This is a genomic window from Pontixanthobacter sp., from assembly GCF_049682855.1.
Classification (GTDB): Bacteria; Pseudomonadota; Alphaproteobacteria; order Sphingomonadales; family Sphingomonadaceae; genus Pontixanthobacter.
In genome coordinates, this window is the sequence record NZ_JBAUIK010000008.1 from 171,325 (window position 1) to 228,995 (window position 57,671).

The 57,671-nt window shown below is 57.8% G+C and carries 52 protein-coding genes and 2 tRNA genes (2 of these 54 only partly in view); 26 read left to right on the forward strand and 28 right to left on the reverse strand.

The window, feature by feature from the left end; genetic code table 11:
* The 5 genes from WA922_RS04620 to WA922_RS04640 form a co-directional block, all read right to left on the reverse strand.
* Positions 1 to 648, reverse strand: partial view of a ligase-associated DNA damage response DEXH box helicase gene (locus WA922_RS04620; RefSeq protein ID WP_424770505.1) — the 5' end (the start) only. 1,812 nt of this gene lie to the left of the window's left edge; the window shows 648 of its 2,460 coding nt (coding positions 1-648); the start codon lies at positions 646 to 648; the stop codon falls past the left edge of the window.
* A gap of 185 nt (positions 649 to 833) precedes the next feature.
* Positions 834 to 1,688, reverse strand: a complete 855-nt coding sequence (locus WA922_RS04625; protein WP_424770506.1) for a DUF2059 domain-containing protein — start codon at positions 1,686 to 1,688, stop codon at positions 834 to 836.
* Positions 1,689 to 1,718: 30 nt separating this feature from the next.
* On the reverse strand, positions 1,719 to 3,122 hold the full coding sequence (gene pgmG, locus WA922_RS04630) for a phosphoglucomutase/phosphomannomutase PgmG (RefSeq protein ID WP_424770507.1): 1,404 nt from the start codon (positions 3,120 to 3,122) through the stop codon (positions 1,719 to 1,721).
* A gap of 1 nt (position 3,123) precedes the next feature.
* Positions 3,124 to 3,396 carry a molecular chaperone DnaJ gene (locus tag WA922_RS04635; RefSeq protein WP_424770508.1) on the reverse strand — a complete coding sequence of 91 codons (273 nt, stop codon included), beginning with the start codon at positions 3,394 to 3,396 and terminating at the stop codon, positions 3,124 to 3,126.
* A 65-nt stretch (positions 3,397 to 3,461) separates the two neighbouring features.
* Positions 3,462 to 4,253, reverse strand: coding sequence for a division plane positioning ATPase MipZ (locus tag WA922_RS04640; RefSeq protein ID WP_424770713.1), 792 nt, complete (start codon positions 4,251 to 4,253; stop codon positions 3,462 to 3,464).
* Positions 4,254 to 4,347: 94 nt separating this feature from the next.
* Between WA922_RS04640 and panC the strand changes: the two genes are divergently transcribed.
* Positions 4,348 to 5,238, forward strand: a complete 891-nt coding sequence (panC, locus tag WA922_RS04645) for a pantoate--beta-alanine ligase (RefSeq protein WP_424770509.1) — start codon at positions 4,348 to 4,350, stop codon at positions 5,236 to 5,238.
* A gap of 27 nt (positions 5,239 to 5,265) precedes the next feature.
* Here panC and WA922_RS04650 read toward each other — a convergent pair whose 3' ends face one another.
* Together WA922_RS04650 and WA922_RS04655 are read right to left on the reverse strand one after the other, a co-directional pair.
* On the reverse strand, positions 5,266 to 7,254 hold the full coding sequence (locus WA922_RS04650; protein WP_424770510.1) for a DEAD/DEAH box helicase: 1,989 nt from the start codon (positions 7,252 to 7,254) through the stop codon (positions 5,266 to 5,268).
* A gap of 146 nt (positions 7,255 to 7,400) precedes the next feature.
* Positions 7,401 to 7,474: transfer RNA gene (locus WA922_RS04655), tRNA-Gly, on the reverse strand.
* A gap of 209 nt (positions 7,475 to 7,683) precedes the next feature.
* Between WA922_RS04655 and cysD the strand changes: the two genes are divergently transcribed.
* From cysD to WA922_RS04670, 3 genes are read left to right on the forward strand one after another with little or no spacing between them, the layout of a single operon-like run.
* Positions 7,684 to 8,595: a sulfate adenylyltransferase subunit CysD gene (gene cysD, locus WA922_RS04660; protein WP_424770511.1), complete on the forward strand. Its 912-nt coding sequence runs from the start codon at positions 7,684 to 7,686 to the stop codon at positions 8,593 to 8,595.
* Positions 8,595 to 10,517 (forward strand): sulfate adenylyltransferase subunit CysN, encoded by a 1,923-nt coding sequence (gene cysN / locus WA922_RS04665; RefSeq protein WP_424770512.1) that lies wholly within the window; start codon positions 8,595 to 8,597, stop codon positions 10,515 to 10,517. Before cysD ends, cysN begins: the two co-directional genes overlap by 1 nt.
* A 15-nt stretch (positions 10,518 to 10,532) precedes the next feature.
* Positions 10,533 to 11,294 carry a 3'(2'),5'-bisphosphate nucleotidase CysQ gene (locus WA922_RS04670; RefSeq protein ID WP_424770513.1) on the forward strand — a complete coding sequence of 254 codons (762 nt, stop codon included), beginning with the start codon at positions 10,533 to 10,535 and terminating at the stop codon, positions 11,292 to 11,294.
* Here WA922_RS04670 and WA922_RS04675 read toward each other — a convergent pair.
* From WA922_RS04675 to pepN, 8 genes are all read right to left on the reverse strand, one after another.
* A complete protein-coding gene (locus WA922_RS04675; protein WP_424770514.1) occupies positions 11,291 to 11,887 on the reverse strand; it encodes an OmpA family protein in 597 nt (198 codons plus the stop codon). The two genes, WA922_RS04670 and WA922_RS04675, sit on opposite strands and share 4 nt — an antisense overlap.
* A gap of 14 nt (positions 11,888 to 11,901) precedes the next feature.
* Entirely contained in the window at positions 11,902 to 13,779 is a 1,878-nt protein-coding gene (locus tag WA922_RS04680; protein ID WP_424770515.1) for a cation:proton antiporter, read from the reverse strand.
* 93 nt (positions 13,780 to 13,872) lie between these two features.
* Positions 13,873 to 14,409 (reverse strand): adenine phosphoribosyltransferase, encoded by a 537-nt coding sequence (locus tag WA922_RS04685; protein ID WP_424770714.1) that lies wholly within the window; start codon positions 14,407 to 14,409, stop codon positions 13,873 to 13,875.
* 79 nt (positions 14,410 to 14,488) lie between these two features.
* Positions 14,489 to 15,337 carry a cytochrome c1 gene (locus WA922_RS04690; RefSeq protein WP_424770516.1) on the reverse strand — a complete coding sequence of 283 codons (849 nt, stop codon included), beginning with the start codon at positions 15,335 to 15,337 and terminating at the stop codon, positions 14,489 to 14,491.
* Between the two features lie 21 nt (positions 15,338 to 15,358).
* Positions 15,359 to 16,648, reverse strand: coding sequence for a cytochrome b (locus WA922_RS04695; RefSeq protein ID WP_424770517.1), 1,290 nt, complete (start codon positions 16,646 to 16,648; stop codon positions 15,359 to 15,361).
* Between the two features lie 17 nt (positions 16,649 to 16,665).
* Complete coding sequence (gene petA / locus WA922_RS04700) at positions 16,666 to 17,208, reverse strand: ubiquinol-cytochrome c reductase iron-sulfur subunit (protein WP_424770518.1); 543 nt, start codon at positions 17,206 to 17,208, stop codon at positions 16,666 to 16,668.
* Positions 17,209 to 17,472: 264 nt separating this feature from the next.
* Complete coding sequence (gene pgeF, locus WA922_RS04705) at positions 17,473 to 18,138, reverse strand: peptidoglycan editing factor PgeF (protein WP_424770519.1); 666 nt, start codon at positions 18,136 to 18,138, stop codon at positions 17,473 to 17,475.
* A gap of 5 nt (positions 18,139 to 18,143) precedes the next feature.
* Positions 18,144 to 20,804: an aminopeptidase N gene (gene pepN / locus WA922_RS04710; protein ID WP_424770520.1), complete on the reverse strand. Its 2,661-nt coding sequence runs from the start codon at positions 20,802 to 20,804 to the stop codon at positions 18,144 to 18,146.
* A gap of 179 nt (positions 20,805 to 20,983) precedes the next feature.
* On the opposite strand from pepN, the gene WA922_RS04715 reads away from it, so the two are divergent.
* Together WA922_RS04715 and WA922_RS04720 are read left to right on the forward strand one after the other, a co-directional pair.
* Complete coding sequence (locus tag WA922_RS04715) at positions 20,984 to 22,228, forward strand: M48 family metallopeptidase (protein ID WP_424770521.1); 1,245 nt, start codon at positions 20,984 to 20,986, stop codon at positions 22,226 to 22,228.
* Positions 22,225 to 22,995: an SDR family NAD(P)-dependent oxidoreductase gene (locus WA922_RS04720; RefSeq protein WP_424770522.1), complete on the forward strand. Its 771-nt coding sequence runs from the start codon at positions 22,225 to 22,227 to the stop codon at positions 22,993 to 22,995. The genes WA922_RS04715 and WA922_RS04720 overlap by 4 nt, the downstream gene beginning before the upstream one ends.
* 7 nt (positions 22,996 to 23,002) lie before the next feature.
* Here WA922_RS04720 and WA922_RS04725 read toward each other — a convergent pair whose 3' ends face one another.
* Both WA922_RS04725 and WA922_RS04730 read right to left on the reverse strand, forming a co-directional pair.
* The gene (locus WA922_RS04725) at positions 23,003 to 23,923 is read right to left on the reverse strand and encodes a DMT family transporter (RefSeq protein ID WP_424770523.1); all 921 of its coding nucleotides are present in this window, start codon (positions 23,921 to 23,923) and stop codon (positions 23,003 to 23,005) included.
* Positions 23,920 to 24,915: a threonine aldolase family protein gene (locus tag WA922_RS04730; protein ID WP_424770715.1), complete on the reverse strand. Its 996-nt coding sequence runs from the start codon at positions 24,913 to 24,915 to the stop codon at positions 23,920 to 23,922. The genes WA922_RS04725 and WA922_RS04730 overlap by 4 nt, the downstream gene beginning before the upstream one ends.
* A gap of 63 nt (positions 24,916 to 24,978) precedes the next feature.
* On the opposite strand from WA922_RS04730, the gene WA922_RS04735 reads away from it, so the two are divergent.
* A complete protein-coding gene (locus WA922_RS04735; RefSeq protein ID WP_424770524.1) occupies positions 24,979 to 25,284 on the forward strand; it encodes a GNAT family N-acetyltransferase in 306 nt (101 codons plus the stop codon).
* Positions 25,285 to 25,300: 16 nt separating this feature from the next.
* Here the strand turns inward: WA922_RS04735 and WA922_RS04740 are convergent, their stop codons facing one another.
* Together WA922_RS04740 and WA922_RS04745 are read right to left on the reverse strand one after the other, a co-directional pair.
* A complete protein-coding gene (locus WA922_RS04740; RefSeq protein WP_424770525.1) occupies positions 25,301 to 26,881 on the reverse strand; it encodes a PH domain-containing protein in 1,581 nt (526 codons plus the stop codon).
* A gap of 2 nt (positions 26,882 to 26,883) precedes the next feature.
* Positions 26,884 to 27,354 carry a PH domain-containing protein gene (locus tag WA922_RS04745; RefSeq protein ID WP_424770526.1) on the reverse strand — a complete coding sequence of 157 codons (471 nt, stop codon included), beginning with the start codon at positions 27,352 to 27,354 and terminating at the stop codon, positions 26,884 to 26,886.
* Here WA922_RS04745 and WA922_RS04750 point away from each other — a divergent pair.
* Both WA922_RS04750 and WA922_RS04755 read left to right on the forward strand, forming a co-directional pair.
* On the forward strand, positions 27,353 to 27,517 hold the full coding sequence (locus WA922_RS04750) for a hypothetical protein (RefSeq protein ID WP_424770527.1): 165 nt from the start codon (positions 27,353 to 27,355) through the stop codon (positions 27,515 to 27,517). The two genes, WA922_RS04745 and WA922_RS04750, sit on opposite strands and share 2 nt — an antisense overlap.
* A 177-nt stretch (positions 27,518 to 27,694) precedes the next feature.
* Positions 27,695 to 28,129, forward strand: coding sequence for a PRC-barrel domain-containing protein (locus WA922_RS04755; protein WP_424770528.1), 435 nt, complete (start codon positions 27,695 to 27,697; stop codon positions 28,127 to 28,129).
* Positions 28,130 to 28,237: 108 nt separating this feature from the next.
* Here the strand turns inward: WA922_RS04755 and WA922_RS04760 are convergent, their stop codons facing one another.
* On the reverse strand, positions 28,238 to 29,491 hold the full coding sequence (locus WA922_RS04760; protein ID WP_424770529.1) for an acyl-CoA dehydrogenase family protein: 1,254 nt from the start codon (positions 29,489 to 29,491) through the stop codon (positions 28,238 to 28,240).
* Here WA922_RS04760 and WA922_RS04765 point away from each other — a divergent pair.
* Positions 29,476 to 31,221, forward strand: coding sequence for a solute:sodium symporter family transporter (locus WA922_RS04765; protein ID WP_424770530.1), 1,746 nt, complete (start codon positions 29,476 to 29,478; stop codon positions 31,219 to 31,221). The two genes, WA922_RS04760 and WA922_RS04765, sit on opposite strands and share 16 nt — an antisense overlap.
* Before the next feature lie 112 nt (positions 31,222 to 31,333).
* On the opposite strand, the gene WA922_RS04770 is transcribed toward WA922_RS04765, so the two are convergent.
* From WA922_RS04770 to WA922_RS04780, 3 genes are all read right to left on the reverse strand, one after another.
* Positions 31,334 to 32,212, reverse strand: coding sequence for an ROK family protein (locus WA922_RS04770; RefSeq protein WP_424770531.1), 879 nt, complete (start codon positions 32,210 to 32,212; stop codon positions 31,334 to 31,336).
* A 2-nt stretch (positions 32,213 to 32,214) separates the two neighbouring features.
* Positions 32,215 to 33,354 (reverse strand): glycoside hydrolase family 68 protein, encoded by a 1,140-nt coding sequence (locus WA922_RS04775; protein ID WP_424770532.1) that lies wholly within the window; start codon positions 33,352 to 33,354, stop codon positions 32,215 to 32,217.
* Between the two features lie 174 nt (positions 33,355 to 33,528).
* Entirely contained in the window at positions 33,529 to 35,994 is a 2,466-nt protein-coding gene (locus WA922_RS04780) for a TonB-dependent receptor (RefSeq protein ID WP_424770533.1), read from the reverse strand.
* Positions 35,995 to 36,170: 176 nt separating this feature from the next.
* On the opposite strand from WA922_RS04780, the gene WA922_RS04785 reads away from it, so the two are divergent.
* Positions 36,171 to 37,508 (forward strand): MFS transporter, encoded by a 1,338-nt coding sequence (locus tag WA922_RS04785; RefSeq protein ID WP_424770716.1) that lies wholly within the window; start codon positions 36,171 to 36,173, stop codon positions 37,506 to 37,508.
* Between the two features lie 9 nt (positions 37,509 to 37,517).
* A complete protein-coding gene (locus WA922_RS04790) occupies positions 37,518 to 38,570 on the forward strand; it encodes a LacI family DNA-binding transcriptional regulator (protein ID WP_424770534.1) in 1,053 nt (350 codons plus the stop codon).
* A gap of 89 nt (positions 38,571 to 38,659) precedes the next feature.
* Here the strand turns inward: WA922_RS04790 and WA922_RS04795 are convergent.
* Positions 38,660 to 38,734: transfer RNA gene (locus WA922_RS04795), tRNA-Thr, on the reverse strand.
* Between the two features lie 104 nt (positions 38,735 to 38,838).
* Between WA922_RS04795 and WA922_RS04800 the strand changes: the two genes are divergently transcribed.
* The 9 genes from WA922_RS04800 to WA922_RS04840 all read left to right on the forward strand — a co-directional run bounded on the left by WA922_RS04800 (position 38,839) and on the right by WA922_RS04840 (position 46,856).
* Positions 38,839 to 38,982 carry a hypothetical protein gene (locus WA922_RS04800; protein WP_424770535.1) on the forward strand — a complete coding sequence of 48 codons (144 nt, stop codon included), beginning with the start codon at positions 38,839 to 38,841 and terminating at the stop codon, positions 38,980 to 38,982.
* A gap of 37 nt (positions 38,983 to 39,019) precedes the next feature.
* Positions 39,020 to 39,706, forward strand: a complete 687-nt coding sequence (gpmA, locus tag WA922_RS04805; protein ID WP_424770536.1) for a 2,3-diphosphoglycerate-dependent phosphoglycerate mutase — start codon at positions 39,020 to 39,022, stop codon at positions 39,704 to 39,706.
* Positions 39,706 to 40,185 (forward strand): 5-(carboxyamino)imidazole ribonucleotide mutase, encoded by a 480-nt coding sequence (gene purE, locus WA922_RS04810; protein ID WP_424770537.1) that lies wholly within the window; start codon positions 39,706 to 39,708, stop codon positions 40,183 to 40,185. Before gpmA ends, purE begins: the two co-directional genes overlap by 1 nt.
* A 13-nt stretch (positions 40,186 to 40,198) precedes the next feature.
* Complete coding sequence (locus WA922_RS04815) at positions 40,199 to 41,269, forward strand: 5-(carboxyamino)imidazole ribonucleotide synthase (protein WP_424770717.1); 1,071 nt, start codon at positions 40,199 to 40,201, stop codon at positions 41,267 to 41,269.
* Positions 41,266 to 41,781: a dihydrofolate reductase gene (locus WA922_RS04820; protein WP_424770538.1), complete on the forward strand. Its 516-nt coding sequence runs from the start codon at positions 41,266 to 41,268 to the stop codon at positions 41,779 to 41,781. Before WA922_RS04815 ends, WA922_RS04820 begins: the two co-directional genes overlap by 4 nt.
* Positions 41,778 to 42,704, forward strand: coding sequence for a bifunctional riboflavin kinase/FAD synthetase (locus WA922_RS04825; RefSeq protein WP_424770539.1), 927 nt, complete (start codon positions 41,778 to 41,780; stop codon positions 42,702 to 42,704). Before WA922_RS04820 ends, WA922_RS04825 begins: the two co-directional genes overlap by 4 nt.
* Before the next feature lie 107 nt (positions 42,705 to 42,811).
* The gene (ileS, locus tag WA922_RS04830) at positions 42,812 to 45,919 is read left to right on the forward strand and encodes an isoleucine--tRNA ligase (RefSeq protein WP_424770540.1); all 3,108 of its coding nucleotides are present in this window, start codon (positions 42,812 to 42,814) and stop codon (positions 45,917 to 45,919) included.
* Positions 45,916 to 46,428 carry a signal peptidase II gene (lspA, locus tag WA922_RS04835; RefSeq protein WP_424770541.1) on the forward strand — a complete coding sequence of 171 codons (513 nt, stop codon included), beginning with the start codon at positions 45,916 to 45,918 and terminating at the stop codon, positions 46,426 to 46,428. Before ileS ends, lspA begins: the two co-directional genes overlap by 4 nt.
* Positions 46,429 to 46,445: 17 nt before the next feature.
* A complete protein-coding gene (locus WA922_RS04840) occupies positions 46,446 to 46,856 on the forward strand; it encodes a DUF3035 domain-containing protein (RefSeq protein ID WP_424770542.1) in 411 nt (136 codons plus the stop codon).
* Positions 46,857 to 46,918: 62 nt separating this feature from the next.
* Here the strand turns inward: WA922_RS04840 and WA922_RS04845 are convergent, their stop codons facing one another.
* Positions 46,919 to 48,214, reverse strand: coding sequence for a hemolysin family protein (locus WA922_RS04845; protein ID WP_424770543.1), 1,296 nt, complete (start codon positions 48,212 to 48,214; stop codon positions 46,919 to 46,921).
* A gap of 217 nt (positions 48,215 to 48,431) precedes the next feature.
* Between WA922_RS04845 and WA922_RS04850 the strand changes: the two genes are divergently transcribed.
* The gene (locus WA922_RS04850) at positions 48,432 to 49,118 is read left to right on the forward strand and encodes an OmpA family protein (protein ID WP_424770544.1); all 687 of its coding nucleotides are present in this window, start codon (positions 48,432 to 48,434) and stop codon (positions 49,116 to 49,118) included.
* A gap of 64 nt (positions 49,119 to 49,182) precedes the next feature.
* On the opposite strand, the gene WA922_RS04855 is transcribed toward WA922_RS04850, so the two are convergent.
* Positions 49,183 to 49,965: a 3'(2'),5'-bisphosphate nucleotidase CysQ gene (locus WA922_RS04855; RefSeq protein ID WP_424770545.1), complete on the reverse strand. Its 783-nt coding sequence runs from the start codon at positions 49,963 to 49,965 to the stop codon at positions 49,183 to 49,185.
* Positions 49,966 to 50,135: 170 nt separating this feature from the next.
* Here WA922_RS04855 and sucC point away from each other — a divergent pair, with 170 nt between their 5' ends.
* The 4 genes from sucC (at position 50,136) to WA922_RS04875 (ending at position 54,121) form a co-directional block, all read left to right on the forward strand.
* Positions 50,136 to 51,335, forward strand: coding sequence for an ADP-forming succinate--CoA ligase subunit beta (gene sucC / locus WA922_RS04860; RefSeq protein ID WP_424770546.1), 1,200 nt, complete (start codon positions 50,136 to 50,138; stop codon positions 51,333 to 51,335).
* 157 nt (positions 51,336 to 51,492) lie between these two features.
* A complete protein-coding gene (locus WA922_RS04865; protein WP_424770547.1) occupies positions 51,493 to 52,239 on the forward strand; it encodes an electron transfer flavoprotein subunit beta/FixA family protein in 747 nt (248 codons plus the stop codon).
* Positions 52,239 to 53,168 (forward strand): electron transfer flavoprotein subunit alpha/FixB family protein, encoded by a 930-nt coding sequence (locus WA922_RS04870; protein WP_424770548.1) that lies wholly within the window; start codon positions 52,239 to 52,241, stop codon positions 53,166 to 53,168. Before WA922_RS04865 ends, WA922_RS04870 begins: the two co-directional genes overlap by 1 nt.
* Positions 53,169 to 53,206: 38 nt before the next feature.
* On the forward strand, positions 53,207 to 54,121 hold the full coding sequence (locus WA922_RS04875; RefSeq protein WP_424770549.1) for an energy transducer TonB: 915 nt from the start codon (positions 53,207 to 53,209) through the stop codon (positions 54,119 to 54,121).
* A 48-nt stretch (positions 54,122 to 54,169) separates the two neighbouring features.
* On the opposite strand, the gene WA922_RS04880 is transcribed toward WA922_RS04875, so the two are convergent.
* Together WA922_RS04880 and WA922_RS04885 are read right to left on the reverse strand one after the other, a co-directional pair.
* A complete protein-coding gene (locus WA922_RS04880) occupies positions 54,170 to 55,426 on the reverse strand; it encodes a DUF445 domain-containing protein (RefSeq protein WP_424770550.1) in 1,257 nt (418 codons plus the stop codon).
* 48 nt (positions 55,427 to 55,474) lie between these two features.
* On the reverse strand, positions 55,475 to 57,671 hold the 3' portion of the coding sequence (locus tag WA922_RS04885) for an efflux RND transporter permease subunit (RefSeq protein WP_424770551.1). It continues 1,277 nt past the right edge of the window; only the last 2,197 of its 3,474 coding nucleotides appear in the window; its start codon lies off the right edge, out of view; the stop codon is at positions 55,475 to 55,477.

A 57,671-nucleotide genomic window follows, 5' to 3' on the forward strand; every position in this document is an offset into this window, starting at 1 on the left:
GACACTGTCTATATCGCCCCACGGGGCCAGCCATGACTGATAGGCAGATGGCTGCGCGACAGTCGCTGACAAGGCGGCGCGCTTCATGTCAGGCGCAATGGCCTGCAAGCGGGATAGCGCCAGAGCCAAAAGGTCCCCCCGCTTGCCGGTTGCAAACGCGTGCACCTCGTCAATCACCACCCGCTTCATACCGGCAAACATCAGAAAGCTGTCGGGATAAGATAGCAGCAGAGAAAGCGACTCAGGGGTCGTCAGCAATATGTGCGGCGGTTTGCTGCGTTGCCGTTTTTTGCGATCAGACGGCGTGTCGCCGCTACGCGTTTCGATCCTCAGCGGCAGCCCCATCTCTTCCACCGGAGCCACAAGGTTGCGCTGCACATCATGCGCCAGCGCCTTTAACGGAGAAATATAAAGCGTGTGCAAAGTGTCCTGCAAAAGGCTGTCATCGCCCAATGCCGAAGGGCAAAAATCGGCCAGAGTCGGAATAAAACCGGCCAGCGTCTTACCTGCCCCCGTATCGGCGACCAGCATTGCATGGCGGCCAGCCACAGATGCCGCGAACATATCCCGCTGGTGGTCCCGAATGCGCCAACCGCGCCGCGCAAACCACGCCTCAATCTCTGCAGGAATGCGTTTCTCACCCGTCATAAGGCGGATTTATCTGTAGGAAAGGGACACATGGGACACAGTACAAACACGAGACGTCAGATCTGCCCGCACACCCAATGGAAACGGCCGATTGAAAGTCTGGGATCGCATGCTGCATAACCGCCCGATCTGAGCAGCTTTACCGCGATTAGGAAAGACCGATATGCACGAATAAGCGACCAGACCTATTCGGAGCCACTATCCGTCTGTTCGTCAGCGGAATCCTCAACCACGGTATCGATGACGCTGTGGTTTGATTGCATATTATGCTCAAGATCCCCCTCGCTCACTCCCAGCAATTCAGACAGGCGCGTGCGCTCGTCCGCAGTCAGATCATCATAGGTTTTCGGCGCGGGCAGAGCAGCGGTACGTGTTTCCATCTCTGCCATCATGGCCGGCAACATTTCCATCATCGCGGGCATCATTTCGTTCATTGCCGCCATCACTTGCGGATCGGCATAAATGAGCATCGACTGGCCAGCGTAATACTTGCCGGTGGGGGTTTCAAAAAAAGCGTTCAGCTCGGTCAATTGCGTTCGGGTGAACCGAACCGCATAGGCCCGCGCCAGCCCGGCACGGTAAGACGGTTCGATCTGATCCACCAGATTGGTGATCATTTCGACCGCAGCCTGACCGCTCAACCGCGTCCGTTCTCCAAAGGCAGGGTCAACGATCTCGGTTATTTCCTGCAAGGTTGTGTCGCCTAAACCGGCAACCTCATCATCCGGCAAACCTCCGATGCGCGCGAATGTGGCAACCGGCCACTCGCCCATCGTGCCAAACATGCTGTCGAACATCGGCTGCATGGTTTCTTCCATGAGCGTGCGGTAAGTCCCTTCGGGAAACACCTGGTCAACCGTGACCAGCGCAAGCGGCAACAGCGCCTCTTGCTCTGCCGTCAGAGGATCAGCCTGAAACATATCGCCCAGCAGGGCCATCACTTCCGCCGCTTCATTCGTTTCTGATCCGGTCTGGGCGGCCACGGGCGGACCAAACGTCAATGTAACGGCGGCAATCGATGCGGTGAGTGTTCTTATCATGCTGTCAGCCCCTATAGAATATCCAACTGGTTAGTGCCCCGCATTCTCTCCGCGTTCAAGGCCCGACAGGCTCAGCTGCTCATCAATCTGCGCCATCAGCCGGTCCAGACCTGCCTCAGTTTCGCTTTCTGCGCGCGCGACCAGCACATCTTGCGTATTCGATGCGCGCAGCAGCCACCACCCGTCATCATTGGTCACACGGACGCCGTCCGTACCGTCCACCATCGCAGAGCTATCTGCCAAACGGGCCTTGACCTCGTCAATCGCGGCGAATTTGCGGCTTTCATCCACCTGGAAGCGCATTTCGGGCGTATTGATCATTTCCGGCATCGCGCTGCGCAGGTCGGTTACCGATTTGCCCAGCCGGGCGGAGGCCAACAGCAACCGGATGCCGGCATATAGCGCGTCATCGAAACCGTAATAGTCATCGGCGAAAAATACGTGCCCGCTCATTTCGCCGGCCAGCGGCGATGCTGTTTCCTTCATTTTGGACTTTATCAGGCTGTGCCCGGTTTTCCACATTACCGGCTTGCCGCCATGCTGCGCGACGTGATCAAACAAAGCGCGGCTCGCCTTCACATCGGCGATAATGGTGGAGCCGGGCATGCGGGCGAGCAGATCCTCGGCATAGATCATCAGCAACTGGTCACCCCAGATCACGCGGCCCTGCCCGTCAATTGCGCCGATTCGGTCGCCGTCACCGTCGAAAGCTACACCAAAATCGAGGTTCTTTTCCGCGACCACAGCGCGCAAATCCTCCAGATTGGCCTCAACCGTGGGATCAGGGTGATGATTGGGAAAATTTCCATCAACTTCAGTGAAAAGCAAATGATGTTCGCCCGGAAGGCGCGCCGCAAGAGCCTCCAAAGCGGGGCCCGCCGCGCCGTTACCATTGTCCCATGCGATTTTGAGATTGGACATGGCCGACAGGTCTACCCCCTCCAGCCCCTGCAGCATCCGGTCGATATATGCGCCCATAATGTCGCGGGTTTTGGATGTGCCGGTTCCATCATCCCAGTCACCGGCTGCGGCCATTTTGCCGATCGTAAGAATATCCTCCCCAAAAAACGGGCGGCCCTGAAATACCATTTTGAAGCCGTTATAATTGGCGGGGTTATGGCTGCCGGTTATCTGAATGCCGCCATCCACCTGTTCGTCTGAGGCTTCGGCGTAATACAGCATCGGGGTTGGCCCCATGCCCACACGCACGACATCGCAGCCGCTGGCATTGAGCCCCTCGACCAGTGCCTGCTCCAAAATGGGTGAGCTGGTGCGGCCATCATAGCCAACCGCCACTATCCTTCCGCCTGCACGGGTGAGCAGGGTTGCAAAACCGCGCCCGATAGCGCGCGCATCCTCCACTCCCAAAGTCTCGCCGATAATACCGCGAATATCGTATTCGCGCAGGACGGTCGGATCGAAAGTGTGGCTCATATTATCTGTCTCTACCGGTTGGCCCATCATCCTGGGGGGATGGATTGGGCAGTTCATCTATCAGCATATCGCGCGCGGCATTGGCTTCATGCACCTGGGTGCTGGTTCCGCCGCGGTCCGGATGGACCATAGCAACCAAGTGTTTATGAGCCCGTAATATCTCGGTACGTGTGGCATTCTTGCGAACGCCGAGCAGCGTTCTGGCGTGACGCAAGGCCTGCGAGCGGGTGCTGTGCGTTTGGGCGAGCTGCCACGGCCATTTGCCGAATATCATTCGGCAGGCCCCGCACAATAGAGCTGCGAATAACAGAAACTTCAGCATCCGCGCATCGCCCCTCTTTACGCCAGTTCCAGCCTGGGTTCCGCTGCCACGCTGGCTGGCAGATTGAGGCTCGCCAAAAGCGAGCGCATTTCCTGCCGGGCAACCAGATGGCTTGTGCCCAGTTCCCCCAGATGCCCCCTGTCCAGCAATGTAAAACCCGATGGAAACAGTTCGCGGTAGATCACCCGTTCCGACAGCCCCTTTGCCACGCGGAACCCGGCGCGTTTGGAAAGTTCCTGAAGGGCTTTCTCGATCCGCTGCATATTGCGCGCCTCGGTATGACCGCCGCGATTTCTCACGACCACCCAGTCAATTTCCTTGCGCCGCTGCATCGCGCGCGTTTTGCGCGTTTCCCAGATCAGTTCAGCATAGAAGGACAGACGCCGGACTTTGAAACTTTCCGCATCAACCTGGCCAATCAGATCAAAATCGACAAAACTGTCATTCATGGGTGTCACCAACGTGTCCGACTCCGTCGCGGCATGGCGTGCAAATTCATCATCGCGGCCCGGCGTGTCGATAATCAGGAAATCCATTCCGGCACTCGCTTGTGCGGCCATCGCGTCAAATTCGGCAATGGTTTCACCGCGAAACACCTCGCAGCGGGCAGTCGGCAAGTCGATGCTCCGGCGCGCCTGCGTCTCGGCCCGGTTCTCAAAATAGCGATGCATGGTGCGTTGGCGCGGATCAAGATCGATGGCCGCCACTTTCGCCCCGCTATAGGCGAGCGCCACCGCGACATGGACCGCCGTGGTCGATTTGCCCGTTCCGCCTTTTTCGTTGGCGAAAGTGATCCGGTGGGGTTGAATATCAGCCAAAACTGTAATCCCGTATTGTGGTTGTTTAGCGGCCTGTTGCGGCGCTACAGACGATCGCGCATTTGATACCGGAGGGTTGGGCAGCGTGCAAATTATCAGTCAGTTGGACATGTTGAGAACAACCGTCAGCGATCTGCGCAAGGGCGGCGAAACCATTGCCATCGTGCCGACGATGGGCGCGCTGCATGACGGGCATCTGACATTGGTCCGCGCCGCAAAAGCACGCGCCGATCACGTTATCGCAACCATCTTTGTCAACCCGGCGCAGTTTGGCCCGAATGAAGATCTGGACGCCTATCCGCGCCAATTGGCCGAGGATGCAGCGATGCTGGCCGCAGAAGGGACAGCCGCGCTGTGGGCACCCAGTGTGGAGGCAATGTATCCTGACGGCTTTGCCAGCAGCATCCATGTCGCGCATATCGGCGACGGGTTGTGCGGGGCAGACCGGCCCGGCCATTTTGACGCGGTGGCGACAGTCGTATGCAAATTGTTCAATCAGGTGCGCCCGGACCTTGCATTTTTTGGCGAGAAGGACTGGCAGCAATTGGCCGTGATCCGGCAAATGGCGCGTGATCTTGATCTCACGCTTCCTCTGGCGGACACCATCATCGGCGTGCCCACCGTGCGTGAGGCAGACGGTTTGGCCATGAGCAGCCGTAACCGCTATTTAACGGCTAAAGGCCGCGCCGCAGCGGTGACACTGCCCAACGCCATGAAAGCGGCGATCGCAAAAATCGAAGCAGGACATCCGGTTAAGGAGGCGCTCTCCGCGCTGAAAGCTGCGCTTATTAGCGCAGGCTTCCAGTCAGTCGATTATGCCAGCCTGGCAGATGCCAAAAGCTTGGATCCGCTCGATGCATTAACCGGCCGCCCCGCCCGCTTACTGGTGGCAGCGCGGATTGGTGGCACGCGGCTCATCGACAATATGGCGGCCGGAAAAGCCCAGTCTGAACGAGCCCAGTCTGGACGGGCTTAATCAGAGCGGGCTTAATCTGAGCGGGGCCTAACTAGATCGCGGAGGGGGCTTACCGCCTTTGCGATGTTTCTTGGGGGCCGCTTTGCCAGCCGCGCCGCGTTCTACCCGCGGGCCGCGCTGCTTGACCGGCTTTTTTCCGCCCGGTTTTCCAGATGATCTACCGCCAGCTTTATCACGGTCCCATTTTCCGGGACGAATGGCGCCGTCGCCTCCGCTCTCACGGCCGCTTTCACCCGTGGAACCGCTATCATTTGCTTTATACGGCTTTTTCTTGAACGGTTTATCACCGGCGCCCCCGCCGAAACCGCCATTTGAACCCCCGCGCTTGCCGTAAGGTTTCCGGTCAGACCGGCCACCGGCATGATCGCCGGGTCCGCCCTTGCGGTTTTGCCGCGCTTCCATACGCGGGCCGTGATCGGAGCGTTCAATAAACACCGGACGTTCCTGATCTTCGGACGCCGCTGTCCGCTGGATTGCATCTGCAACCTTGTCCGCCAGCCTGGTGGGAATCTGGAAAAACGTCTCGTTCCCGCCAATCCGGATCGCGCCAATTTCATTACGCGTGACATGGGCGCGGCGGCAGATGAGCGGCAAGATCCAGCGCGCATCGGCATTGTGCTTGCGGCCAATATCCATGCGGAACCACGCAATATCTTCAAAGCCGGGACGGTGGCGTTCCTTTTGCGCGTCTTTGCGCGCTTCGGGTGTGTTGGGAATAAGATCTTCCGGTTGCGGCATTTTGGAACGGTGCGCCTGGACCAGCATCGCCGCGATATCTTCTGGCGATTTCTCTGCCATCAAACGCGTTGCAAGAGTGCGATCTTCCTCATCAATCTCTGCCGGAGCCAGCAGCATCTCCATCAACCGCTCGCGGTCCTGCTTGCGAATATCTTTCGGTGTCGGCGCATCGACCCAATCCGCCTGGATCTTGGCACCGCGCAGCATTGATTCGACCCGGCGGCGGCGCGGGTATGGTACCAGAATGACCGCCGTACCTTTCTTGCCGGCGCGCCCGGTCCGGCCAGAACGGTGCTGCAAAGCTTCCGCATCGCGCGGGACTTCAACATGGATGACCAGACTGAGCGTGGGCAAATCGATCCCGCGGGCGGCAACATCGGTCGCCACACATACGCGCGCGCGCCGGTCACGCAGGGCTTGCATCGCCTGGTTGCGTTCCTGCTGCGAATGTTCACCCGACAAAGCAACCACGGCAAATCCGCGTTCCTGCAATGTCGCGTGCAGACGGCGCACCGCATCGCGGGTGGCGCAAAACAGAATGGCCGTTTCCGCCTCGTGAAAACGGAGCAGGTTGACCGCCGCATTTTCAATTTCAGACGGTGAGATAGTGACTGCCTGATAGGAAATATCGCCGTGCCCGCGATCATCACCAACCGTGGAGATACGCAGCGCATTGTCCTGATACCGCCGCGCCAGCGAGACGATGGATTTTGGCATGGTGGCCGAGAACAGCAAGGTCCGGCGGCCTTCCGGCGTGCCGTCCAGAATGGCTTCCAGATCATCGCGAAAGCCCATATCGAGCATTTCGTCCGCTTCATCGAGGACAACGGCTTTGAGGTCCGACAGGTCAAGCGCGCCGCGCTCCAGGTGATCGCGCAAGCGGCCCGGTGTACCGACCACGATCTGCGCACCGCCGCGCAAAGACCGGCGCTCTTTTGATGCGTCCATTCCGCCAACACAGGTTGCAATCCGTGCGCCTGCCTTGCCATAGAGCCACACCAGTTCGCGGCTAACCTGCAGCGCCAGCTCGCGCGTTGGCGCGATAATCAGCGATATGGGCGCGATACCGTATGCAATTTGGCCGTTCTCGCCGAGCAGTTGATCAGCCATCGCCAAACCGAAAGCGACGGTTTTACCCGATCCTGTCTGGGCCGAGACAATCAGATCGCGGCCAGCCGCTTCATCCTGGGTAACAGCCGCCTGCACAGCGGTGGGGGTTTCATAGCCGCGTTCGGCCAGTGCCTCGCCAAGAATTGGCGGCAATTGGGAAAAATTCATGAGTCTCGCAATGTCTGGACAGACTGCCTGCAGCATATCCGGTTGGCTGCACCTCGCAGCGGATAAACTCCGCCCATACACATAACAACGCCATTTGGCTTGCTCTTTTTGTGCAACTGCGAAGGGCCCCCGATCGATGGGGTATTTGGAGCGGGTAAGGGGAATCGAACCCCTCTAGCTAGCTTGGAAGGCTAGAGCATTACCACTATGCTATACCCGCCCGCTCTGTGAGTATGCGCGCTTGCCACTAACCATGCGGATTCGTCAATCTTTGGTTTGATCAGTAGCAAAAATAAGCTGCGCCGTTCCGCGGCCGGTCAACAGCCTGCCCTTATCTGTCAAAAGCAAAACTGGGTTGGTATCCGCCGCCGCAACCGTTTATCGGGAGCGGGCCGATACAATCCCCCATAGCTGGACAGATAATACGCCATGCGCCGCCTGACTCATCTGCAACGGTTAGAAGCCGAGAGCATTCACATAATGCGCGAGGTTGCTGCGGAGGCGACCAGGCCGGTCATGTTGTACTCCGTTGGCAAGGACAGCGCCGTCATGCTGCATCTTGCCAAAAAAGCTTTCTATCCCGCGCCGCCGCCATTTCCGTTGCTGCATGTTGACACGACCTGGAAGTTTCAGGACATGTATGAACTGCGCGAGAAATCAGCCATTGATGCGGGGATGGAGTTGCTTGTCTGGCAAAATCCCGAAGCGCAGGAACGCGGGATCAATCCGTTCGATCACGGGGCGATTCACACCGATATGTGGAAAACGCAAGGGTTGAAACAGGCGCTTGATCATTACGGCTTTGATGCTGCATTTGGCGGCGCACGCCGTGATGAGGAAAAAAGCCGCGCCAAGGAACGGATTTTCAGCTTCCGCAGCGCCAATCACGGCTGGGACCCCAAACAGCAACGGCCGGAATTGTGGAATCTTTACAACGCCAGAAAGGCCAAGGGGGAAAGCATCCGCATATTCCCGCTGAGCAATTGGACCGAGCTGGATATCTGGCAGTACATCATGGCGCAGACTATCGAAATCGTGCCGTTATATCTGGCCGCCCCGCGTCCGACATTCGAATATGAGGGCGGCCTGTTTATGGCCGATGATCTGGACCGGCTCGAACGGGTTATGGGCTATAAGCCGCACATTACCGAGCGGTCCGTCCGGTTCCGGACGCTGGGCTGTTTCCCGCTAACCGGCGCGGTAGAAAGCGAAGCGGCCACATTGGCCGACGTGGTTCAGGAAATGCTGCTCACCACCACCAGCGAACGCCAGGGCCGGGTTATCGATCACGATGAAGGCGGTGCCGGGATGGAGAAGAAGAAGCAAGAGGGCTATTTCTGATGGCCCAGACGCCTGGCGACAGCGCCTATAGAACCGACGCATTGATCGCGGGTGATATTGATGCCTATCTCGATCAGCATCAGAACAAATCGCTGCTGCGCTTTATCACCTGCGGCAGCGTTGATGATGGAAAAAGCACTCTGATCGGGCGCTTGCTATACGATTCTAAAATGATCTTTGATGATCAACTGGCCGCGCTGGAAAGCGACAGCAGGAAAATCGGTACGCAGGGGCAGGCGATTGATTTCGCGCTGCTTGTCGATGGGCTGGCCGCAGAACGCGAACAGGGCATCACGATTGATGTGGCCTACCGGTTTTTCGCGACGGACAAGCGCAAGTTCATTGTTGCCGATACGCCGGGGCACGAACAATATACCCGCAATATGGTGACCGGCGCATCCACCGCTGATTGCGCGATTATCCTGGTTGATGCGCGCAAGGGCGTGCTGGTGCAGACGCGGCGCCATTCCTATCTGGCGCATCTTTTGGGCATCAAACATTTGGTGCTGGCGGTAAACAAGATGGATCTGGTCGGTTATGACCAACGGGCTTTTGACGCGATTGTGGCCGACTATTCTGCGTTTGCAAAGAGCATCGGGATCGAAGGCTTTACCGCCATCCCGATCTCTGGTTTTAAGGGCGATAATATTACCGCCGCACCATCAGAAAACACCCCGTGGTTTACCGGGCCTGCATTGATCGAGCATCTCGAAACAATCGAGATTGCCAATGCCGCGGCCCAGCAGAAACCGTTTCGTATGCCCGTGCAATGGGTCAACCGGCCCAATCTCGACTTTCGCGGGTTCTGTGGCCTGATCGGCAGCGGCACGGTCGCCGTGGGCGATAATGTGCGCATCGTTCCCTCCGGCAAAACGAGTACGGTGAAAAGCATTGTGACATTCGATGGCGAGCTTACCGAAGCGGTGGCGGGCGAATCGGTCACTCTTATTCTCAATGATGAAGTGGATTGCAGTCGCGGCGATGTTATCGCTTCAACAGATGACCCGCCCCAGGCCTCCGATCAGTTCGAGGCAACCATCGTGTGGATGGATGAAGACGCGCTGAAACCAGGACGCGGTTACTGGCTCAAACTGGCCAGTCAGATGGTTTCCGCATCGGTGCAGGAACCGAAATACGAAATCAACGTCAACACGATGGAACAGCTGGCTGCCAAGACGCTCGCGCTGAATGCCATTGGCGTGGCGGAGCTTCGCACTGACCGGCCGATCACCTTTGAACCTTACGCCGATAACCGCTCGCTGGGCGGGTTTATCTTGATCGACAAGATCACCAATGCAACCGTAGGCGCAGGAATGCTGAATTTCAGCCTGCGCCGCGCATCAAATGTCCATTGGCAAGCCACCACGATCACGCGTGACAACCATGCCGATATCAAAAACCAGACACCGCGCGTGCTGTGGTTCACCGGGCTGTCCGGCTCGGGCAAGTCGACCATCGCCAATGCCGTGGAGCAGCGGTTGAACCTGATGAACCGGCACACATTCTTGCTGGACGGGGACAATGTCCGTCATGGGCTGAACCGGGATCTTGGCTTCACCGAAGCCGACCGGATCGAAAACATACGCCGCGTGGGCGAAGTCGCCAAATTGATGACCGATGCCGGTCTGATCGTGCTGACGGCCTTTATCAGCCCCTTCCGTGCGGAACGCGATATGGTAAGGGGCATGATGGATGTGTGCGAATTTATCGAGATTTTCGTCGATACTCCGCTCGAGATTGCTGAAAAGCGTGATGTGAAAGGGCTGTATAAGAAGGCGCGTAGCGGAGAGCTGAAGAACTTCACCGGCATCGACAGTCCATATGAAGCGCCGACCGCGCCGGAAATCCGTGTCAATACGGTGGAGATGACAGTCGATGAAGCCGCCGACTATGTCATTAGCCAGATCATGCCGCTTAAGTGACCGGTGGGGACTGCAATGAACGCTGACATCAGCAGCCTGAACGACAGTGAGCTGGCAAGGCATCTCGCCAGGACTGCGGGAGATATCCTGCTGACGGTGCGTGACAGCGGCGCCCTTTCTGGCAAGGCGTTGGGTCAAGCGGGTGATCAGACGGCAAACCAGTTCCTGATGCATGCGCTGCGCGCATTGCGGCCAGATGATGGTTTGCTGTCAGAGGAAAGCAAAGATACCGCGGACCGTCTTTCTGTATCACGCGTGTGGATCATCGACCCGGTAGATGGCACACGCGAATATGGCGAAAAACGCTCCGACTGGGCGGTCCATGTGGGTCTGGCCATTGATGGTGCCGCACATACAGGGGCCGTCGCGCTTCCGGGATATGATGGCGGCACAGTGCTGTATAGCGCACAGTGCACAGCAGCGTCCGCGCATTCAGGGCCGCCCAGATTGGTGGTCAGCCGCACACGCCCCGCGAAGGAGGCTGTCGCCGTGGCCGAGGCGCTTGGCGGCGAACTGGTTCCAATGGGGTCAGCCGGGGCCAAGGCGATGGCGGTCGTACGCGGGGAGGCGGAGATTTATCTTCATTCTGGCGGACAATATGAATGGGACAGCTGCGCACCGGTGGCAGTCGCCAGGGCGCATGGTCTGCATTGCAGCCGGATAGACGGGTCACCCTTATTATATAATCAGCGCGATACCTATCTACCCGACCTGTTGATCTGCCGCCCGGAACTGGCTGGGCAGGTGCTGGCTCTGGTCAGTGCTTTAGAGAGCTAGCTCTCACCCGACGCAACCTGTTCAACCAGGCTGGTTGGCGCGCCCTGATCGCTGGATTGCGCGGTGGCATCCTCGGGGATCGAAACCATCACTTCAACCCGGCGATTGGCAGCGCGGGCTGCCTCGTCCGGCTCGCCATTGGGCAAGGCGTTCGGTTTGACCGGGTTCTGTTCCCCAAATGCGATCGTCCGGATGCGGCTTTGCGCGACACCTTTCTCCATCAGCCAGTCTGCCACCGCATCGGCCCGCCCTTGGGAAGCGCGCAGGTTGGCGGTATCGCTCCCGGCGGCATCGGTGTGGCCGCGCAGAGTTATCACGCCGCCCGCCGCCAGCTCCTCCGATGATATCAGCCTGTCCAGCACCTCCCGCGCATCGCCGCTCAGTGCATCGCCGCCATCGGCGAAAGGAACGGTCAATTCGAGCGGTTCCAGAACGGCTTCGGGTACGGGCAGGTCAATATCGGCATCGGCACGGACAATCGAGATCGGTTCTGGCGCATCCGCGGCGCGCGTTTGGGGTTCTGTGTCCTGTGCGGGTTTGCAGGCTGCCACGGTCAGAACGGTAACGGCCAGCGTGCTCATACGCATGATCATAGGCAATGTCCTCATCATGGTGTTTGGGGTTTTGGTGCAAGGCTTGGTTGTGTCTTGCTTGGCGAATCGGTTTGCGCCATTTCGGTTTTTGGCGGCGAGAAGGTGACAATCGTGTCGCCAGATCGCGGTTCTGGCCGGGCCGCATGGGTGAAAAAGCGCATCGTGCCGCTCGCACGGATCAGCAACAGCATATGCGCGTCGGCCGGCATTTTGGCCTGCGCATCTTCAAATGAGAACTCGTCCGACAAGGTGGTCTTACGAAATATCCATCCGTTTTGCTGTCGCTCACCCACATCAGCGACACCGAAGCCCGATTCAAACAAGGCCCGGCCGCGCAGCGATGGCGGGATTGCCTTCTTGTCATCCTCATGCGCCGATGCACCCAATTGATAGACAGAATCGCGACCGATTTCGTGAGCAAATTCATTGCAGACGAGCGCATTATACGCTTCATTATCGGTCACTGCGACCAGACTCTGATACGGCGCAAGATCAAGATTATGCTCGGTTGCTTCGTTCAGAATTTCGCCATGATAGAATGGCAGACCTTTCTTGCGCGCCGGGGCAAGGCGTTGCCAGCTTGAATCGACCACCATGACCGGCGTTTTCAGCGAATGCATGTGCTCGGCCAGCTGGATGCTCCACGGCGTGCTGCCGACAATCAGCAGGCCAGGGCGCGTATCGCCTTTGATCTTGAGCCAGCGTGCCACCAGATCGACGGTAAAGCCGTGTGCCATAATTGTGGCGACAACCACTGCAAAGCTCAACCCGATAAGGATACTTCCATCAGCATAGCCAAGCTCGGTCAAACGCAGCGCAAACAGACCGGAGATCGCCACCAGCACGATCCCGCGCGGGGCGATCCATGCCAGAAACAGGCGCTCGTTCCAGGGCACCGTGCTGAATGCCAGACTAAGCAGGATTGTTGCCGGGCGAACAAAAAACAGCAGCGCAAACAGAAAGGCGACAATATACCAGTTGAGCGGTTTCAATTCGGCAATATCAAGCGACGCGGACAGCAGAATGAATATGCCCGATACCAAGATCACGGCGATGTTCTGCTTGAACGGATGAATGCTGCGCAGGCTGGAGACGTTCATGTTGGCCAGCGCGATACCCATTACGGTAACCGCGACGAGGCCCGCTTCGTGCTCGATCTGGTTGCTGAGTACAAACACCGCGATGACCGTTGCAAGAAGGACCGGAACTTTGAGATATTCCGGCACGGCTCCGCGCGGAAATGCCCATGCAATCGCGCGCGCCGCAGCATAACCGATCAGACCCGCAATGATGGCACCGATAATCATCGGCGGAACGACCTGCATCAATGTGGCATCGGGTATCTCCGTCAATTTGCGGAAATATTCAAATGCTATCACAGCGCATAATGCGCCTATGGGATCGTTGACGATCGCTTCCCATTTCAAAATCGCAGCCGGACGCGGCTGAACGGAAGACTGGCGCAGCAAAGGCATGACCACCGTCGGTCCGGTAACCACCAGAATTCCCCCGAACAGGACGGCAACCGGCCAATCCAGCAGAGCGATATGGTGAGCGGACATCGCGCCCAGAAACCATCCGATCGGAACACCCAGAATGACCAGCCGCAAAACCCCGTCACCGGCATGGCGTAATTCTTTATAGTTCAGGCTGAGGCCGCCTTCGAACAGGATCAGGGCAACGCCGATGGCAACCATCGGCTCTAACAGATCACCAAAGGCATGTTCGGGATCAAACAGGCTCGAGCCAAACGCAAACTCTGCGCCGGGGCCGGCCAGAAAGCCGGCAGCCAGCATCAGGACAATGGCCGGCCAGCCGGTACGCCAGGCGAGCCATTGGGCCCCGATACCCAGCACCCCGACGAGTGCGATGACGAGTGCTTGCTCTTGCATTGAATGCGGCTTGCCGCGCCCTCCTGTGTATAGTGCCGTGCCTATCGGTCTGGGATGTGTTGGATTTGAAAGGCAGCCTGAGTGGCTGTAGAACTAATCTCCGGAAAAGGCCATGAGCGCGGTCACGGCCACATTGGCAGCATGCAAACGCGCCGTCCCGCCCAAATCTGGCAAATCGATCACAAATATAGCATCCTCGACCCGCGCACCCGCGCGCCGCAGCAGAGAAATCGCGGCCTCCGCAGTGCCCCCGGTGGCGATAAGATCATCGACAATTACAACACGCTGTCCAGTTTTAACACATAGCGGGTCGAGCTCGAGCCGGTCAGCTGCATATTCCAGCGCATATTCAACACTGATTGTTTCCACCGGCAATTTACCCGGTTTGCGCAATGGAATGAACGGAAGCCGGAGCTGGGCCGCGACCGCGGCACCAAAGATGAAGCCGCGCGCTTCCATTCCGGCAATAGCCTGCGCCCCCTGCGCTGCGGCATGCCGTGCCAAATGATCGATTGTCGCAGCCAGCCCTTCGCCATCAGCGATCAGTGTCGTGATATCGCGGAACTGTATTCCCGGTTTGGGAAAATCCGGCACCGTACGAATGAGCGACCTCAGATCATCAGGGGTGATTGCGGCCATCATAGTACGGCGCGTTGTTCTTCACCGGGATAAATACGCGCATGCCTGTAATGGGAACGGCAGATGAAGATCAGCCCTTTTTCTTGGGTTTTACTGCCGCCCAGATTTGCTGTTTGGACAGATACGCCAAAATGGTCGCAAAGATCAGAAAGCCCAAAACAGGGAGGCCCGATTGCTTGCGCTCAACCAGTTTGGGTTCCGCAGTCCAAGTCAGGAAGGCAGCGACATCCTGAGACATTTGCTGGACAGTCGCTTTGGTGCCGTCCGCGTAGCTTACCTGGTCCTCGATCGCAATCGGCGGTGCCATAGCGATATTGAGGTTGGGAAAATACTGGTTGAAATACAAACCTGGCGGCGTTTCAAAATCAGGATATTTTTCCTTTAATTCCCCAGGAATCGGGCCGTAGCCAGACAAAAGCGAGTGAATGTAATTCGTGCCATCAGCACGTGCCTTCGCCATCAAGGACAGATCCGGCGGGATCGCGTTATTGTTGGCCGCAGCGGCCGCCACATTGTTGGGATAGACCAGCGGGAAGTTATCGGTTGGCGAGCCAGGGCGGAGAATGTCTTCGCCGGTATTGGGATCGATGCCGGGCACCTGCCACTCAGCAGCCAGCGCCTTCACTTCATCTTCTGTGTAACCCAGAGCAGCCAGATCGCGGAAGGCAACAAATTTCAGCGAGTGACAGGCCGCGCACACTTCCTTGTACACTTGATAGCCGCGCTGCAGCTGAGCCAGATCCCACGTTCCCAATGTGCCATCATGCGCAAAGTCGGCCTTTTCAGGTTTCTTGTAGAATTCATACTCCGCCGCGCCCTGCTTTTCCTCGGTGGCGAAATTGTAAGCGCCAATGACGAAAGAAAAAAGGACGACGACTGCGAAGCCGAGACCGACGAGGATACCACCAATACGGATCATGATTAATACTCTCTCTTATCCTCAGGCTTTGACTGCGCCGGCAGGCATTTTCGCATCATCATCCGAACCCAGAACCGCTTCGGTGATTGAGTATGGCAGCGGCACTGGCTTCTCGATCGACGATATTATCGGCAAGATGACCAGGAAATGCAGGAAGTAATAGGCTGTGAAGACCTGGCTGAGCATCACATAGGGCTCTTCCGCCGGCGCGCCTCCAAGATAGAACAGCATCGCCATTGTCGGGATCAGACCGAACCAGAAAAATTTGCGGAACAGCGGGCGGTAATGACCCGACCGAACCGGTGATTTGTCCAGCCAGGGAAGGAAGAACCAGACCAGAATGGACGAGAACATGGCGATAACACCCCACAGTTTTGCAGAGAGGATGAAATCAACCGTGAAAGCGCGCAAAATTGCGTAGAACGGGAAGAAATACCATTCCGGCAGAATGTGCGCCGGTGTCGCAAGCGGGTTCGCTTCGATATAGTTGTCCGGATGGCCAAGCAGGTTCGGTGATAGAAACACCACGCCCATAAAGAAGATCAGCACCACGCCGAGCCCGAACCCATCCTTTGCCGTATAGTAAGGATGAAACGGAAGCGTATCGCTTTCTTTCTTCACCTCGACACCGGTAGGGTTCGAGGAGCCGGGGATATGCAACGCCCAAACGTGAAGAATAACTACACCCAGGATCACAAATGGCAGCAGGAAGTGCAGACTAAAGAACCGGTTTAGCGCGGCATTATCGGGGGAGAAACCACCCACCAGCCATACTTGCAACGGCTCACCCACCAGCGGGATGGCACCGAACAGTCCGGTAATGACTTTCGCGCCCCAGAAGCTCATCTGGCCCCACGGCAGCACATACCCCATGAATGCGGTCGCCATCATCAGCAGGAAGATCGTTACGCCAAGCAACCAGATCATTTCACGGGGCGCTTTGTAAGAACTGTAGAAAAGCCCGCGGAAAATATGGACATACACCACGATGAAGAAGAAATGCGCCCCGTTCATATGGGCATAGCGCAGCAGCCAACCCCAGTTTACGTCGCGCATGATGTGCTCAACCTGATCGAATGCAACGCCCGCATTCGCAGCGTAATGCATCGCCAGAACGACACCCGTTACAATCTGTGTAACCAGAAAAAATCCGGCGAGCACACCGAAATTCCAGAAATAGCTCAGATTGCGCGGAACCGGATAACCGGCACCCACTGCATTATAGACGAGGCGCGGCAATGGCAGCCGCTCGTCGAGAAATTTTGTGAAGCCGTTTGCCGGCTCATATTGGCGTGCCCAGGGAAAACTCATATCGCTTCTCTTCTCACTTACCCAACAGTTACGACGGTGTCGGAATCAAATGCATAATCCGGTACGACCAGATTGGTTGGCGCAGGACCCTTGCGGATGCGCCCAGCAGTATCGTAATGCGATCCGTGGCAGGGGCAGAAATATCCGCCAAACTCGCCTTTCACCTCACCCTCGGCCGCGCCTTGCGGTACGCAGCCCAGATGCGTGCATACACCCATCGTGATCAGCATATCCCGGTGGCCTGCCTGCGTCCGGTCATCAAGCGATTGCGGATCGCGGAGACTGCCAACATCAACAGCATTGGCGTCAGAAATTTCCGCTTCGGTGAGGCGGCGGACAAACAGCGGTTGCTTGCGGAATATCGCCTTTACCGTCTGGCCCGGTTCAATCGCGGAAACATCAATTTCGGTGCTGCTTTCTGCAAGCACATCAGCCGAGGGAGCCATCTGGCTGACCAGCGGGAGAACTGCAAATACACCGCCGACACCGGCTGTGCCCAATGCCGCAATATGAATAAAGTCACGCCGACGTACACCGTCTTCAGCTTCTGTTTCAGCCATTATAGCCTGCCTTGCCTGCAATCTGTCCCGTTAAACATGCGGTACAGCTATTATACATTACCGATCTTTTGACCGCGAAAGGGGGAACGCCGGCTGCCCGTATTATCGCCCCTGTAGCGGCATGCACCAGGTACACAAACGCACCCGGTATTTACCGGCTGCGCCCAGCCTCTAGACCGGTTGGACGCCAGTGCCAACCGCCTTTTTGGCACCAGCCATTCCATTTCATGCAACGCGCGGCGGCAGCGCGAAACCGCCATACCCCTAACCGGGCAAGGCAATATAGCTAAATTGCCGCCCATCGTTTTTGACCTGAGCATGCATGGCTCGGCGGTAGGAATGAAACAGGCCGGACTGCGCATAGGTATCGCACGCCAAATCATCGACCTGCCCGACCCCCGCCACTGTCAACTGCTCTGCGACAAAACCGGGCAAGTCAAAATGCCAGTGATCTTTCGCACCCGGCACGAAAAATGGCGATGCGGCATTGCCAAACCGGTCCCGAAAGGCGGCATCCACTTCATAATTGGCCTGCGCAATACATGGCCCGATAGCCGCGATGATCGCGCTGCGCCGCGCACCTGACTGCTCCATTGCTGAAACGGTGTTCTCCACCACACCGCCAACCGCCCCGCGCCATCCGGCATGAGCCGCACCGATCACACCGGCATCGATATCCGCCAGCAAAACCGGCGCGCAATCGGCAGTGGCAATGGCCAGTGGCAATCCGCGCTGCGTGGTCACCATCGCGTCTGCCGCCGGTGCGGCGCCGCTCTGCCACGGCCCCCGTACCACAATCACATCGGCAGAATGCACCTGACGCAGGGTCACGAAAGGTGCAGCGACAAGACCGGTAAAATCGGCCAGCCCTGCACGGGTCGAGAAACCGTGCGGAACCGCAGCCAGCAATGCCGAGTGCAGCGCGCCCATCCCGATCAGCGCTCTAGCGAGCGCGATACCTGCTCAAACGTATCGCGTGAGAGAGTTTGCACCGCTGCAATTTTGGCCAGTTGTTCGCGCATCAGGGCCGAGCGCGCTGGTTCAATGCGCTTCCACCGGCCAAGCGGCGTCACAAATCGTGCCGCTGTTTGCGGGTTAATCGGGTCAAGTGCGATGATCAGATCGGCAATGATCTGGTACCCTTCACCATCGGCCGCATGAAACGCATGGGGATTGGCGGCAAACGCCATGTAAAGAGACCGCACACGGTTGGGATTGCGCAAAGTGAAATCCTGGTGATCCGCCAGTGCCTTCACATGGTCGATTGCACGCGGGTGCAAAGACGATGCCTGAAGCGCAAACCATTTGTCGATCACTAGCGCGTTGTCTGCATAGCGGCGATGGAAATCAATGAGCGCGTTGGTCCGCGCGGCGCTGTTCAGGCCGGTCAGCACCATCAGGGCGCCCTGCCTGTCAGTCATGTTATCGGCGGCATGATATTGCGCCGCTGCCATGTCCGCGCCGCGCTGAGGATTGCCTGCCGCACAAAAGACAAGAGCCTGCGTTTTGGCTTTGCGAGCCCCGCGCGCAGCTTGCTCCAACCCGAATGGCATCTGGGCAGTGCGTTCGTGCAAAGCGGTTAACTGCGCTTCATATTGCCTGCCAAGCCACGCTTTGAGCGCCTCACGTTCTGAATGGATAACCGATGGATCGGATACCGGCTGTTGTTCCGCCAGATAGGTGATGCCGGGCAGCATCATCAACTCGCCCCGCATCGAATCATCAAGCTGGGTATCGGCAACAATCGCGGCAAACGCATTGCCGATTGCCCGGCGCGCCGTCTCACGATCCGCATCGTTCAATCTGCCCGATGAGGCGGCCGTCAGATGCCGCACCACCAAATCCTGCATCGCTTCATAGCGGGCGAAGGAATCATCGTCCTTCGCGGCGAGGAAGACCAGGTCCTCATCAGCAATATCGCGCGTGATGGTGACCGGCGCAGAGAAACCGCGATTGACCGATAGCACCGGTTTGTCCGCAAATCCGGCAAAAGTGAAACTCTGCTGCGCGGCATCACAGACCAGCAGCTGCTCACCATTATGTGTGCCGCTGGCCCGGTCAAACAGAGCGATCTTGAGCGGGACGGGCATGGGCAGTTTGTCTTTCTGTCCCGGTGTGTCCGGCACGGTTTGGCTGATCTTCAGCGTGACAGCGTCCCCTGAATGCTCCGCCGCGATGCTTATCTGCGGAGTGCCGGCCTGCGCATACCACAGGCGGAACTGCGTGAGATCAAGACCCGCGCCATCTTCCATCGCGGCGATGAAATCTTCGCATGTGGCGGCTTCCCCATCATGGCGATCAAAATACAGATCGGTCCCGCTGCGGAACGCTTCTGCCCCGCATTCGAACCGGGCAAGTGTCTGCATCATGCGGATCACTTCTGCGCCTTTATTATATATCGTCGCAGTGTAGAAATTGGAGATTTCGCGGAAACTGTCGGGCCGGATCGGGTGCGCAAGCGGGCCGGAATCTTCAGGGAATTGTACGCCGCGCAAAATTCTTACATCTTCGATCCGTTTGACCGCTTCGCCCTGCATATCCTGGCTGAACATCTGATCGCGCAGCACTGTGAAACCTTCTTTCAGGCTCAGCTGGAACCAGTCGCGGCAGGTGACCCGGTTGCCCGACCAGTTGTGAAAATATTCATGCGCGATAACGCCTTCCACACCGTCAAAATCGCTATCGGTGGCCGTATCGGCATCCGCCAGCACATATTTGGTGTTGAAGACATTCAGGCCCTTATTCTCCATCGCGCCCATGTTGAAATCGCTTACCGCGACGATATTGAAGACATCCAGATCATATTCACGGCCAAAAGTTTGCTCGTCCCACTCCATCGATTTGATGAGCGAGCGCATCGCATGATCGGTGCGGCGCAAATCGCCGCCATCATTCTGGGCGCGCACATAAATCGCCAACTCAACAACTCGGCCGGACATCGTGGTGAAACTGTCTGTGTTGGCGACCAGATCGCCCGCCACCAGAGCGAAAAGATAGGACGGCTTGGGCCAGGGATCATGCCACTGTGCCCAGTGCGTACCATCACCATTATCACCGGCATCCACTTTATTGCCATTTGACAGCAGCACCGGAAATGCATCCTTGGCGCCGGTCATAGTCACGGTGTAGATCGACAGCACATCGGGCCGGTCGGGGAAGAACGTGATCCGGCGGAAGCCTTCCGCTTCGCATTGAGTGCACAGCATGCCGCCCGATCCATACAGCCCCATCAATTGCGTATTGGCCGACGGGTTGACCTCGGTCACAATCTCCAGCGTATGCGGAGCGGCACTGAGCGGCACCAGCAGATCCCCGCCATCGATTGTCCAATCGCTGACCGGCGTTCCGTCCACGGTGACCGAAACCGCCTTCAGTCCATCCCCGTTCAGGCGGATGGTGGATGAAATATCCGCCGCCGGATTGGGGGCGATCGACAGGGTTGCGGTAATCCGCGTGGTGTCCAGCCCCAGCGCGAATGCCAGCTGTGTTTCCGGCACCAGCCAGGCAAACGGCGTATAATCCTCCCGCCGGATGACCGGTGGTTGGTGCGGGGTCGGGGCAGCGTCTGCCATTTCGGGATTGGTTGCAATGTCCATGATAGGGTATCTAGGTGTTTGTGGGCCCGCGTCCAGTAGGAACACTGCGAAGCGCCGGTCCTCGCCGCGGCCCCAGAACGCATCGCGCCCGGCCGATTGCACCCTGCACATGTCACCGGCATTGACAAACAGCCGCGCAAACCGGCAGCAGCACGGGCTGTTGAGGAGGAACCCCGTCAATGATTGAGATTCTCGCCAGTGCGGCGCCTGTTTTTGATGTTGAGGCCGCCACACGTGCCTATCTTGATACGCTGCAAGGCGCCGCGCGCGCAAGCTCGGATGCGTATTTTGAAGGCGGTTACTGGTTGATCCTGTTTGGCACTATGGCCGCAGTGCTGGTCGATTGGCTGATCCTGGATTTTGGCCTCGCCAACCGGTTCCGCGCTCTGGGCGAGCGGGTCTTCAGCCGGCCCTTTGCGGTCACCTGGCTGACAGCTGTGCTCTATAGTCTGACGGGGTGGGTACTTGGCCTTCCCTGGGCGATCTATACCGGCTTTTTCCGCGAGAAAGAGTATGATCTGCTCGACCAGAACTTTGGCGAGTGGTTTGGCGAGGTGATAATGTCGTTCGGCATATCGCTGCTGATTGTGCCGATCTTATTCGCGGTCATCTATATGGTCATACGCAAATTTCCGCGCCATTGGTGGGCGCTGGGAACGGGCGTTATCGGCGTATTTCTGGTCATCGGTATAATGGTCGCACCGGTATTCATCGCGCCCTTGTTCAATAGCTATACTGAGATGGAAGATGGCCCGCTGCGCGACCGGATTGTAGCGATGGCCGCTGCCTATGATGTGCCTGCGGATAATATCTATGTGTTTGACCAGTCGAAGCAGAACAAACGCATTTCAGCCAATGTGTCGGGCCTGGGCCCGACCATCCGTATTTCGCTCAATGACAATCTGCTTGAGCGCACCAGCGAGGAAGAAATCGTGGCTGTGATGGGGCATGAGCTGGGCCATTACAAATTGAATCACGGCCTTTGGCGTGTCCTCTATATGCTGGCGATCATCGGCATCGGATTGTTCGTGGTCAGCCGCATGTCGCCGTGGCTGATAAGCAAATATGGGGAGCGATGGGGCGTGCGCGATGTCGGTGATCCGGCTTCGCTGCCAGTGCTCGGCATTGTGCTATCGGTGTATTTCATGCTCGCAACACCGGCTTTCAACACGATCACCCGGGTGCAGGAAAACGAGGCTGACGCGTTTGGATTGGAAGCCGCTAGGGAGCCTGACGGGTTCGCACGCGCCGCCATGCGCCTGAGCGAATATCGCAAGATTGAAGCAGGGCCGGTCGAGGAATTTCTGTTCTATACGCACCCATCGGGGGAAAACCGCGTGAGGCGGTCAATGCAGTGGAAAGCCGATAATGTGCCCGATCCTGTTATGATCGTACCGGAAGACGGCTATTTAGACCCGCAATGAGCCATATGTTGATTTTCGGGCTGGGCTATACCGCGGCCAGATTAGCGGAAGCGGTGCGGGCGATGGGGTGGACGGTCGATGCCACCGGTAGCGCGGGCAATATCGCATTTACTGACAAAGGCGCTGTCCATGCTGCGCTTGCCAAGGCTACACATGTGGTATCCTCTGTGCCGCCCTCCGGTGGCAGCGATCCGGTGCTGGACAGATACGGTGACGCGCTCGGCGCGCAATGGCTCGGCTATCTGTCCTCCACTGGCGTGTATGGTGATGCGGAGGGTGCATGGGTCGATGAAAGCGCACCCACCGGCGGCGGGCGGCGTCAAGACCGCGCCGCGTGCGACGCACGGTGGCTGGAAGCGGGCGCGCGTGTATTTCGTCTTCCGGGAATATACGGGCCGGGCCGCAGCGCATTTGACCGAGTGAAAAGCGGCAAGGCAAACCGGATCGACTTGCCCGGCCAGGTCTTCAGCCGCATTCATGTTGATGATATCGTCGCCGGGATTATTGCAGGATTTGACGGACCGGAAGGCGCATATAATCTGGCCGACGATCTGCCATGCCCGCAAAATACCGTGATCGAGGAAGTCAGCCGGCTGCTTGGCAAAGCGCCGCCGCCATTGCAGACGCTGGAGGACGCCAATCTGTCGCCAATGGCGCTGGGATTTTATTCGGAGAACCGCCGCGTTGCCAATGGCAAAGCCAAGCGGGTTTTAGGCTGGCAACCTGCCTATCGTGATTACCGCGCAGGATTACGCGCCTTGCTGTGAATGGGCGTCAACTTTTGCGGGCTCTTAGTGCAAGAACCATTCCCGACAGGGCCAGCACCCCGCCGCCAGCCGCCAGCCATGACCACTGATATCCCTCGACAAAGGTGGAGATGAGCATGGCCACAATAATCACCATTACCGAATTATAGGCCGCGCGGCCCGCGCCGATAGTGCGCACAATAGTGTAGTAAAGCGGGAAAGTGACCACAGATCCGGCCAGCCCCAGCCAGGCGGCCCCGGCCCAATAGTCCCACCGATCCGGAAAGACCGGCGGCCCCGCAGTGATCCACGCCAGACCAAAATCGATGATCGTGCCATACAGCATCGACCATGCCAGCAGACTGACCATCGGCAGAGCGCGGCCGGTTTCATTCGCCTGTACCACATTGGCTATGGATGCGGCCAGAATACCGCCAATCGCGAGCAACACACCCAGCCCCACATTTCCGCCCAGCGGAGACAGCCGCGCTTCGTGCAGCAGAAGCAGAGCGATACCGGCAATCGCCACGCTGCTTCCGGCAAGAAAGCGCGCCGTCACGGGCTGCTTCAGGATCAATCGCCCAAACAGAACATTGGGCACCATCAACAGGCCAAACATGACCGCGACAACCCCCGATGTAAGATGCAATTCCGCGCGGTAGACAAAATTGAAATTGAGGCAGAACTGGGTAAGGCCGATGAACACAGCCAGCCCGTGGCCCGCTCTACCGATTGCCAGACTGCGCCCCATTGCCAGCGCCACGACAAACATCGCCGGTGTGGCCAGCGCGAAACGGTAGGTGATTGACCAGCTTGCCGGCACATCGCTGATCTGGCCAGTGATCACATACCATGTGCTGCCCCAAATCAGTGCGACCAGCAGAAACGGCAACGCTATCGCTGGCCGCAGCAATGTATGCGGATTGTCTTCTGAAAGCTGCGCGCTCATAGGCTGGCGATGGCTTTGGACAGGGCCACAGCGTGCTCTTGCGGAGTGTTCCATGCGGTGACCAGCCGCGCGGCATCAGCGCCCCAATCGTAGAACCGGAAGCCTTGCATCCGCAGAGCCTCACGCTCTGCTGCGCTGCACCGCAGAAATATTTCGTTGGCTTCCACCGGATGCATCAGCCGGGCGTTGGCGACCGAAGCGATTTCAGCAGCGGCGGCGTTGGCCGCGCGGGCATTGTCCAGCCATACATCGCCGTCCAGCATCGCAAGCAATTGTGCTGCCAGATAACGTCCCTTGCTTTGCAGATGGCCTGCCCGCTTGCGGCGGTAGCGCGCGACATCGGCCAGCTGCGTGTCAAAAAACACGATGGCTTCTGCGCCGAGCCCGCCATTTTTGACAAAGCCGAAACTGAGCGCATCCACTGGTCCCGCCGCATCGGCGGCATGGCCGCCCAGAAATGCACACGCATTGGCGAAACGGGCACCGTCCATTTGCAGCCCCAGACCGCGTTCCTTCGCGAGCTTGGCCAGCGCCGCAATTTCATCCGGGCGATAAACGCAGCCATACTCGCTCGCCTGCGTGATCGAAATCGCGTGCGGTTGGACCTGATGCACATCATCGCGAATGGGGTCGATCGCATTGCGCACAGCATCAGGCGTGAGTTTTGCGCTCTCGCCGTCGGCCAGCATCAGCTTTGCACCGTGGAGATAGAATCCCGGCGCGCCGCCTTCATCCATTTCAATATGCGCTTCGCGGTGGCATATCACGCCGCCATGCGGGGGCACCATGCTGGCCAATGCAAGACAATTCGCCGCAGTGCCGGTTGCCACCCACAAAACGGTGCATTCGCGGCCAAACAACGCACCAAAGCGTGCATCCAACTGCTGCGACACGGCATCACCGTCATAGGGCGCATCGGGTGCATCAGCAGCGCGCATGGCGTTCCACACGGCGGGATGCACCGATGCGGCATTGTCGGACATAAAGAGCATGGGCGTAGTCATCGCGGAACGCCCTGACGCAGTGCCGCGTTACTTGCAAGAAGGAGAGTACATATGGCAATCGAAGGTATTACGATAACCCGCCGCGCCGACGATGATGATGATGGTTCCGGCGAATATCATGCACATATCGACGGCACGAAAGCGATAGGCCGTCTGACATGGGTCCGGCGCGGTGATGCCCGGGCGGCAGAACATACTCTGGTGCCGCGCGAGATCGGCGGGCGCGGCGTGGCGGCCCAGCTGGTTGATGCTATGGTCGCCGATGCCCGCGAACAGGGCTTCAAAATCGTGCCCGAATGTTCCTATGTCGCCAGGAAATTTGCACAGAACCCCCAATGGAGTGATGTAAAGGCGTGACCCTTTACCCGGCGGCTTAGCCAGTTAATTCCGAAAAGTCGGTGCCAGAAATGCTGTCCAGAATGGCGCGGCGCAATTCTCTGGCGCGTTCCACCGGTAACCCTTCCAAAGCCAGCGTTCCGCCGGCCAGTCCCAGATGTAGGGTGGCATAGCCGCGCCGCCTGGCAATGGGGCCGCGCGCGATCTCGACCGATTGCAATTTGACCCGCGAGGCGACATCAAGATGCGGTGCAAGCCAGCCTTGCCTGGCAAACACATAAGCTGCATCGAGCGCATTGAAATCATACCGCCACAAAAACACCTCCCGCAGCGACAATACTATCCCGGCAGCCACAATGATTGCGGCGTAAAACGGCGAGGCAAACGCGCTGAAGAACAGTCCAGCTGCAACACCGCCGGCGATGATGAGCATAACTGCCAGATCGATAAGCGCGCTATCGATCCGGTAATTGCGGCTGCCGCGATACCACCGCGCGCCCGCTTGCGGCCTGATTGCAAAACCGGCTGTGCGAGCGATTGGTTCGATTTCAGACAGTTTTGCAAATGGCGCTACATCATGGCTCGATCCGCCACTATCCTGTGCCAGACTGACAAATTTCAATGCATGCCAGCCGAACCGGCGGCGGATAAAACCGGTACTGGTATTGATCGCCTGTACACGGTGGATCGGCATCACTACGTCAGTCTTGGTCAATAATCCGCGTCGGCGGCGAAACCCCTTGGCGGTGCGCTCCAGCACAAATCCCCAATCCCGCAGGACCGTACGCACCAATCCTGTCACCGACCCGATGATAAACAATGTCACGAGCCCCGCACCCGCTGCGATAAATTGCACCGCCGGGCCCCATGCTGACACTGCATTTCCCGTGTCAGCGACGTTCTCTTCCCAGAATTTGATGTCGAAAAGCTGGATGGAGGCAAATGTCTCAACATATTGAAACAGGCCTGCCAGCACTGCAAATACGGCCAGCGAAAATTCAAACAGGCCAAAGGTCAACAGGCGTTTCTGGTCCATCGTGAACAGAACGTCGGGCGCGTCTTCGTGTCTTGCCGGAACATCGCCGCTTTCACGAGTATCCGCAGCCTCTGCCTCTGCCCCATCCTTGCGCGCGCGGACGAGCTCGCGTAGAGTCTCACCCTGGTCTTCCGACAGATAGCGCAGGGCAATTTCTTCATCGCCGCCTGCACCGGTTTCAAATTTTACCTGCACCAGGCCGAGCAGCCGCGGCAGCAGGGTCTGTTCCAAACTCACATCCTGAATCCGCTCAAACGGGACCGAGCGCGCAGTGCGCGAGAGTATTCCGCTATCCACGCGAATATCTGTCTCGCCAATCTGGTAGGTAAACCGCCGCCACCCGAGATAGGCCAATCCGGCACTGACCAGAGCGACGATCGTTCCGATGCCCAGAGCGGCCAGCAGTGCCCATGATTTCTCGCGCATGGAAAAATACGCTGCGACCATCGGGAACAGCGCATTCTGCAATCCGGCAATGCCTGCCACAACGAAGCTGAGCGGATGTTTGCGCAATGGCTCCCCGCTGCGCTGCGGCGGCACAGATGACATCGTGGATGCCATATCGGCCTCGCTCACGGCCACGGTCAGACCGCCTCCTGCTTGATATGCGCACGGATCTGTTCGCGCATTGCCAACGCGTCTTCGTTCAGCAGTCCGGGCAAATGAACCGAAGCATTATGCGTGCCAGCGGTATGGACCGTAATCGTGGCGATATCATAGGCGCGCTGCAAGGGCCCCTGATCAACATCAATATGCTGCACTCTACCAAACGGCACCACCGTATCCGAATGGAACCAGATACCGCGCACAACCCGCAGACGGTCACCGCCCACATCATATCCGCGCGCCTGATATCGGCGGAGCGGCACCCGGAAGATTATACCCGCAGCGATCAGCACTGCCGGAACCACAAATACACCCAGCGGAGCAACATCGGCCACCTCCAACACAATCGATCCGATCACGAGCGGCACGGTACAAAGTGCCGCGACAATGCGGGTGACTTTCAAGTGATTGGGGTGAAGCGGGGTCAGCTCTGCATCTGTTTGGATCATGGCCGATGACATGGGTAATGCGCGGCTTTTTGGCAAGCGATTTGCCCTTTCCGCCGCGCAAATTGAAAGGCGGCTCGGTCACTGGTTGTTCGTGCAGTTAGGACCGGCCCATATCTCTCTGCACCAGAGCGCCTTGAGCAACCATATCATATGGAAAGATTGAAAAATCTTGGAACAACAATAGCTAACGGGCATTGGTATAGTGAACAGGCCAACGCGATGTTCGATGCCAATGATCCCTCACCGCGCCAACATATTGTGCGCAACATGCTGGTCGATCATTTCAAACAAGCGCCCAACCGGGGCCGCGTCCGCATTGGCTGCAATTGGGAGCAATTCCATGCAAAATACAACCGAAACACTGACACAAACTATCGATACAGAACAATTGGACAAGCGCCGCGAATTTGATCGCAGCCGCCCGCTGGAGCGTGACGAAACGTCCTTCCTCATCGCCTCGGACAAGGTAGAGGGTACAGATGTCTTCGCGACTGACGGTGATAAGATAGGTACCATCGATAAGCTGATGCTGGGCAAGCGCAGCGGCCGTGTGGAATATGCGGTGATGAGCTTTGGCGGATTTTTAGGGATTGGCGAAAAATTCACTCCGGTCCCGTGGGAATCGCTGGATTATTCGGTCGACAAGAACGGATACGTCGTCAATATTGACAAGGACCGTCTGAAAGGCGCGCCGAACTATCACCGCAACGACGAGTATATTTTCGACCGCGCGGCAGGCGAACAGATCTATGCATATTACGGCGTGATGTACTGATCAGATAAATCCAATTGAGCGTCTGTAAATTGCTTGTAAAAGGGCCCCGGAACTCTCCGGGGCCTTTTTTTTCGTGTTTTTGCCTGGCCCGGGGCGCCGCAATACCCGTCACGTCCGCTGGTTAAACCGCCGCCCGATCATGGCCGCCGTGATGTTTGTTTTCTGCACATCCGTCGTGCCGCCGGCAATTCCCCATGCGAAGCCATCGCGCAGACGCTGTTCCATCGGATATTCCTTGGAATAGCCATAGCCGCCCATCACCTGGACGCCCATTTGGGTGACTTCGCGAACGATCTCGTTAGAGAAACATTTGGCCAGACTGCTTTCATAGGCTGTCGGCAGCCCATCTTTGGCATTGGCCGCCGCGCGCCAGATCAACAGCCGCGCCGCGTCGACTTTCATCGCCATTTCCGCCAGCTTGATCTGCACCGACTGGAAATCGACGATCGGCTTGCCAAATGCCTCGCGTTCCTGCGTATAGGCAAGCGCATCTTCCAATGCCGCCGCCGCAACGCCCAGCCCCATCGCCGCATTGCCGCAGCGTTCCAGCCCGAACGCACTCATCAACTGCCCAAAACCGCCCGCGCCGATGATCATGTTGCCGCGGGGCACGCGGACATCGTCGAGGAATATATCAGCCGACGGAATGCCGCGAAAACCCATCAATTCCTCGCGCTTGCCGAAAGACACGCCCGTATGCTTCTTCTCTACCAGCACCGCGCCGATACCTTTGGCGCCCGGTATATCGTCGAACCGGCAATAGGTGATGTAATATTCTGAATGGCCCGCACCAGAGCTCCAGCGTTTGCGGCCGTTTATGACGATATCATCGCCGTCCTGCCGGGCGGATGTTGTCAAATCTGTCAGCGCCGTTCCCGCCTCAGGCTCGGACATGGCCACGGCGACGATTTTCTCTCCGCGAATAATCTCGGGCAAAATTTTGGCTTTCAGCGCGTCCGATCCGAAATGCTCAATTGTGCGGACGGGACCGGTCAGTGCCTCAAACACCGGGAATGCCACCGCGACCGAGATTTGCGCAAATTCCTCCAGCACCAAAAGCGCATCGAGATGGCTAAGACCCATCCCGCCATAGCGTTCCGGCAGATTAACGCCGAGAAAACCCAGCGCGCCATATTGGCGCAGCATATCGGGCGGCACCGGCTCGTCAGTGCGCTCAATCTCGCGTGCCAGGTCGGGCAATTCTGCGCGGGCAAATTTGCGCGCGGCATTCTGTAATTCTCGTTGCTGTTCGCTGAGCCCGAAATTATTGCAACCCCTTCCAAACGGTATTTCTTTTGGTGCCGCTATTGCCCGCACTGCCAAAGCTGGCAAGACCATGCCGGCGATTGGGGAGAGATTCACTGGACAGCATAAGCGATAGCACAGGCCTGTGGCTGACACTGTCGAGCTGCGCGGGATGCATGGCAATTGTCGCAGCGGTATCTTGGCGGATGGCGCGAGGCAGTTCAGGATCAAGCGAGGGGTATTTTCTGGCAGGCCGGGGGCTGAGCGGAATTTTTATCGCCGGGTCATTGCTGCTTACCAACCTCTCGGCAGAACAGCTCATCGGCCTCAATGGCTCAGCCTATGGTTACAATATGTCGTCAATGGCATGGGAAGTGACCGCAGCCATATCCACCATAGTTATGGCCTTGGTCTTTTTGCCGCGATATCTGGCTGGCGCATTCACCACTCTGCCCGAATTTTTGAAAAGCCGGTACGATGTAGGCGTGCAGCAAATGTCAGCAATGCTGTTCCTGCTCGGCTATGGACTGGTCACCATCCCGTCCGTCCTTTATTCCGGGTCGCTGGCGGTGATGAAGATTTTCGACGTACCACAGCTGTTTGGCGTCGGGGAATTTGTGGCGCTCGTGATGATGGTGCTGGTGATCGGGTTGACGGGCGCAGTCTACGCAGTTTTCGGCGGGCTGAAAGCGGTCGCCGTGTCCGACACGATCAATGGCATCGGCTTGCTGGTGGTCGGCGTTCTGGTGCTGGTGCTGGGCCTGATCGCGATTGGCGGCGGCACTTTTATGGAAGGGCTGACGCGGCTTGCCAGTGACCATCCGGAAAAACTCAATGCCATTGGCGCGCCCGATGATCCGACGCCTTTCGGTACCATCTTTACCGGTATGCTGATCGCCAATTTGTTCTACTGGTGTACCAATCAATATGTGATCCAGCGTACTCTGGCAGCGAAATCTCTGGCAGAGGGGCAGAAAGGCGTGCTGCTTTCGGGCTTTTTCAAAGTGCTGGTGCCCTTCCTGATGATGATCCCGGGTATTATCGCCTATCACCTCTATGGCCCCGGTCTTTCCACGATTGATCTTGCATATCCGGCATTGGTGCGTGACCTGCTGCCGGTTTGGCTGATGGGCGTCTTTCTGGCGGTCTTGCTAGGCGCGGTATTCAGTTCATTCAATTCGCTGGTGAACAGCGCGGCAACGCTGTTCTGCCTCGACATTCTGCCTGCGATGCGGGGCAGGTCGCTTGCGGAACGGCACGTCGTGCGCGCCGCCAAATGGGCCAGCGGGGTCATTGCGCTGCTGTCCTTCGCGGTCGCTCCGCTGCTCTATTTCGCGCCCGATGGGTTGTGGCAGATCATCCGCATTTTCACCGGCTTCTATAACATACCGATCATCACCATCGTGCTGGTCGGCCTGTTTACCCAGCGCGTCCCGGCAATCGCGGCGAAGCTGGTGATTGTTTTTCACCTGATCGCTTATGGCCTCGCCAAATTCGTGCTGGATGATGTCATCACTATACATTTCCTTCATCTTTACGCAGTGCTGTTCGTGATTGAGCTTGGCATTATGGCGCTCTGCACCAAGTTCCGCCCCCGCGATCGGCCGCTTAGCCCAGCGAACGGGCCCAAAACCGATATGACGCCGTGGCGCGGCGCGATCCCAACCGCTATTTTGCTAACGTCGCTGGTCGCCGCAACCTATTTGCTATTTTCGCCGATCGGCCTGGCCTCTGGCAAGCTCGATACTGCATTCTGGAGCATTATCGCAGCACTCGCCGCCGGCAATCTGCTGGCTGCATTATGGCACCGTACCAGAACGAGGCAGAGCGCGGTCAGGAAAATTTGATCTCTGGCCACCGTGCCGGGTCCGGCCCCATCCTGACGAAACCGGTCCGGATCGCTGCCTCACCTGCCCTGGAAACCCCAAACCGCCATGTTGCCTGGCGGCCGCCTTGCAGTCAGCCGTGCGGCGCCAATAACAGCGCCCCGGTGATGCCAGCATTGGCACCAAGAGCAGGGCCGGTAATCCGATGTTTGCCGATGCCGGGCAAATAGCCATTGCCAAGGCCATCGGAGGCTGCTCTCACTCGGTCCAACAGTCCGGGCGTGTTCATGACCCCGCCCCCAAGAACAACGGTCTCTACTGCCGTAACGGCAAATAGGGTGTGGCATAGCTGCGCGAGATAGGCTGCGACTGTCTCATGCGCAGAGTGGTCAGGAGACAGGTCCGAAAGCGAGCCGCCCCACCGGGCTTTGATTGCAGGACCCGACGCAACCCCTTCCAAACAGTCTCCATGCGCGGGACATATGCCTGCAAAGCCCCCATCATCCGCGCTGTGACGCGGGAACATATGCCCCATTTCAGGATGCGCTGCGCCATGCACCGGATGGCCATCGATGATCAAACCGCCGCCGATCCCGGTACCAACGGTCACATAAGCCAGCGATCCCGCATCTTTGCCCGCGCCAAAGCGATACTCGGCCAGCGCGGCACCGTTTACATCGGTATCGAAGCCAGCGGGAACCCCCAGCCTGTCTGTAAAGAATGGCGCGATACCGCAATCTGACCAATCAGGTTTGGGCGTTTGTAGAATATGCCCCCATTGGGGAGAGTTCGGATCAAGCTGCGCTGGACCGAAGGTGGCAATTCCCAAGCCGCATATCTGGCCGTGTTTTTCAAACCACTGTGCGGCCTCTTCCAGAGTGGCGGCGGGATCACGCGTAGGAATCTCGTGGCGAGCCTTGATCGCGTTCGGCGCAGAACCAACGGCAAGAACGAATTTCGTGCCGCCCGCTTCAATCCCGCCGATAAGTCCCGTATCCCCAGACCGCGCCATTTTCAGCCGATCAACCGGGATGTTGCACCATCAAGCGCAATCTGAACGAACGGCGCGAAAGTACCGCCGAAGCGCGCCCGCCGCGTTGCCTCTTCTGGCTGTGCGATATCTTCCGGCCCCCAATAGTCCACAAAGCTGGTGACGCTTAAATTCGGCAGCACCCACCAGCTATAGGCCTGTGTCGGACGCTCTGCAGGGTTGGCGATGACCAGCCCATGCCCGTTCAGGAAAGTCCAGGGGCCCTCGAGCGATTTCGCGGTGGCACCGTATAGCCCGGTCGGGGCAATAATGCCCGGGGCGAACACACCGCGCTGAGTCGACCAGAAAAGGTAGAGTTGACCGGCATGCCCGACGATATGCGGCCGCTCCAGTTCATTACTGGCATCAGTCGCTTCAATCAGCGGTCGCAGCAGACGGGCGGCGCCATCTTGATCGATCGCGGCTGCCCCGATTACCCCATCATGCAGGCTGGGTTTGGTTGCAGAGGATGCGGTGAACAACAGATAGTCTTGGCCGTCTGAATCACGATAATGCGATGGGTCTCTAAAGGCTTTGATCTTGCCCGGCTCGCCTTCGTTTTCGTCAGCTGGCCGGTAAATGGCTCCATCGGCCTCAACCACCTCCACGGGTGTTGACCATGTGCCGAAAATACCGTCCGCAGCCAGAACGGTATGGGTTTCAAATAGCCTCTGATGGTATGTCAATGAAACATCACCGCGATAGCCTGTTGCGGTGAAGAACAATGTGATGGTTTCCCCTTCCAGACGTGCTGTGCCAGACCACTGCCGCGCACCGGGAGAAATATCGTCGGGCAATGTCTGCCCAAGATGTTCAAAGTGATCGCCCACGCGGTGAAAGTGATGGATGCGGGCCAGATGGTGACGGCCTTCGGGATCATCCGATCGCACAACGGCCAGAGCAAACCAAAGCTCCCCATCGCGCCAAGGCACCGGATTGCCAGAGACGTCTGCCAGCGGCCAGGCATCCCAGACATCAAGATCGGGGGACATTGGATGTGCCGCCGATGCATCGATGATTGGTGCTTGATCAAACTCACCGTCAGCAAGGCGGCTCAAAACCTCTTGTGACCAATGCGCGGGTGTAGGTTTGAAATCGTGCAGTTTGCTGTCAATTGCTGTCATAAGTCCCCATCACAGCGCCGCTCACGCCCGGCCAGAATGCCCAGCATCATGAACGCGCGCCATATTCAAGGCTGGCGTGCTCTATTGAAGTTCATGCAAGGCAGCAGGTAGCTACTAAACTATCGGTGGCCAGTCGAGAGGGAGGATCCCGGCTGGCCACCTATCCGTTGCGGATCAGAAGTCTACCCGGACCGATGCAGAGATCGTACGGCCAGCGATCGAACGCGCACGGACGATACCGTTGGCGGGAATCGAGCCCTCTTCAGCTTCGGTATAGCCGAACTCGTCAAACAGGTTGTTCGCGTTGAGCGAGACTTCCAAATTTTCGAGCGGACGCACCGCCAGGAAAGCGTTGACCTGGGTATAGGCCGGCAGCACCAGCTGGTTGCTGTCCTGCGTAAAGCTTTCAGTCGTGCCGATGGCGTTAAGCCCCGCCGAGAAGAAATCATCGTCATATTGGGCCGAGGCCTGATAGACGAAATCGGCCTGGCGGCGCGGCGTATTGCCAACATTAGCAGCATTTTGCGACCGCGTAATGTCCGCGTCAGTCCAAGTGGCACCTGCAGAAAGAGAGAATGGCCCAACCGAGTATGAACCCTCCACCTCAATGCCGAACGCTTCATAATCCGTATCGGTCAGAAGCAACGGTGCGATTTCCACGTTGGTCTCGCTGGTTTCAGCAAAGAACGCCGTAGCGTAGAAGCGAACGCCGCTACCCTGGTACTTGACCCCGCCTTCAAGCTGGTTGACCTCGGCAATGACGCCGCTGTCGCCGCCTGGCAGGCCGCCATCCACAGTGCTGATTGCCGGTGAGAACAGGCTGCGGTCAGCCGTGTGACGTCCGCCCTGGCTGTAGCGAGCAAAGACCGAAAGGTCGTCAGTAATCAGGTAATTCGCACCAAGCGAGAACGAGAAGTAGTCGAAGTTGTAATTGACCGGGCTTGGATTGCCGAGCGGAAGAATGCTGGTCTGCGCTTCGGCAGGGCTGATATTGCCGTCATTGTCGAAATCAAAATCGGTGACCGGGCCATCGCCGGTGATCGTACCGTCCGCGCTGCCATAGTCGAACCGGATGCTGCCATCGAGTGTCAGACGATCAAGGTCGAGCGACAATGATGCGAAAGGAGCATATGTGTCATAGCTGACATCATAGTTCCGGCGGCAACAATTGCCGAAGAAACTTGCCCCGAAACCCACTACGCCGTTCTGTGTGACAGGGTTGCCGCCAGCGTCGAGAATATCCACGAGAACCGAATTGCCATCACCTTCAACCGTTTGCGTGAAAGAGGTCCACAACCAGTCAGTATCAACCTCCTGACGGGAGAAATAAAATCCGGACTGGAACGTGGCGGTGCCGCCGGCAAAGTCAAAATCCTTGGTAATCCGCAAATCATTGGCGATGTTATCCAGGCTGTTCAAACGGACATTGAACAACACGATGTTTGTGAGGAGGCCATTGCCACCGATATTCGCCGGATTTGCCGTCTGCCCTTGATTTGGTCCGGTCGCGAACACGATGCTCGAACCCGCACCGCCTATACCGTCAGCAATCGACTGCGCATCGCCAGCACTGGCCGGGAAAGGTGACACGAAGCTGCCCGAATTGTCAGCAAAGCGGAACTTGTTGTTGAGCGTCCAGCCTTCAGCGAATTCAAGCTCTGCCTCGACACCGAAGCTTTTGGTGAGCACGGACAAGCCGTCATGGATGTCGAACGTTGTCGGGTTATTTCCGCCATCGAGTGTCAGCGCAGTATTGATGAACCGGCTGTAGAGCGAATCCGTGCGAGGATCGAAATTGGGGATCGCGCTGTAATTCGGGTTGCCATCCGTGCCCGTCACAGCGACCGGCTGCGGCAGGATGGTTGGCGTGCTGTCATCCAGATATTTACCGTGGAAGCGAACGAAACCGTTATCGAAGTCCTTGGTCAGGCTGGCTTTGACCTGCCCGCCATTATTACCATTATAACCTGTATCGCGGACACCTTCGCCAGTGCGGTAGAACCCGCCAACGTGAAAATATGTATCATCACCCAGGCTTGAACCGTAATCAAAATCCAGGCGATAGGTTTCAAAATCGACGCCGATGGTTCCCTGAATGGCGCCGCCCTCTTGCTCGCCGGTCTTGGAGATGAAGTTGATGACGCCGCCGGGTGAATTGGACGCGAAAGTCGATGCTGATCCGCCCCGAATCGCCTCGACCCGCGCCACATTGCGGTCCGCACGAACGAAATTGTCGGCATTGCCGAACACGATGTCACCAAATTCAAGAACCGGAAGGCCGTCTTCTTGCAATTGGATGTAACGCGCACCACCCGTCGAGACAGGAATACCGCGAACGGCAATATTGGCGTTACCTTCACCGCCCGATGCCTCTGAACGGATGCCCGGGATTTGACGGATAAGATCGGCTGAAGAGCGCGGGTTCAGATCACCGATGGCTTCGGCATCGACAGAGCTGATCGAAATGGAGCTTTCAAGACGGTTCTGACCGCGTGCCACACCGGTTACGACGATGAAGTCATCTTCGCTGACCGCATCATCTACATTGCCTGCATCCTGGGCCATCACCGGCGTAACAAGCGCAGGTGAAGCGAAAACTGTAAGAGCGGCGCCCGCCGCCAACATGGAACGTAATTGCATCTGGATACTCTCCCAATGAGCTGTGATCGCCCTCTTCTCGAAACGATTCGCAATATTGATTAGTCAAATTACAAACGATTGCAATACCAAAATGCAATCGTTTGCAAACTTTCTGATTTGGTGTATTCAGCCGTCTGTAAAAGACCGCAATACGACGGTTATGGAGAGGATTTATGATGAACACTGCGACGAAGCCGCGCCTTTCGTTGTTACGAATCATCGAAATGAACATCGGCTTTTTCGGCCTTCAGTTCAGTTTCGGTCTGCAACAGGCTAATATGGGGCCGATCTACGGCTTTCTGGGTGCCGATGAGGCAACAATGCCGCTATTGTGGCTTGCTGGTCCGATGACCGGTTTGATAATACAGCCGATTGTCGGCGCCATGAGCGACCGGACGAATTCCAGATATGGCCGGCGCACACCGTATTTTCTGATTGGCGCCATCATGTGCACGATCTGTCTGTTCCTGATGCCGTATTCCAGTGCATTGTGGATGGCCGCGTCGCTGCTGTGGATACTCGATGCCGGTAACAACATCACTATGGAGCCGTATCGCGCTTACGTTGCAGACAGGCTCGTACCCGATCAACGCTCGGTCGGCTTCCTGACGCAAAGTGCCTTCACCGGCCTTGCGCAAACGCTGTCTTATCTGGCCCCAACCCTGCTGACAGCCTTCGTCGCGCAGGACGTGCTCGATGATAATGGCATTCCGGTGATTGTACGGATCGCTTTCATCATCGGTGCGATCTTGTCGATTTCGACCATCGTCTGGTCGATCTGGCGCGTGCCCGAACTGCCGCTGACCGGGGAAGAAAAGGCTGACCTGGATAGCAAGCCGCTCACAGTCGCATCGACATTTGGCGATATCGGTGCGGCCATCCGCGAAATGCCAAAACCCATGCGCCAGCTGGCCGTTGCAATGTTGTGCCAGTGGTATGCGATGTTTGCCTATTGGCAGTACATCACGTTCGCTGTCGGCCGCGCGATCTATGACACCAGCGATCCCGCCACGGCCGCGTTCCGTGAGGCAACACTGACCACCCAGCAAGCGGGCGCGCTCTACAACTTCATAGCGTTTTTGGGCGCGCTGGCATTGATCCCCATCGTACGCCGGTTTGGCGCGCGCATTATTCACGCGGTTTGCCTGACAGCGTCCGGGTGTGCGATGATGCTTATCCCCGGCGTTGACACGCCGATGGCACTGTTCGTACTCATGCTGGGCATCGGCATCGGGTGGGCAGGCATGATGGGCAACACCTATGTCATGCTGGCTGATTCGATTCCGCCGGAACGCAACGGTATCTATATGGGTATTTTCAACATGTTCATCGTGATCCCGATGCTCATTCAGACGCTGACAATGCCGCTCATCTATCGTCCGTTGCTCGGCGGGGATCCGCGCAATGTGCTGATGCTGGGGGGTGTTCTCATGATTGCCGGGGCGATCGCGACGATGTTTGTCGATGCAGGCCGTCCGGTCCCCAAAGCTATGAAAGCCGAAGCGGCACTGTAAAGCAGCATTATGACCGGACAGACCGAAGGCGCGAACAAACCGAAGGAGCGTATACGCACGCTGGCCGATCTCGCCGGGCTGGCCGGCGTTTCGGCGGGCACTGTATCGCGCGCGCTCGCCGGGAATAGTCTCGTCAACACAAAGACCCGCACCCGGATAGAGGCGCTGGCGCGCGAGCACGGTTTCCGTCCCAACCAGATGGCGAGCAAGCTTCGCCGCCAAAAGACGGGGGTGGTCGGGATTGTCATCCCGCTGGGCCATGACCACCGACAGCAGATTTCAGACACGTTCTTCATGACGCTGCTCGGCTATCTGGCCGACGAATTGACGGAGAAAGGCTACGACCTGATGCTTCGCCGCGTCATTCCCGAAAAGGACGAAGACTGGCTGGACCGGTTCATCGGATCGGGCATGGTCGATGGCGTGATCGTAATCGGTCAATCGGATCAATTTGAGCGGATCGAGGATGTCGCCGATGGCTACCTGCCAATGGTTGTCTGGGGCAACCATCAAGAGGGCCAGCGGCATTGCGTAGTGGGCACTGATAACCGGCTGGGTGGTAAACTGGCCACCGAACGTTTGATCGCCGCTGGCGCGACCAGTCTTGCCTTTCTGGGTGACAATGATGCAATCGAATTTGCTGCCCGATATGCAGGGGCTAGCCAAATTGCCGAGAAAATGGGCCTCCCGATACGGGCATTTCCCACCCATCTATCACCAGGCCGGATGGCCCGAGAGGTCGCGCAGCATGTGCAGGACCTTACCCGAACGGCTGACGGGGCCGGAGCGGTTGATGGAATTTTCGCTGCGACCGATACGGTTGCGGTTTCGTGTCTTGCCGCATTGCGCGCCCGCGGCATTGCAGTCCCTGCCGCCATGAAACTGGTGGGCTTCGATGATCTGCCCGTCTCGAGCCAAACATTGCCCGCGCTTACCACTGTCAAACAGGATATCGCAGCCGGAGCCAAGGGAATGGTGGACCTGCTTCTACGCCGGTTGAAGGGTGAAGATACAGAAAGCCTGGTGTTGCCCCCGCAATTGATTGGGCGCGAGACAGCTTAGCTTTCAAGTCCTTGAACAACCAGTCGGTGAAAAGCTCCGCCCCCCGGCAGGACACGGCAATTACGCATAGCGGCCAAACTGAACAGAAATGGTGCTGCTAGGGAGAATTGAACTCCCGGCCTCGTCATTACCAATGACGCGCTCTACCACTGAGCTACAGCAGCGTACCATTTCAAGGGGCGCGCTATTGTCGCGCCGCTGGATAAAGTCAAGCGGCGACATGCGCTGCCACTTGAGCCGAATGGCTTTAGCGGCAATAGCTTTCCCAATGGCTACCGATTCCCAGAAAAAGACCCGCGAGGAGCGGCTGGCTGAAAAACTGCGCGAAAATTTGCGGCGGCGCAAAACGCAGGCGCGGAAAATAGACGCAGCCGGTACAGAAAGTCTTCCCAAGCGGGGCGATCAAAGCTAACGCCAATTGCTCCCAAAACGCTTTGGAGCGCACGCTCTTGCCAACACTCATTCTTGTCCGCCACGGCCAAAGCCAGTGGAACCTGGAAAACCGTTTCACCGGCTGGTGGGATGTCGACCTGACCGAAAAAGGCGTGGCCGAGGCGAAAGCCGCTGGCGCGTTGATGGCTAAAAAAGGCATCCTGCCGACAGCGGCCTTTACCTCATTCCAGACCCGCGCGATCAAAACGCTCAATCTGGCGCTGGAAGAAGCGGGCCGGTTATGGCTGCCGGTGACAAAGGATTGGCGATTGAACGAGCGCCATTATGGCGGACTGACCGGGCTCAACAAACAGGAAACGCGCGACAGGCACGGCGATGAGCAAGTGCATATTTGGCGCCGCAGCTTTGACATCCCGCCCCCGCCGATGGAGGCTGGCAGCGCGTATGACCTTTCTGCCGATCCGCGCTATGCCGGAATAGACATTCCAAATACGGAAAGCCTGAAACTGACCATAGAGCGCGTTCTGCCCTATTGGGAAAGCGCCATTCTGCCGGTGCTGGCAGGCGGCGAGACCGTGCTCATTTCTGCGCATGGCAATTCGCTGCGCGCGCTGGTCAAGCATTTGTCGGGCATTTCGGATGATGATATTACCGGACTGGAAATTCCTACCGGCCAACCGATCATTTACCAATTCGATGATGCCATGCAGCCGGGCCTGCGGGCCTATTTAAAGGACATGTGATGGCGCATGTTGCAATCGTGATGGGCAGTCAGTCAGACTGGCCAACCATGCAGAAGGCAGCAGAAGTGCTGGAGGAACTGGGCGTGGACAGCGATGTCCGCATCGTGTCCGCCCATCGCACGCCTGACCGGATGGCTGGTTTCGCCAAGGGTGCAGCGGACGCGGGATTGAAAGTCATCATTGCCGGTGCGGGCGGCGCGGCGCATTTGCCGGGGATGATCGCCGCCATGACGCATCTGCCCGTACTTGGCGTGCCGATCCAGTCCAAGGCACTGTCAGGCATGGATAGCCTGCTGTCTATCGTGCAGATGCCCGCAGGAGTGCCAACCGGAACTTTAGCGATTGGCGAGGCTGGCGCGACCAATGCCGGCCTGCTTGCTGCGTCAATCTTAGCGACGAGTGATCCAGGCTTAACCGAGCGGCTGAAAGCATGGCGCGCAGCCCGCAGCGCCGCCGTGACCGAAAGGCCGATCGGATGATCGAGAACACGTGATGCTGAAACCGGGGGGAACAATCGGCATATTGGGCGGCGGACAGCTTGGCCGGATGATGGCCATGTCGGCGGCCCAATTGGGCTTTCAAACCGTCATTTACGCACCCGAGAGGGACAGCGTCGCCGCCAAGGTCAGCGGTGATTTCTTCTGCAATACATGGGATGATACAGCTGCACTGTCCGCTTTCGTGCAGCAGTGCGATGCGGTGACCTGGGAGTTTGAGAACGTGCCGGTTGGCCCGCTTGCCCCCGTTGCGGACAGGATTACGCCGCACCCGCGTGCGCTCGAGACCGCGCAAGACCGGCTCGCGGAAAAGCAATTTGTCGAAGAATTGGGCGGCACACCCGCAGCCTATGCCGCCATCGATACGCATGAAGAACTGATGCGCGCGGCCGAACGGATTGGAACGCCCGGTATCCTGAAAACCCGCCGCGATGGGTATGACGGCAAAGGCCAGTGGCGGATCGGCTCTGTTCGCGATGCCGAAGGGTTGCGGGCCCTTGATGTGCCCGCCATTTACGAAGGCTTTGTCGAATTTTCGGCCGAGTTTTCGGTTATTCTGGTGCGCGGGAAAGATGGCGAAATACGCTATTGGGATAGCGCGGAGAATGTTCATGAGAATGGCGTTCTGGCCCATTCGACCCTACCTGCGAGCGACATCATTATCGCGCAGCTCAAGCCCGCACGTGCGCTCGCCGCCGCTATTGCGCAGCGTCTCGATTATGTTGGCGTGCTGACCTGCGAATTTTTCGCGACGGCCAATGGCCCCGTGTTCAACGAGATGGCGCCGCGCGTCCATAATTCGGGCCATTGGACAATTGAAGGCGCGGTGACGAGCCAGTTTGAAAACCACATCCGTGCAGTGGCCGGATTGCCGCTGGGCGATACTGCCACCACCGCGCAGCATGTTGTGATGAACAATATCGTCGGGAAAGCCGCCAGCAATGCGCTGGAGGTGCTGGGACAGCCCGATACGCATGTGCACCTATATGGCAAGAAACAGGCGCGCGATGGGCGCAAGATGGGCCATGTCACACAGATAGTGCGCCCAGCCAGCAGCAACGCATGAGCCAAACCGTGATCCTGATCTATGCCCGTGCGGCCAATGGCGTCATTGGCAAAGATGGCGATCTGCCGTGGAGGCTGCCGGCCGATCTTAAACGCTTCAAATCGCTGACCACTGGCAAGCCGATGATCATGGGGCGCAAGACATTCGAAAGCCTGCCCGGTCTGCTTCCCGGTCGCCGCCATATTGTTTTGACCCGGCATGGTAAATTCGCAGCAAAGGGCGCAGAAATTGCCCGCTCCGCCAAGGAGGCTTTGGCGATGGCAGGCGATGGCACTGTCGCGATTATTGGCGGCGCGGCGATCTATGATGTGTTCTTGCCGGACGCGCAGCGGGTGGAATTGACCCAGATCCATGCTGAATATGATGGTGACACTTTCATGCCGGAACTGGCCGACGAGTGGGACATCATCGCCCGTGAAGACCATCCCGCCGAGGGCGAGCGGCCAGCATATTCATTCGTAACGTATGAGCGGGCCGCACGCGATCAGACAGTCAGCAGGCGCGCAAAATGAGATGGCTCGATCATCGTGACGCAGTCCCGGACAGCCTGCGCGGGGCAATTATTGCCCTTGGTAATTTTGACGGGTTCCATATCGGCCATCAAGCGGTCGCTGGCGAGGCGATCCGCTGGGCGCGCGAGGAAGGCCGGCCTGCGATTGTCGCGACTTTTGATCCGCATCCGGTACGGTTCTTCAAACCCGATATTGAACCCTTTCGGTTGACCACCCTGGAACAACGCCAGGAACTGTACCTGGCAGCGGGTGCCACTGCGATGCTGGTGTTCCATTTCGATGGCGCGCTGGCTGCCACCACGGCAGAGGATTATATCAGCGAGATTCTGGCCAAACGGCTGGGCGTGGCCGGCGTGGTTACGGGGGAGGACTTCACCTTCGGCAAAGCGCGCGGCGGTAATGTGCAGCTGCTTGCCGATATTGGCGCGGAATATGGCATCCGTACGCGCACTATCGGGCCGGTGTCGGATGGCGAGGACGCTGTCTCCTCCAGCCGGATACGCGCGGCCTTGCTGAACGGCGATCCGCAAGAGGCCGCCCGCTTGCTGTCGCGGCCATTTTCCATTCGCGGGATCGTCCAGCACGGCGACAAGCGCGGACGCGAGATCGGCTATCCCACAGCGAATTTGTCAGTTGAAAGTTACTTGCGCCCCAAATTCGGAATTTATGCTGTCACCGGCACTATCCTCTCGACTGGCGAGCAACTGAAAGGCGCGGCCAATATCGGCATTCGCCCGCAATTCACCCCGCCCAAGGAACTGCTTGAACCGTATTTTTTCAATTTTTCGGGCGATCTTTACGGGCAGGAAATCGAGGTTGCTTTCCATCACTTCCTGCGCGGTGAAGCCAAATTTGACTCGCTGGAGGAACTGATCCAGCAGATGAAACGTGATTGCAATACAGCGCAGCAGTTGCTCGAATGATTTTGGCATGATCAACTTACCCTGCGCAATCTGTGACTAAGCCCGTTTTATTGCGGTTTCCATAAGCGGTTCCCATCGGGGGCAGTTTGGGATAACGGCCCTACGCTATGCCAAATGACGACACATCCAGCGAAACGGGCCGCGATTATCGCCCCACGGTTTTTCTGCCGAAAACCGCCTTCCCCATGAAAGCCGGCCTGCCGCAGAAGGAACCCGCGATTCAGGCGCGCTGGGATGAAATTGGCCTGTATGAAAAACTGCGTGAAGCGCGCGCGGGGCGTGAGAAGTTCATTCTGCATGATGGCCCGCCCTATGCCAATGGCGATATGCATATCGGCCATGCGCTGAACCATGTTTTGAAAGATACCGTTGTGCGCACGCAGAGCCTGCTCGGCAAAGACGCGCCTTACGTGCCCGGCTGGGATTGCCACGGCCTGCCGATCGAATGGAAGGTGGAGGAACTCTACCGCAAGAAAAAGAAAAACAAGAACGACGTTCCGCCAAAGGAATTCCGCGCCGAATGCCGCGAATACGCCCAGAAATGGGTCGATGTTCAGCGCGAGCAATTGAAACGCCTCGGCATCAACGGCCGGTGGGATAAACCCTATCTGACCATGCGCCCCGAGGCAGAAGGTGCGATTGTGCGCGAGCTGCACAAATTCGCCGAAACCGGCCAGCTCTATCGCGGCGCGAAGCCGGTGATGTGGTCGCCGGTGGAAGAAACCGCGCTGGCCGATGCAGAGGTTGAATATCAGGACCTGACCGACAGCCCGCAGATCGATGTGGCGTTTGAGATTGTCGAAAGCGCGATCCCCGAACTGGTCGGCGCGCATGCGGTGATCTGGACGACGACGCCTTGGACGATCCCTGTCAACCAGGCTTTGGCGTATGGATCGGATGTTGAGTATGTGTTGGTCCAAGAGGCTTTCGGAAAGGATGATTTCGGTCGGCAATTCTTGATTGCGCGTGATCTTGTCGAAGCGTTCCGAAAACGGATGGACGAGCAAGTAAACGCCAGCTTTATGCTTTGGCCAATCGGCGAACGACAATTCATTAAAGGCGCAGACCTCGCCGGGACCATGTGCAAGCACCCAATGGCAGGCCGCCTGTCTCCCCTCCCCTCGGGGGAGGGGTCGGGGGTGGGGGGTGCACCATCCGAAGATGTCGAACACCCATCCCCAACCCCTTCCCTCAAGGGAAGGGGCTTCTTCGACCGCCTGCGCCCCATGCTCGCAGGTGATTTCGTCACCACCGACAGCGGCACCGGCATCGTCCATATGTCGCCCGATCACGGCGAGGATGATTTCGATCTGTGCAAGGCGAACGGCATCGATCCGGTTTTTGCCGTGATGGGCGATGGCCGGTACCGCGATGACTGGCTGTGGCTGGGTGCGGATGATGTCGATGCAGAGGGCAAGGAACGCCGCCGCAGCGTCATCAACAAGCCGTTCAATTCCCCCGAAGGCCCGATCTGTAACGATCTGCGCGAGGCGGGTGCGCTGCTGTCCGCCAGTGCCGATTACGCGCATAGCTACCCGCATTCATGGCGATCCAAGGCGAAGGTCGTCTATCGCTGCACCCCGCAATGGTTCATCGCGATTGACAAGGCGCTCACGCACCTCTCTTCGAATACCCCCCTCCCCGGTGGGGAGGGGCTGGGGGTGGGGGTTCCCACCTCGAAAGAGGGTACTTTACCAGCAGACGCCGAACACCCATCCCCAACCCCTTCCCTCAAGGGAAGGGGCTCCACGCTCCGCTCCATCGCCCTCTCCGAAATCGAAGCGACTCGTTTCGTGCCCGAAAAGGGCCGCAACCGGCTTCGCAGCATGGTCGAGGGGCGGCCCGACTGGCTGATCAGCCGCCAGCGCGCATGGGGCGTGCCGATTGCGCTGTTCGTGCACCGTGAATCGGGCGAATTGCTGGTCGATCCGGCGGTCAATGCGCGGATTCAGGCCGCGATTGCCGCCGATACGGTCGATGCATGGGAAGAAGCGCGCGCCGCCGAATTTCTAGGGCCTGAGCGAGACCCGGCGAATTACGAAATGGTGCAGGATATTCTCGACGTGTGGTTTGATGCCGGTTCTACCCACGCGTTCGTTCTGGAATCGGATGAATGGCCCGAATTGCAATCTCCCGCCGATCTGTATCTGGAAGGCAGTGACCAGCATCGCGGCTGGTTCCAGTCATCGCTGCTCGAAAGCTGCGGCACGCGCGGCCGCGCGCCCTATAAGGCTGTGCTCACTCACGGCTTCACGATGGACCCCAAGGGCATGAAAATGTCCAAATCACTGGGCAATACGGTCAGTCCGTTGAAAGTGATGGAGCAATATGGCGCGGATATTATCCGCCTATGGGCGCTGAGCGTCGATTTCACCGAGGATCACCGGATCGGCGATGAAATCCTCAAAGGGGTTGGCGACACATACCGCAAGCTGCGCAATACCTTCCGCTATCTGCTCGGCGCGCTCGATGGCTTTGTCGGCGAATTGGGCGATGATACCGAAATCCCCGAACTGGAAGTCTATATTCTGTCCGAACTGGCCGTGATGGACCGCAAACTGCGCCGAGCGGTCGACGATTATGACTTTAACACATACACCCGTCTGCTCGCCGATTTCTGCAATGAGGATCTGTCAGCGTTTTTCTTCGATATCCGCAAGGACTGCCTCTATTGCGATGATCCAGCCGATCCCAAACGCCGCGCCTATCGCACGGTGCTCGACATATTATTCCACGCCTTGATCCGCTATGCTGCGCCCGTGCTGGTCTATACTGCCGAAGAAGTGTGGAAAGCGCGCTATCCTGAAGACGACGCGCAGGAAGGCAGCGTCCATCTGCTCGAATGGCCCAGCATCCCGGCGGTGGTTGCGGACACCGCCCGGTGGACTGCGCTGCGTGAATTGCGCGAAACCGTGATGGAAGCGATCGAACCATTGCGGCGCGAGAAAATCATCCGCTCCGGACTGGAGGCGGATGTCGTTGTCCCGGCTGGCCGCGTACCCGAAGGCGTTACCGATGCCGATCTGGCCGAGCTGTTCATCGCCGCGTCAGTCACCCGCGGCCAAGGGGACAAAGTGAAGATTATCCGCACATCCGGTTACAAATGCGGCCGCTGTTGGCGCTTGCTGCCCGAAGTGGACGAAGACGGCGCATTATGCGGTCGCTGCGACGAGGTTGTGACGGCTTTTGACGCTGCACAAGGAGCCGAGGCATGAGCTTTCTGACCAAAAACCGTATCATCGGACTGGTTCTGGCGGCGATTATCTTTGCCGCTGACCAATGGATCAAGAAAGTGATCGATGTCGATCTGGCGATGCGGCTGGGCGACCGGATAGATTTGCTGCCGGTTTTCGCTCTGCACCGGACGCATAATTACGGCGTGTCGATGGGTATGTTCGAAGCGACATCGCCTGAAATGCGCTGGGCGCTGGTTGCCCTGACGGCGCTGATCGCGGTTGTGGTGTGTGTCTGGATGCTGCGCGAAAAGGCGCTGGGCGATATTATCGGCCTGTCGATGATCCTTGGCGGCGCGCTGGGGAATATTATTGACCGGTATGATTACGGCTATGTCCTCGACTATGCCGATCTTCACATTAACGGGTTCAGCCCGTTCCTGATTTTTAACGTTGCCGATGCGGCTATCACCATCGGCGTTGTGATCATCCTTGCCCGTTCCTTCTTCGTGCGCGATAAGGACCCCACTGACACGAGTGAAGCGGCGTAAAGCTGCGGAGAACAGATATGCGTAAACTACCCACCATCATCCTTCTTTGCGGCGGCAGCGCCATGCTGGCGGCATGCGGCAGCGGCGGCTTTCTGAACCGCGAACGGCCTGATGAATTTGCCGTGCAGCGGCAGGCGCCGCTGGTGGTTCCGCCAGATTTCAATCTTGTCCCCCCTGCACCGGGCGCGCCGCGTCCATCAGAGGGCACTGCGGCAGAGCAGGCACTCGAAGTGTTGTTTGGCGGCCCGGCACCACGCAGCGCGGTGGAAACCAGCGCGCTTGACCGCGCCGGATCGGCTGCCCCGGGTATCCGGTCATCGGTCGGTGATCCGCAGACCAACACTGTCGCCAAGGGCAGCGTGACGCGCGACATTATCGCCGCACCCGAAGGAGACGGGCAAAACAGTCAGGCGATAATACCGAGTTAACGCGGGACTTTTGACCCAGCCTCAATCGCCGGGCGCTCGCGGCCCGAAACAGATATAAATCTCTAGCTTTCCCGGCTGACCAGCAACTTGTCGATTTTCCGGCCATCCATATCGATGACTTCAAAACGCCATCCCTGATAGAGAAAGCTTTCGCCTTCCAGCGGCAGCTTTTTGAGTACCGACAGCACGAACCCAGCCGCGGTCGCAAATTCGCGGTTATCGCCGTAGGACAGGCCCAGCCGGTCCGCCATATCGTCTGCCGAGATGCTGCCTGCGATAATGAACAAACCGTCCTTGCGTTCGATTATCGCGGGCGCATCGCCCTCATCGACATCGCTAATGAATTGCCCGACCAGCGCGGTCAGCAAATCAATCGGCGTGACGATACCATCGAGATGGCCATATTCGTCATGGACCATTGCCATTGCCACTTCGGATTGTTGCAAACTGCGCAGCGCATCCATCGCGTCGAGCTGGTCAGGTACGATCTCGGCTTTTTTCATCAGTTTTTTCAGGCTGACTTTCTTGCCCGCCACCATCAGCGCCAGCACTTCGCGCACTTTGACCACGCCCAATATCGTATCGGGTGAGCCATCCGCAACGGGTAGCAGCGAATGCGGGCTCTCTTCGATAGAGGCGCGGATTGCAGCCTCGTCAGCGCCGATATCGATCCAGTCGACTTCCGTACGCGGGGTCATAACTTCGCGCACCGGGCGTTCTGCAAGCCGGACAGCGCCGGTCAGGATTTGATGCTGATCCGCCTCAATCACGCCCGAATTGGTCGCATCGGCGAAGATCATATGCAGTTCCTCGGCGGTGACGCTCGATTGACCGGCGGGGCGAACCCCGAGCAAGCGGATCAGTAGGCCGGAGGACGAATCAAGCAGCCACACCAGCGGCGCGGCAATTTTTGCCAGCAACGCCATTGGCCGCGCCATTACAAGCGCAATCGGCACGGCTGCGCGCAAGGCGACCTGTTTCGGCACCAGTTCGCCCACCACAAGGCTGAAATAGGTGGTCAGAGCAATCACCAGGACAAACCCCGCATCTGCGGCATATTCGGCCGGAACGCCCCACGCCGCCAATCGCTCCCCGACCGGCCCGCCAAGGCTCGCACCAGAATAAGCGCCCGCCACGATCCCGATCAGTGTAATCCCGATCTGGACAGTGGACAGGAATTTTCCGGGGTCGGATGCCAGTGCAATTGCCGTGCGCGCGGCGCCGCTGCCTTTCTCCTCCGCCGCCTGTAAACGCGCAGTGCGCGCAGAAACAATCGCGAGTTCGGACATGGCGAACACGCCGTTTAGAATTATCAAGCCGCCAATAATAAGCAGATCAGGCCACGGGAAAGGGGTCACGCGCAAGTCGCTAGCAGATTTACGCAGCAACGCTAGTGGGCCTGTTCCATCGGCGCTTGGTAAATCCGCCGGTTGGTAAATCATCCGCTTTGTAAATTTCTATATCGCGCAATATTGCTGGAACGTCACCGTTTCTCATCTGTTAATGTAGCGGATGCCTAATACGGCCTACGCCCACTGACGGGCACAATGGTAACTCCACAGGAGGGGACACCCGATGAAGAATTCACGCATTTTCGTATCAAGCCTTGCGGCGGCATCACTGATGACTGTGTCGGGCTGTGTTACAGACCCGAATACGGGCCAGCAAAAAGTTTCCCGCACGGCCATTGGCGGTGTTGGCGGGGCTGTGCTCGGCGGATTGCTCGGCGGCGTTATTGGCGGCAAGACAGGACGTATTATTGGCGCAGGCGTCGGCGGCGTCGCGGGCGGCGTTGTCGGTTACAATATGGACCAGCAAATCAAGGAGCTGAAAGAGCAGACCGCCGGATCAGGGGTGGATGTGACCGAAGTGGACGGCGGCAACGCAGTTCTGGTAAATCTGCCCGACGGCGTAACCTTTGATGTCGGCAGCTACACCATCAAGCCGACATTCCGCAGCACTTTGAACACTGTTGCAGGCAGCCTCCGCCAATATCCTGACAGCTTGATTGACGTCTATGGTCACACCGATTCGACCGGTTCCGACGCGTTCAACCAGAACTTGTCGGAACAACGTGCGCAAGCGGTGGCCAACTACATGTCATCGCAAGGGGTCAATTCTGCCCGCATCCGCTGGCAGGGTTTTGGCGAAACAGCGCCGATCGCTGACAACACCACGGCGCAGGGCCGGGCTCTCAACCGGCGGGTCGAAATCAAGATCATCCCGATAACACAGGCAGATGTCGACGCTGCGCGGCAGTGATATGATCACATTCCACGACAGCGAGTGGAAATGACGGGGGTCGGCCTTGACGGGCCGGCCCTTTTTATCGCGTCATGATGATCTTTGCACGGGTCGCCAAATGGGCCACGGCATCGGCATGAATAGCGGGCGCACTGACCAGCAGCCCGAATGCTCTGGGGTCTCGTTTATTGTAAAGAAACGGGGCGCCGAACGCATCCGTTACCGCCGCCCCGGCCTCCCGCGCTATCAATGCAGCTGCAGCAATATCCCATTCAAAACCCCAGCGCAGCGTGGCCACAAGATCAGCCTCATTTGCGCCAACCATTGCCACCCGTAAAGCGATCGAATTGGGCTGGTCCACCATCGTCAAAATCTGATCCATCTCGGACAAAGACAGCGCCGGGACGCGCGCACCGGCAAAAGCTTGGCGGGTGGATGCGTGAAGCGGAATATCGTTGCGCCAGGCACCCTGACCCGCTTCTGCGACCCATTTTTCCCGCCGCGCCGGCGCATCAAGCATCCCGATCAGCGGCTTGCCTTCGCTAATCAAGGCCACCGATACGCACCACCCGCTGCGGCCACGCAGAAAATCGCGAGTGCCATCGACCGGGTCAACCAGCCAGATCAGGCCCTTGTCGAGCCGTTTGGGATCGTCTGCTGTTTCTTCTGACAACCAGCCGGCAGAGGGTAACAATGTACCCAATTCCTGACGAAGAAAACCGTCCACTTCGATATCGGCATCGCATACCGGGCTGCCGGGCTCTTTTTCCCAACTGGCAACTGTGTGCCCGGCACCCGGCCACAAGCCAAGGGCAATTTGGCCGGCTTCGTCGAGAATGGCTTTGAGGCGGCGTCGATCAATCATGCAGTATTTTTTTGGATCGCGCGGCAGAACAATTCAACCCCTGCCAGCGGCGCAAATCCTTTTGGCTGTGGAGCCTTTCCATTGGGGCAAATTCATGCTTATGCGCAAGGCAGATCGACCGGGGCGGACTTGCCCCTCTGGCACCCAATATCTGGAAAGACGGACACTCCATGAATATCCACGAATATCAGGCCAAAGAACTGCTCGCGAAATATGGGATTGGCATCCCCACCGGCCACGCAGCCTTGACGGTTGAAGACGCTGTTGCTGGCGCAAAGGCTCTGCCCGGACCGCTTTATGTGGTGAAGGCACAAATCCATGCTGGCGGCCGCGGCAAAGGGAAATTCAAAGAACTGGGCCCTGATGCGAAAGGCGGCGTGCGGCTTGCCAAAAGCATTGAAGACGTCGAAGCCGATGCGAAGGAAATGCTCGGTAACACGCTTGTCACCATTCAGACCGGCGATGAAGGCAAACAAGTCAACCGCCTATATGTAACCGACGGGGTCGACATTGAGCAGGAATATTACCTGGCTATGCTGGTTGACCGGGCAACCGGCCAGGTGGCTATGGTGGCATCGACCGAAGGCGGGATGGATATTGAAGACGTGGCGCACAATACGCCCGAGCTCATCACCACAATCACAATCGATCCGGCACAGGGATTCATGCCGCATCATGGGCGCGCAGTTGCCTTCGCGCTGAAACTCACCGGTGATCTGAACGAGCAGTGCCAGAAACTTGCGGCACAGCTTTACACCGCTTTTATGGAACTCGACACCGAGATGCTGGAGATTAACCCTCTGGTCGAGACCAAGGGCGGCGAATTGCTCGTACTCGACACCAAAATGAGCTTCGATGGTAACGCACTGTACCGCCATAAGGATATCGAGGCGATGCGCGACGAGACCGAAGAAGACCCGGCTGAGGTAGAAGCGAGCCAGTATGATCTCGCCTATATCAAGCTTGACGGCAATATTGGCTGTATGGTCAATGGCGCGGGACTCGCGATGGCAACGATGGACATCATCAAGCTGAATGGCGCATTCCCGGCCAATTTCCTGGATGTAGGCGGCGGCGCGACCACAGAAAAGGTTACTGCCGCGTTCAAGATCATCCTGAAAGATCCCGCTGTTGAAGGTATTCTGGTCAACATTTTCGGCGGCATCATGAAATGTGACATTATCGCCGAAGGTATTGTCACGGCCGCGAAGGAAGTGAATCTGTCAGTTCCGCTGGTCGTGCGGCTGGAAGGGACCAACGTCCAGCAGGGCAAGGATATTCTTGCCAATTCGGGCCTGCCAATTGTCGCGGCTGATGATCTGGGCGATGCTGCCAAGAAAATCGTCGCTGAAGTTAAGCAAGCGGCATAGTTGGCGATGTGACCGAATGAGATGGCGGGTTCGAAATGTCCCGCCATCTGCGCGTTCAAACCCCATTGCTAAACCCCATCGCTGCGGACTGACTAAGTTGACGTTTACGTAAATGTAAGCTATATCACTGGCAGTTCTTTTGAAGAGGAAATACCCTATGAAAATCCTCGTGCCCGTAAAACGGGTTATCGATTACAACGTAAAGCCCCGCGTCAAGGCGGACGGAACCGGTGTTGATCTGGCCAATGTCAAGATGAGCATGAACCCGTTTGATGAAATCGCTGTCGAAGAAGCGATTCGTCTCAAAGAAGCGGGCAAGGCGGATGAAATAATCGCCGTGTCGGTTGGCCCGGCCAAGGCCCAGGAAACATTGCGCACCGCCCTTGCTATGGGTGCGGACCGCGCAATCCTTGTCGAAACCGACGAAGACGTTGAACCACTCGCCGTTGCGAAAATTCTCAAAGCGATTGCCGCAGAGGAAAATCCCGGCCTGGTGATGCTGGGCAAGCAGTCAATCTCCGATGACAGCAACCAGACCGGACAAATGCTCGCCGCATTGATGGAGCGCCCGCAGGGGACCTTTGCAAATACGGTCGAAGTCGATGGTGACAGCGTGATCGTAAAGCGCGAAATCGATGGCGGGCTGGAAACAGTCAAGTTGGCCTTGCCCGCCATCGTCACCACCGATCTGCGGCTTAACGAGCCGCGCTACGCATCCTTGCCGAATATCATGAAAGCGAAAAAGAAACCGCTCGATAGCAAGACGCCAGCCGATTACGGTGTCGATATTGCGCCGCGCCTGACCACCACCCATGTCAGCGAGCCGCCGGTCCGCCAGGCTGGTGAAAAGGTTGAAGATGTCGATGCGCTGATCGCGAAGCTAAAAGCACTGGGAGCCGTATAATGAAAACTCTGGTCCTTGTAGAACATGACAACGCATCGGTAAAAGACGCCACACTGTCTGTGGTAACCGCTGCATCAAAATTGGGCGAAGTGCATCTGCTCGTCGCCGGTTCGGGCTGCGCCGCCGTTGCCGAGGAAGCTGCGAAAATCGCTGGTGTGGGCAAGGTTCATCTGGCGGATGACGCTGCATACGCCAACCAGCTGGCAGAGAACGTAGCGCCGCTGGCGGCTTCCCTGATGGCGGATCATGACGCATTCCTCGCGCCCGCCACCACCACGGGCAAGAATATTGCACCGCGTGTGGCCGCGTTGCTTGATGTCATGCAAATATCCGACATCCTCTCGGTTGAAGGAGACAAGACTTTCACTCGGCCAATCTATGCCGGGAATGCAATTGCCACTGTCGAAAGCAGCGATGCCAAACTGGTTATCACCGTTCGCGGCACTGCCTTTGACAAGGCTGCGACCCAAGGTGGTTCCGGCACCGTCGAGGCCGTATCCGGCCCCGGCAATGCAGGTATATCTGAATTCGTCAGTGCCGAAATTGCCAAGAGTGAACGCCCCGAATTGACCAGTGCGAAGATCATCGTCTCGGGCGGCCGCGCGCTGAAAGACAGCGAAACCTTCGAAAGCGTCATCACCCCGCTGGCGGACAAGCTGGGTGCCGGGATCGGTGCATCGCGCGCTGCGGTGGATGCCGGCTACGTCCCCAATGATTATCAAGTCGGCCAAACCGGCAAGATCGTTGCGCCGGAAGTGTATATTGCCATCGGTATTTCAGGTGCGATCCAGCATTTGGCCGGGATGAAGGATTCCAAGACCATCATCGCCATCAACAAGGATGAAGATGCCCCAATCTTCCAAGTGGCGGATATTGGTCTGGTCGGCGATTTGTATAAAATTGTGCCGGAGCTAACCGAGAAACTCTAACCTATTGCCTTATTATTCGTTTTGAGTAATCTGTGCATATGGTAAAGAATTCACCCATCGTGGCCGGAGCCTGTATTCTCGCAGGATCCGGCCTTTCGGTATCCGTTGCTGCTGTAGAAAATAAGGAATTTCTTCGTATTGAGCCCTCTTCCAACTGGAACCTCAATTACGCAGATGATTCATGCAGAATTGCCCGCAAGTTTGGTGAAGGCGATCAAAAAGTAGTTCTTTACATAGAAAAATATGAACCAGGCGATGTTTTTACTATGGTCGCGGCGGGCGCGCCGCTGAAGACGAGGCGGGATTATGCATTCGTGCAATTCGGCGCCAATGAGGCGGAACAAAAATACACCGTGACCTTGGGCAATCTCGGCGAAATTGAACCGGCGTTGATATTTACCTCGGTCCAGTTCGCGGCCACACTACCAGAACAGGAAGCGGCCAGCGCGTCCAGAAACGCGGTGGAGAATGACGTTTTCGGACAAACGCTTTCGGCTGGCCGGGAAACTGCGATCGAGTGGGTGCGCATAGGGGTGCCGCGGCGTAAGCCGGTATATCTGGCAACTGGTTCGCTAGGTAAGCCGATGGAAGCAATGCGGACATGTACCGGCGATCTGCTGACCCGTTGGGGCGTTGATCTGGAGAAACATCGCAATCTGGCAAACATGCCCAAACCGCGCAGCAATCCTGAACGTTGGTTGACGTCGGCTGATTACCCAAGTGATTTACTGCGCAAGGGAAGCCAGGGAATTGTCAACTTCCGCCTATCTGTCGATGCAACCGGAAATCCCACCCAATGCCACATCCAGCAATCGACGCGGCCCGAAGGTTTCGATAGCGCCGTCTGCCGCGCGCTGATGAAACGTGCACGGTTCGAACCGGCAATGACGGCTGAGGGCGAAGCTATAGCATCCTTTTGGCGAAGTACTGTACGGTTCCAGGTGGGGCGGTAAACAGGCCAGAGCGGGACGGATCGCGGCTATCCCCAGAACACGATATCCCTAGAACACGCTATCCAGAGAATGGATAGTCAGGCCGGCCAAGCCCCCCACCATCGTCCCGTTGATCCGGATGAACTGCAGGTCGCGCCCGACCGCGCTTTCGATCCGGTCGGTAATGGTTTGCGCATCCCACCGGCGCACGGTTTCGGATACAAGCTGGACAATCTGGTCACCATACCGCGTGGCGATGCCCACCGCAGTGCGGCGGGCAAAACGGTTGATCTGGGTCTGAAGCAATGTGTCTTCCCGCAGGGCTTGACCCAATTCGGCCAGACTATCGCCGATCTGACCACCCAGCACCGTATCGGGATTGCGGGCCATGCGGATCATCCCGCCACGTATCCGTTCCCACACGCCTTCCCACCATTGCGCGACCGCATCATTTTCGATCACTTCGTTTTTCATCCGCTCAACCTTGGCGCGCATTTCGGGATCATGCATAAGATCCTGCGCAAGTTCCTGCAGGCCCTGCTCGATCTTGTTACGCAGCGGGTGATCGGGGTCGACCAGCACCTCGGCCAGCAGACGGTACAGCCCATCAAGCACCGAACTCGATAGCCGCCCATCCAGACCGGTCCAGCGCAGCAGGCCATTGGCCCGCTCGCTAATCATGTCGCGGACCATTTCCTCATTATCTTCCAGCGTCAGGCCGGACCAACGCACGAGCGCATCGATCAGCGGCAAATGCTTACGGTCAGCAATGGTGGTCGAGAGCATTTGCCCGGCCAGCGGCGAAACTTCCAGCTTGGCCAGTTGCTGCTTCAAACCGACCCGCACTTGACCGCCAAGCCGTTCCGGGTCGAGCGATTCGAACACGCCCGCCAGCAATTCGGCCGCCCCTGTGCCGATTCGCGATTGCGAGCCTTGGGCCGGTTTTTCGAGAAATTCGCCCACCGCTCGGGCCAGATTCATCGCATGCATCCGCCGCGCGACGACGGCCGGGGTCAGAAAGTTGCTGCGCAGAAAGTCCGCCATCGTATCGGCGATGCGGTTTTTATTGGTCGGGATGATCGCCGTATGCGGGATCGGGATGCCCATCGGGTGGCGGAATAAAGCGGTCACGGCAAACCAGTCTGCAATACCGCCAACCATTGCCGCTTCGGCAAAGGCATGAAGATAACCCCAGCCTGGATGCAGATCGAGATATTGCTTGGAGAGCAGGAATAGCGCACCCATCAACACCAGCATCAGGGTTGCCGTCATCCGCATGGTGCGGGCATTATCAGGCGGCGATGAGGCGGAACGGCTTACACGCATGACACGCTCTCTACTCGCGCCAAGCCCCTTAGACCAGATGCAGCAGCATCACTCAGCAGGGAGAGCGCCGGTATCACCGGGCCGCCCGGTCTGGTGCTCGTCCCCGGGACGGTATGTCAGGAAGCGGTTGCGCAGCCACGGGCCCATCCGTTTCTCCAGCCCATCGGCAAGACTGAAGCCTGCCGGTACGATCATCAAAGTCAGCACGGTGGACAGAATCAAGCCGCCGATCACAACGGTGCCCATTGGCGCGCGCCATGCGCCGTCGCCCGATCCCAATAGGCCGGAAAGCGCGGTAGGAACCATGCCCGCAGTCATTGCCACGGTGGTCATGACGATGGGCTGCGCCCGCTTATGGCCAGCATCGATAATCGCCTCAAGCTTGCCTGTGCCTTTGGCCATTTCCTCAATCGCGAAATCAATCAGCAGAATAGAGTTCTTGGAAACGATGCCCAGCAGTAGGAGAATGCCGATATAGACCGGCATTGACTGGGCTTGCCCGACGAGCCAGATCAAAAAGATACCGCCCAGCGGTGCAAGAAGTAGCGACGTCATATTCACCAGCGGGCTCATCAGGCGTTTATAGAGCAGCACCAGCACCGCGAAGACGAGCAGGAAGCCCGCAATGATCGCAACCAGCAGGCTGTCCTGCAGCTCCTGCTGCCAGGCCTGATCGCCAACAGCATCCCGGATAACCCCTTGTGGCAAATTCTGCAGGATCGGCAGCTCCTCTATCTGAACCATTGCCTCGCCGGTGACGATCCCTTGCGCCAGATCAGCGCCAACCAGAATACGGCGATTTTGGTTATACCGCTGAATGGTGGTTGGGCCCGATCCGAAGGATATCTCAGCCACGCGTTCGAGCGGAACGGAACCGCCATTGGCCGTTTGCACAGGCAGATTGGCAATCGTGGTGAGGTCACCGCGTGCAGCGGTGGGCAGCCGGACGTTGATCGGTATCTGGCGGTCGGAAAGCGAAAACTTGGCAGCGTTCTGCTCGATCTCTCCCATAGTCGCAATACGGATCGTCTGGCTCAATGCTGCGGTGGTGACACCCAATTCCGTCGCTATGTCAGCGCGCGGCGTGATGATTAGTTCAGGGCGGTTCATATCCGCATTGATACGCGGCGCGACCAGCGTATCCAGACCCTTCATCTGGTCCACCAGCGTCGCAGCGGTTGCCTCCAACTGGACGGGGTCTGACCCGGCCAGCATAATCGTAATATCGCGGCCGCTGCCAAAACCGCCCGATTGCGATTGGAAACGCACGCGCGCGTCGGGAATTTTTGCCAATTGAGGGGCGAGATCGCGTTCAAATTCGATCGATGTTTTCTCGCGGTCGGGGCTCAGCGTGATGTAAATGGTCGAGCTTCCTTCGCGCACGCGCTCGAGCGCGCGAACCACTTCGGGCTGATCGTAAAGAATATCGGTGACCTGGCGTGACACCCGCGCGGTTGTCGCCAGCGTGGTTCCAGGCACCATTTCCAGAGTGATCTGGCTGTTTTCACTGTCGGTCGTGGGCTGGAATTGCGCGGGGACATTCATGAACAGCAGAACAGTCAACAGCAGAGAGAAATAGCCAACACCGACCATCCACACACGGTGATCATGGAAACGCGCGACCAGATAGCGCCAGGAATTCGCCATACCGCTGCCCATTATGCGGGTTATAAGACCCAGAAAACCCAATATAAGCAATATGGAAAGAAAACCCGCGGCCAGGGCAATCGCCAGCTGGACGAACTCCAACGGCTTGTCGATGAGCATCCACCAGATGCTGTTTTGATCGCTTACCAGTGCATTCGCCAATGTTGCCGGGATCGCCAATCCGGCCAAGGCTCCATGCCCGGCGATAACGACCGCTCCCGGAATGATTATCAAGGCCAACAGCAGCAATATCATGAAAACGCTGTAAAAGAACCTGTTGCGAACGCCGGTTAAACCAGCACGCATCGCGGCGGTCTTGCTCCGGTCGAGCGACCAGTTAAGCAGCCGCATATATCGGTCCATCCAGGGGCCTTCGCCGTGGTCTGCGTGGCCTTTCGCCTGCAAGAAATAGGCCGCGAGCATCGGTGTGATCATCCGTGCAACCGCAAGGCTCATCAGCACTGCGATAACCACGGTGATCCCGAAGTTTTTGAAAAACTGGCCGGAAATTCCCGGCATCAGACCAACCGGCAGGAAGACCGCCACGATACAGAATGATGTCGCAACCACCGGCAAGCCGATTTCATCGGCAGCATCA

What these genes read in the sequence shown, in the direction of transcription:
- WA922_RS04625 (WP_424770506.1), bottom strand. Translation starts at nt 1,688, where the DNA reads ATGATAAGAACACTCACCGCATCGATTGCCGCCGTTACATTGACGTTT.
- pgmG (WP_424770507.1), bottom strand. Translation starts at nt 3,122, where the DNA reads ATGAGCCACACTTTCGATCCGACCGTCCTGCGCGAATACGATATTCGC.
- WA922_RS04635 (WP_424770508.1), bottom strand. Translation starts at nt 3,396, where the DNA reads ATGATATTCGGCAAATGGCCGTGGCAGCTCGCCCAAACGCACAGCACC.
- WA922_RS04650 (WP_424770510.1), bottom strand. Translation starts at nt 7,254, where the DNA reads ATGAATTTTTCCCAATTGCCGCCAATTCTTGGCGAGGCACTGGCCGAA.
- cysD (WP_424770511.1), top strand. Translation starts at nt 7,684, where the DNA reads ATGCGCCGCCTGACTCATCTGCAACGGTTAGAAGCCGAGAGCATTCAC.
- cysN (WP_424770512.1), top strand. Translation starts at nt 8,595, where the DNA reads ATGGCCCAGACGCCTGGCGACAGCGCCTATAGAACCGACGCATTGATC.
- WA922_RS04670 (WP_424770513.1), top strand. Translation starts at nt 10,533, where the DNA reads ATGAACGCTGACATCAGCAGCCTGAACGACAGTGAGCTGGCAAGGCAT.
- WA922_RS04675 (WP_424770514.1), bottom strand. Translation starts at nt 11,887, where the DNA reads ATGATCATGCGTATGAGCACGCTGGCCGTTACCGTTCTGACCGTGGCA.
- WA922_RS04680 (WP_424770515.1), bottom strand. Translation starts at nt 13,779, where the DNA reads ATGCAAGAGCAAGCACTCGTCATCGCACTCGTCGGGGTGCTGGGTATC.
- WA922_RS04690 (WP_424770516.1), bottom strand. Translation starts at nt 15,337, where the DNA reads ATGATCCGTATTGGTGGTATCCTCGTCGGTCTCGGCTTCGCAGTCGTC.
- WA922_RS04695 (WP_424770517.1), bottom strand. Translation starts at nt 16,648, where the DNA reads ATGAGTTTTCCCTGGGCACGCCAATATGAGCCGGCAAACGGCTTCACA.
- petA (WP_424770518.1), bottom strand. Translation starts at nt 17,208, where the DNA reads ATGGCTGAAACAGAAGCTGAAGACGGTGTACGTCGGCGTGACTTTATT.
- pgeF (WP_424770519.1), bottom strand. Translation starts at nt 18,138, where the DNA reads ATGGGCGCGCTGCACTCGGCATTGCTGGCTGCGGTTCCGCACGGTTTC.
- pepN (WP_424770520.1), bottom strand. Translation starts at nt 20,804, where the DNA reads ATGGACATTGCAACCAATCCCGAAATGGCAGACGCTGCCCCGACCCCG.
- WA922_RS04715 (WP_424770521.1), top strand. Translation starts at nt 20,984, where the DNA reads ATGATTGAGATTCTCGCCAGTGCGGCGCCTGTTTTTGATGTTGAGGCC.
- WA922_RS04720 (WP_424770522.1), top strand. Translation starts at nt 22,225, where the DNA reads ATGAGCCATATGTTGATTTTCGGGCTGGGCTATACCGCGGCCAGATTA.
- WA922_RS04725 (WP_424770523.1), bottom strand. Translation starts at nt 23,923, where the DNA reads ATGAGCGCGCAGCTTTCAGAAGACAATCCGCATACATTGCTGCGGCCA.
- WA922_RS04730 (WP_424770715.1), bottom strand. Translation starts at nt 24,915, where the DNA reads ATGCTCTTTATGTCCGACAATGCCGCATCGGTGCATCCCGCCGTGTGG.
- WA922_RS04735 (WP_424770524.1), top strand. Translation starts at nt 24,979, where the DNA reads ATGGCAATCGAAGGTATTACGATAACCCGCCGCGCCGACGATGATGAT.
- WA922_RS04750 (WP_424770527.1), top strand. Translation starts at nt 27,353, where the DNA reads ATGGCCGATGACATGGGTAATGCGCGGCTTTTTGGCAAGCGATTTGCC.
- WA922_RS04745 (WP_424770526.1), bottom strand. Translation starts at nt 27,354, where the DNA reads ATGATCCAAACAGATGCAGAGCTGACCCCGCTTCACCCCAATCACTTG.
- WA922_RS04755 (WP_424770528.1), top strand. Translation starts at nt 27,695, where the DNA reads ATGCAAAATACAACCGAAACACTGACACAAACTATCGATACAGAACAA.
- WA922_RS04770 (WP_424770531.1), bottom strand. Translation starts at nt 32,212, where the DNA reads ATGGCGCGGTCTGGGGATACGGGACTTATCGGCGGGATTGAAGCGGGC.
- WA922_RS04775 (WP_424770532.1), bottom strand. Translation starts at nt 33,354, where the DNA reads ATGACAGCAATTGACAGCAAACTGCACGATTTCAAACCTACACCCGCG.
- WA922_RS04780 (WP_424770533.1), bottom strand. Translation starts at nt 35,994, where the DNA reads ATGCAATTACGTTCCATGTTGGCGGCGGGCGCCGCTCTTACAGTTTTC.
- WA922_RS04785 (WP_424770716.1), top strand. Translation starts at nt 36,171, where the DNA reads ATGAACACTGCGACGAAGCCGCGCCTTTCGTTGTTACGAATCATCGAA.
- WA922_RS04790 (WP_424770534.1), top strand. Translation starts at nt 37,518, where the DNA reads ATGACCGGACAGACCGAAGGCGCGAACAAACCGAAGGAGCGTATACGC.
- WA922_RS04800 (WP_424770535.1), top strand. Translation starts at nt 38,839, where the DNA reads ATGGCTACCGATTCCCAGAAAAAGACCCGCGAGGAGCGGCTGGCTGAA.
- purE (WP_424770537.1), top strand. Translation starts at nt 39,706, where the DNA reads ATGGCGCATGTTGCAATCGTGATGGGCAGTCAGTCAGACTGGCCAACC.
- WA922_RS04815 (WP_424770717.1), top strand. Translation starts at nt 40,199, where the DNA reads ATGCTGAAACCGGGGGGAACAATCGGCATATTGGGCGGCGGACAGCTT.
- WA922_RS04820 (WP_424770538.1), top strand. Translation starts at nt 41,266, where the DNA reads ATGAGCCAAACCGTGATCCTGATCTATGCCCGTGCGGCCAATGGCGTC.
- WA922_RS04825 (WP_424770539.1), top strand. Translation starts at nt 41,778, where the DNA reads ATGAGATGGCTCGATCATCGTGACGCAGTCCCGGACAGCCTGCGCGGG.
- ileS (WP_424770540.1), top strand. Translation starts at nt 42,812, where the DNA reads ATGCCAAATGACGACACATCCAGCGAAACGGGCCGCGATTATCGCCCC.
- lspA (WP_424770541.1), top strand. Translation starts at nt 45,916, where the DNA reads ATGAGCTTTCTGACCAAAAACCGTATCATCGGACTGGTTCTGGCGGCG.
- WA922_RS04840 (WP_424770542.1), top strand. Translation starts at nt 46,446, where the DNA reads ATGCGTAAACTACCCACCATCATCCTTCTTTGCGGCGGCAGCGCCATG.
- WA922_RS04850 (WP_424770544.1), top strand. Translation starts at nt 48,432, where the DNA reads ATGAAGAATTCACGCATTTTCGTATCAAGCCTTGCGGCGGCATCACTG.
- WA922_RS04855 (WP_424770545.1), bottom strand. Translation starts at nt 49,965, where the DNA reads ATGATTGATCGACGCCGCCTCAAAGCCATTCTCGACGAAGCCGGCCAA.
- sucC (WP_424770546.1), top strand. Translation starts at nt 50,136, where the DNA reads ATGAATATCCACGAATATCAGGCCAAAGAACTGCTCGCGAAATATGGG.
- WA922_RS04865 (WP_424770547.1), top strand. Translation starts at nt 51,493, where the DNA reads ATGAAAATCCTCGTGCCCGTAAAACGGGTTATCGATTACAACGTAAAG.
- WA922_RS04870 (WP_424770548.1), top strand. Translation starts at nt 52,239, where the DNA reads ATGAAAACTCTGGTCCTTGTAGAACATGACAACGCATCGGTAAAAGAC.
- WA922_RS04875 (WP_424770549.1), top strand. Translation starts at nt 53,207, where the DNA reads ATGGTAAAGAATTCACCCATCGTGGCCGGAGCCTGTATTCTCGCAGGA.
- WA922_RS04880 (WP_424770550.1), bottom strand. Translation starts at nt 55,426, where the DNA reads ATGCGTGTAAGCCGTTCCGCCTCATCGCCGCCTGATAATGCCCGCACC.